Here is a 57215-nt window from a genome sequence, read left to right as displayed (position 1 = left end):
CGGCATGCTGGACCGCGATCAGGACATCTTCGCTGCCGGCGAGCGGCTCTTCAACATGCATATCGAAGCCGGCCGTGACGACCAGGCGGCGTATTGGGCATTCTTCCGTGGCTTCCGGCTTCTGACGTTGGGCGAGGAAGGCCACGCAACTGCCATTATCCAGCAGGCGCAGCGCCTGGCGGATGGCGTTGGCCGCGAGTGCGCGGCGCATGGCTATTTGATGTTGCTGTCGGCGCAAAAGGAACTCATGACCGGCAACGATCCAGCGTCGGAGGCGCTGGCAAGACAGGCGCTGGCGATCGGCGAACGCTGCAGCGACATGGATCTGATCGCCTTCGCCAGATGCTATCTCGGCCGCGCGCTGGTGCGGCAAGGCCGGGTCGAGGAAGGCATCGCCTCGCTCGACGAAGCCATGCTGCCGGCTGCTGACGGCAAGCTGTCACCCATTGTCACCGGCCTCGTCTACTGCAACCTGATCGCCGCATGCCGGCAGGTCTACGCATTCGATCGTTCGCGCGAATGGACCGAAGCGCTGTCGAACTGGTGCGGAGCTCAGCCGCAGCTGGTTCAGTTCAACGGCGTCTGTCTGCTGCACCGTGCCGAGATCATGGAGTTGAACGGCGCCTGGCAGGATTCGATTGTCGAGGCACGGCGTGCCACGCGCTCGCTTGCCCATTCCAGCGGCAACGAGGCGGCGGCTGGAGCGGCCTACCAGGAGGCCGAAATCCATCGCCTGCGCGGCGAGTTCGCCGCCGCCGAGGACCTCTACCGCACCGCCAGCCGGCTCGGGCTCGAGCCGCAACCCGGCATGGCGCTGCTGCGCCTCATGCAGGGTCGGGCCGAGCAGGCAGCGGCAACCATTCGCCGTGTGCTGGCCACGACCAAGGCTCCGCTCGGCCGTGCCCGTCTGCTGCCGGCGCTGGTCGAGATCACGATGGCCGCGGGCGCTGTCGATGAAGCGCGCGAAGCCTGCGAAGAGCTGGAGACGATCGCCATCCGCTTCGCCACCGACATCCTGGCCGCGATGGCCTCGCAAGCGAGGGGCCAGATCGAGTTTGCTGGAGGTGACGCCGCGGCCGCGCTTGGCCACTTTCGCACCGCGCTGACGACGTGGCAGCGGGCCGGCGCTCCCTATCTTGAGGCGCGTCTGCGCGTGCTGGCCGGCCAGGCCTGTCGCATGCTTGGCGATGAGGACGGATCTGAGCTGGAATTCGAGGCCGCCAGGTCGATTTTCACAGCACTCGGCGCCGCGCCCGACCTCGCCCGCGTCGATCAATTGATCCGGCCGACAACTTCACCTTCGCATGGCCTGACGCGGCGCGAGATCGAAGTCCTCGGCCTTGTCGCCACCGGCAAGACAAACAGGCTGATCGCCACAGACCTCGGCCTCAGCGAAAAGACTGTCGACCGGCATCTCAGCAACATCTTCGACAAGCTGGCGGTCAACTCACGCGCCGCCGCGACAGCCTATGCCTTCCAGAACGGTCTACTCTGACATCCGAAAGATCGCGTGCCCGACGATCCGAGATCGCGTTTACGACGATCCGAGAGATCGCGTGGGGCATGGGGGAAAATCCCCATGCCGCTTCTTTTCCGTCGTGGGGTGTCTCCCCGAAGCGCCGCCGCGCCGGATCGCTATTTTCGCTCCATGGCTGACGAAAACCGCATGGAGCGATCATGAACCAGATTTCGACACCTCGTCCGACCTCAAGCCCCGCACTGAAACCGCAGGGCCGCCACGTCGGCATCACCGAGACCAGGGTGCGCGCCGGCGCGTTGCTGGAACAAGGCGCGGCGTTCATGCAGTTGGAGGCCGGTACGCTGCAGGCAGCAGGCAGCCAGGCGCCGTCAGACGACGAAAGGGATCCCGCGCTCAGGGAAGTGCATGTCGACGTCGTCGTCATCGGCGCCGGCCAGAACGGCCTGTCCGTCGGCTACCATCTCGCCCGCAAGGGCGTGAAGTTCGTCATCCTGGAGGCCCACGAACGTGTCGGCGACATCTGGCGTTCGCGCTGGGATTCGCTGCGCCTGTTCACGCCGGCACGCTTTGACGGGCTGGCCGGCATGCCCTTCCCCGCCGCCCGCTATTCCTTCCCGACCAAAGACGACATGGCCGACTATCTGGAAGACTATGCGAAGAAGTTTTCCTTACCGGTACGCACTGGCGTAAAGGTCGACGAGGTGACCCGTTCCGGCGACCGCTACATCGTCACTACCGGCCAGACCCGGTACGTCGCCGGGCATGTCGTGGCCGCGGCCTCGAGCTACCAGAAGCCGAAGATCCCGGATTTCGCGGCGTCGCTCGATCCGTCGATCCGACAATTTCACTCGGGCGTCTACAAGAACCCTGGGCAGCTCAATCCGGGCAGCGTGCTGCTGGTTGGTGCCAGCAATTCCGGTGCGGAAATCGCCATGGATCTGGCGAGCACGCACCAGGTCTGGCTGGCCGGCCGGCATCCGGGCCACATCCCGGTAGCCTACAATGGCTATTTTGCCATGCGTCTGGTGCTGCCGGTCGTCCTCCGTATCGTTTTCCACCGCTTGCTCACGGTCGACACACCGATGGGCCGCAAGGCCAAGTCGCAGCAGCTTTCGCATGGCCTGCCGCTGATCCGGGTCAAGACGCAGGATCTGGACGCTGCAGGCGTCCGCCGGGTCTCCCGCGTTGTTGGCGCCCGTGACGGCAAGCCGATGCTCGACGATGGCCGGCTTCTCGACGTTTCGAACGTCATCTGGTGCACCGGTTTCCGGGCCGGGCTGGATTGGATCAAGCTGCCGATCTTCGACGACACCGGCCGGGTGAAGCAGTATCGCGGCGCCGTGGAGGGCGAACCCGGCCTCTATGTCTGCGGCCTGCATTTCCAGCACTCGACCTCCTCCACAATGATCCATGGCGCGGCTCGCGATGCCGGCTATGTGGCGGACAAGATCGGCGAGCGGATGCGGGCTGCCGCCGGGTAAGGGCTGGCGGACGGGCTTTTGCACGCAATGTCGGGCGCCGGGGCGACAATGATCGCACGGCGACCGAAAATAGCGCTGACAAACCAGAACAAAACGGAGACACTTCTGGCCTTTCGCTGCCGAATCACTACATTCGGGGCAATGTCCGGCTTTTCGGAAGACATGCCCTTTTTTGACGAACCGAATGCGCGGCCCGCGGCCCCGTCCGGCATCGCTGCGCGCGCCATGGCCGCCCGCAGCGGTCAGAACAACGCGCCCGACTATCTGAAGGGGTTGAACCCCGAGCAGCGGCTAGCGGTGGAAACCACCGAAGGGCCGGTTCTGGTTCTGGCCGGCGCCGGCACCGGCAAGACGCGGGTGCTCACCACCCGCATCGCCCACATCCTCGCCACCGGCAAGGCCTTCCCCTCTCAGATCCTCGCCGTCACCTTCACCAACAAGGCCGCGCGCGAGATGAAGCAGCGCATCGGCATCCTGATCGGCGAAGGCAATGTCGAAGGCATGCCGTGGCTCGGCACCTTCCACTCGATCGGCGTCAAGCTCCTGCGTCGCCATGCCGAGCTCGCCGGGCTCAAATCCGATTTCACCATCCTCGACACCGACGATGTCGTGCGCCTGATCAAGCAGATCATCCAGGCCGAAGGGCTGGACGACAAGCGCTGGCCGGCCAAGCAGTTCGCCCAGATGATCGACGGTTGGAAGAACAAGGGCCTCGGCCCCGCCGACATCCCTGAGGGCGACGCCCGCAGCTTCGCCAACGGCAAGGGCCGCGAACTCTACAAGGCCTATCAGGATCGGCTGCAGACGCTGAACGCCTGCGATTTCGGCGATCTGCTGTGCCACCCGATCCGCATCTTCCGCGCCTATCCGGACGTGCTGAAGGAATATCACAAGCGCTTCAAATACATCCTCGTCGACGAGTACCAGGACACCAACACCGCGCAATACATGTGGCTGCGGCTCTTGGCGCAGCGGCCGGAAGGTGTGGGCAAAAGCGCGAACGCCGGCGGCAGGCCGATCTCCCCCCATGTGGGGGAGATTGGGCGCTCTTCGGCCGAAGCCCGCGCCACCGTCAATATTTGCTGCGTCGGCGACGACGACCAGTCGATCTATGGCTGGCGCGGCGCCGAGGTCGACAACATCCTGCGCTTCGACAAGGATTTTCCGGGCGCCACCATTATCCGGCTGGAGCGCAACTATCGCTCGACCGCGCACATACTGGGTGCCGCCTCGCATCTCATCGCCCACAATGAGGGCCGCTTCGGCAAGACGCTGTTCACCGACCGCGACGAGCCCGAGGACGACAAGGTGCATGTCCATGCCGCCTGGGATTCCGAGGAGGAGGCGCGCGCCGTTGGCGAGACCATCGAGGCCTACCAGCGCCCCGATAAGCAAGGGAATCGGCATAATCTCAACGACATGGCCATCCTTGTCCGCGCCTCCTTCCAGATGCGCGAATTCGAGGACCGCTTCGTCACGCTCGGCCTCAACTACCGCGTCATCGGCGGCCCGCGCTTCTACGAACGGCTGGAAATCCGCGACGCCATGGCCTTCTTCCGCGTCGTCGCGCAAGGCGCCGACGACCTCGCCTTCGAGCGCATCGTCAATGTGCCGAAGCGCGGCCTCGGCGAAGCCACCATCCGCCAAATCCACGACACGGCGCGCGCGCTTCGCATTCCGATGCTGGAGGCCGCCGCCAAGCTTGCCGAAAGCGACGAACTGAAGCCGAAGCCGCGCGCGGCTTTGCGTGAAGTCGCCGCCAATTTCGAGCGCTGGCAGAAAGCGCTGGAAACCACGCCGCACACCGAGCTTGCCGAGACCATCCTCGAGGAAAGCGGCTACACCGACATGTGGAAGAACGACCGCTCGGCGGAAGCGCCGGGCCGGCTGGAAAACCTCAAGGAGCTGATCCGCTCCATGGAGGAGTATGAATCGCTGCGCTCCTTCCTCGAACATGTCGCGCTGGTCATGGACGCCGAGCAGAATGCGGAGCTCGACGCCGTCAACATCATGACGCTGCATTCGGCCAAGGGCCTCGAATTCGAGACCGTATTCCTCCCCGGCTGGGAGGAAGGCCTGTTCCCGCACCAGCGTGCGCTGGACGAAGGCGGCCGCTCCGGCCTGGAGGAAGAGCGCCGGCTGGCCTATGTCGGCCTGACCCGCGCCAAGAAGAACCTGCATCTGTGGTTCGTCTCCAACCGCCGCATCCACGGTCTCTGGCAATCGACCATCCCCTCACGTTTCCTCGAAGAACTGCCGGAAGCCCATGTCGACGTTGCCGAAAGCGGCAACTCCTATGGTGGCTATGGCAATTCCTACGGCGGCGGCTCGTTCGCCTCGGGCCGAGGTGGCCGCCAGAACCCCTACGGCACCTCGCGTTTCGACACTGTCGGCGAGGAAAAGACGGGGAGTTTCTCCAACACCTATGCAACGCCGGGCTGGCAGCGCGCTCAAGCCAACCGCACCGAGGCGACGGACCGCAACTGGGGCTCGCGCTCCGGCCACCAGGTCGAGCGCATCGGCTATGGCGAGACCGACTCCGGCTATGGCGCCGGCCGCACCTCGGTCAAGGGCCGCACCATCGACGGCGAGCTGGTCGCCAAATCCGTCGCCGACACGCCATCGGCCTTCAGCGTCGGCGACCGCGTCTTCCACCAGAAATTCGGCAACGGCAACATTTCCGCCATCGAAGGCAACAAGCTGACCATCGACTTCGACAAGGCCGGCCAGAAGCGCGTGCTGGACGGGTTCGTCGCGGCGGTGTGAGCAGCCTGATTACGTGCTTTTACCGATACCGCGCCTGGTTCCATTTGTGGCCGAGCAGCGACAGGATGATGATCAGCCCGTTGAAGAACTGCACGTAGAAGCCGCTCAATCCCGCCGCGACGACACCGGTCTGGATGAAGGACACGGTGACCGCGCCGATCGCACCGCCGACCACCGTGCCGATGCCGCCCCAGGTCGGCGTCCCGCCAACGAACACCGAAGCCAGCACCGGCAAGAGATAGCCGTCGCCGGCCGTCGGCCACCAGGTGAAGTTGATCATCACCGAGAAGGTGCCGGCGATCGCCGCACCAATGCCGACGAAGACGAACACTTTCACCCGCACGCGTTTGACGTCGATGCCCATCTGCTGGGCGCTATCAGGGTTGTCGCCGACCACCCTCACCTGCGCGCCGAAGCGGTGGCGGTTGTAGAGCATCGCCGACAGCACGACGAAGCCGATGGCCCAGAAGATCTGCACCGGGATGCCAAAGACTTGGCTGGAAAAGATCGTATAGGCCCAGCTGTCGGCTAGGCCGGTCAGCGCCATCGACTTGCCCTCGTTGATGATCTGGATCAGGCCGCGCAGCAGGAAATTCATGCCGAGCGTAGCGATCAGCGACGACAGCCCGCCATAGACGACCAGCGACCCGACCAGGAAGCCGAGCAGCGTGCCGGTGACGATTGCGGCGGCAATGCCGAGGAACGGATCGTAGCCGGCCTGCACCACCAGCGCGAACACCCAGGAGGCAAATCCCATCGTTGCCGGAAACGACAGGTCGATCTCGCAGCAGGTGACGACGAAGACCAATGGCACGACCACGAACAGCGCCACCGGCAGCGTGGTGAGCACGGAACTGTAGAGGTACCAGGTGGTGAAGACGGTCGGATTGGCGATCATGAACACCGCCATCATGACGATGAACACTCCGAGCGTGCCGAGCGAGGCGCGGTTGTCGAGGACGAAACCGCGTAGCCAGTGATCGGACGGGTGTTTCCATTCCGTCCGTGCCGGTTCGCTGCGAGACAGGCCGAGAGGATTCTGCAGATCGGGTTCCATGGTCTTGCTCATCGCACTCGCTGCTCCGTTTCGCCGGCGTCATGCAGCCCCGCCAGCCCGCCTGGGTGTGCCACGTCTTCCATGAAGTTGATCAGATCTTCGGCCGACTTGACCTCGCTGCGGTCGGCGGTCAGCGCCACCTTGCCGCGATCGAGCACGACGAAACGGTCGGCGATGTCGAAGACATGATGGATGTTGTGGCCGATGAACAGGATCGAGCGGCCGCTCGCCCGCACCTGGCGCACGAAATGAAACACCTTGGCGGTCTCGGTCAGCGACAGCGCCGTCGTCGGCTCGTCGAGGATGATCAGCTCCGCCTGCTTGTAGATGGCGCGCGCGATCGCCACGCCCTGGCGCTCGCCACCCGAAAGCTGGCCGACGATCGAGTGCGGCGTGAACACTTTCGAGGTGAAGCCGATCTCGCGCATCAGCCGGCTTGCTTCCTCGATCTCCTTGTTGACCTTCAGCCAGCCCAGCCAGCTGGTCAGTTCGCGACCCATAAAGATATTGCGCACGATGGTCTGCTGCACGGCCAGCGCCCGGTCCTGGAACACCGTCTCGATGCCGGCGTCGCGTGAGCGCGCGGCACTCCATCCGGTCACCGGCTTGCCGCGGACGAGGATCTCGCCGCTGGTCGGCTTGACCACGCCCGACAGGATCTTGATCAGCGTCGACTTCCCGGCGCCGTTGTCGCCGATCAGGCCGACCACCTCGCCGCGGTCGACGCTGAGATTGACCCCGCCAAGCGCATACACCTGGCCGTAGGATTTGCTGATGTCGCGCAGTTCGATGATGCGTTCGGCCATGGCGGTCCTCGCTTCGTTTTCCGGATGCCGACAATGCTGCCGGCCGGGTTTTCCGGCCGGCAGAGTTTCAAATGGTCAGCGCAGCGCCTGCTTGGCGAGCTCGGAGACGATCTCGTAATTCTGCGGCGTGACGAAGCCGGCGCCGGTGTCGACATTCATCGGCGCCAGGCCCAGCACCACCTGCTGGCAGAGGCTTAGGATCGGCAGATAGCCTTGCAGGAACGGCTGCTGGTCGGCCGTCAATTGCACCCAGCCGCCCTTGAAGCCTTCGACGATCTGCGGGCTGGTGTCGAAGCCGAAGTTGAAGATGTCGCCGGGCTTGCGCCCCGCCGCTTGCATGTAGGTGGGAACATTGCCGAGCATCTGCCCGCCGGGATAGCCGACCGCCTTGACATCGGGGTGGTTGAGCAGTGCCGCGGTGATCACCGGGATGGCGAGATTGGGGTCGGACGCCCACTCGCCGCTCGGCGGCGACGAAAGCTGGATGACCTCGACGCCGGCTTCCTTCAGCGCCGCCACCGTGCCGCGCTCGCGCGCGCCGCGGTTCTCGTTCTCGAACGGACCGATCATGATCGCCTTGTCGCCGGCCTTGAGCCCGCCCAGCTTGAAGGCCTCGGCGCCGAGCGCACGTCCCTGCTGCTCCTGCTGCGCGCCGACATAGCCACCGCCGAACGCCGCCACCACCTTCGGCACCGGCACGTTCTGGTACATCATCTTGATGCCGTCCTTGTGCGCCTGCTCGGCCAGCGGCATGATCGAGGCGTCGCCCGGATGGCCCATCATGGCGATGCCGTTGGGCTTCACGGCGACGGCTTCGCGCAATTGCTGCACCATCTTCTCGACGTCCCACTGGGAGAAGATGTAGTCGACCTTCGGCCCGAGATCGGCCGCCGCCTGCTTGGCGCCATTATAGACGATGGTGCCGAAGGCGTCGCCCTCGGCGCCGCCGACGAAGAAGCGGATGTGGACGTCCTTGCACCATTGGGCGTCAAGCGCCTGCGCCGGCAGAGTGGAGATTGCGGCGCACAGTGCCGTGGTCGCCGCCACGACGCTCGAGCGCAGAAGTGTCGTTCTCATCGCGATGCTCATGCACGTTCCTCCCTTTTTGTCCTCGCAAGCCGAGGGGTTTTCGACGATGGCTTTGGTTTGGCGCCGCAGTTCCGGCCGGCCGGCTCCTCCCGCCGGCCAATCCTCACATCGGATTTGGCAGGTAGCTGACACCTCCCCTGCATTGCTGGAGGTATTCCAGCGCGCGGACCTGCCCGGTGATCTCCAGATCGCCGCGATAGACTGGGTCGTGCCAGCCTTCGATGTCGATGCCGCCCTTGTAGCCGGCCAGCCGCAACTCGCTGATCACCCTGGTCCAGTCGCTGTCGCCGAAGCCCGGCGTGCGCATCTGCACGAACGGCAGGCGGCCGAACACGCCATGCTCACGGATAACGTCCCAACGCACCGTCGCGTCCTTGCCATGCACGTGAAAGATGCGCGGCGCCCATTTGCGGATCTGCGGCATCGGATCGATAAGATAGACGAGCTGGTGACAGGGCTCCCATTCGAGGCCGAGATTGTCGTCCGGCAATTCGTTGAACATCAGCTCCCAGGCATCGGGATTGTGGGCGATGTTCCAGTCGCCGGCAGCCCAATTGCCGTCCATGGCGCAATTCTCGAAGGCGATGCGCACGCCCTTATCGGCGGCACGCTTGGCCAGCGGCCCCCACACCTCGCGGAAGCGCGGCAGGCTGTCCGGCAGCGGCTTGCCGCGGATGCGCCCGGTGAAGCCGCTGACCGTGGAAGTGCCGAACAAATGCGCATTGTCGATGACCGTTTCCCAGGCCTTCAGCACGCCACGATCGACTTCGCCGCTCTCCAGCGGATTGCCGAACACGCCGATCGAGGACACGGTGACGTCGGCATCGCCGATCGCCTCGCGGATCTGGCCGGCCAGCCGCGGCAGGTCCTTGCCGCCCAGCGTCTGCCAGAAGAAGGGCTGGATGCTCTCGAAGCCGAGCGGCAGGATCTCCCTGATGTAAGCCGCCGGGTCGTCGAGATTGGCCCGCACCATGGTGCCGATCCGGATGTCGAGAAGCGGGTTTGGCATCAATGTGCTTCCTGTGTGATCGCCACCCGGCGCCCGGTTTCGGCGCTTTCGATCGCGCCGAAGACCATGGCCAGGCTCTTGATGTTGTCTGAGCCGCGCGTTTCCGGCTCGGTACCGGTCTCAATGGCGTGCATGAAATCCCGAATGATGCCGAGATGGCCGTCGACGCGGTCGGCGGGGTCGAGCGGCGGCACTTCGACCGGCTCGGTCTTGTCGAACAGTCCGTCGCGGACGGGCAGCACAAGTTCCGCCATCAGCGCGTCATGGCCGTCCCAGGTGAGGCTGCCGTGCTCGGCGACGATGCGCCAGCTGCCCTCCCAGCTGGTGCGGAAACCGGCGGCGCACCAGGAGCCGGCATAGGTGAAGACCTTGCCGCCGCCGAGATCGAAGACGGCATTGGCCGACGATCCCTGCCGGTACCAGGAATTGGCCGGCTCCCATTCCTGGCAAAAGACGCTGGCCGGCTCGCCGCCGACCATGTAGCGGGCGGCGTCGAACGTGTGGATCGCCATGTCGAGCAGCAGCACATGCGCCATCTCCTCGCGAAAGCCGCCGAAATGCGGCGCGACGAAGAAATCGGCATGGATGCTGGTTGGCGCGCCGATGGCGCCGGACTCGAGAAAGCGCCTGATGCGCCTGACATTGGCGACATAGCGGCGGTTCTGCACGACGGCGTGGACACGCCCGGCGCGGCGTGCCGCCTCGACGATGGCGCGTGCATTCTCCGGGCTATCGGCCAGCGGCTTTTCTGTCAGCAGATGGCAATTGTGGGCAAAGGCGGAAAGCGCGACGTCACGCCGGGCGGCGGGCACCACGACGTCGAACACCGCGTCGGGCTTGGTCCGGTCGAGCACCGCGTCGAGGCTGGTTCCGATGACAGCGCTGGTGAGCTCGTACTCGTGCGCCCTCGCCTTCGCCCGCTTGGCATCGAGATCGACAAGGCCGACAATGGCGAGCCCGTCGATCTGCCTCACGGCATCGAGCCAGTGCTTGCTCATCGCACCGCAGCCGACGAGGACGACATTCATCATCCAGAGCTCCTCCTCCGTTCGGTCCCTCCAGACCGAAGTCACGGCATTCACGGCATGACCGTAAACGTTTTTCCGTAAACGTTTACGACAACACACCCGATAGCGTAGAATGTCAATTGGCCGCTCGCGAAAATCATTCTTGTCGCCTTGGCCTGAGCGGCGGCCGGTGCTAGCGAAGGCATGGGGAGAATTATTCTTGGCGTCCAGCATCCACGACCTTGCACGTCACCTGAACATTTCGATCGGCACCGTGTCGCGCGCGCTCAACGGCCGTGCCGACGTCAATGCCGACACGCGCCAGCGCGTGCTGGAGGCGGCGAAGAAGCTGAACTATTCGCCGAACCAGTCCGGCCGCAGCCTGCGCCGCGGCTCGACCTATTCGATCGCCTTCATGCTGCAGCCGCATCCGGGCGACCAGCAATATGGCGAGCCGTTCTTCATTCCCTTCCTGACTGGCCTGCAGGCAAGGCTCGCCGAAAGCGGCCTCGACCTCATCGTGGTGATGGGCGCGCCGGGCGACTATCAGCAGGAGCGCCTGCGCCGCGTCGTCGAGACGCGCCGCGCCGACGCGGTGGTGCTGGCCTGGACACGGCGCGAGGACGAGCGCATCGACTATCTGACCGAGGCCGGCTTCCCTTTCGCCACGCTCGGCCGCAGCCGATCCGGCGGCACGACCTATCCCTCGCTCGATCTCGATTTCGAAAAGGCCGGCGCCGATGCCGTCGACCGCCTGGTGGCGCGCGGCCACCGCCGTATCGCCGCCATCCGCCCGTCGCTTGATCTCAATTTCGGCTATCTATTCCTCGACGGCTACCGCAAGGCGCTTCGGCGACACGGCATCGAGGTCGACCCCGGGCTCATCGCCGACGGCTTCATCAACGAAGCCGGCGGCTACCAGGTGACGCCGCGTGTGTTGCTCGCAAAGGACCGGCCCACCGCCATCATCTTCAACAATGACGCCATGGCGCTCGGCGGCTGCAAGGCGATGGCCGAAATGGGCATTCGGCCCGGCCAGGACATCGCCGTGATCGTCATCGTCGACACCCCGCTCTGCCGCTATTTTTCGCCGGCGCTGACGGGTTTCCGCCCGTCGCTGGAGCCGATGGGCCAAAGACTTGCCGAAATGCTGCTGGCCTCGCTCCCCGCCTTCGCCGGCGAGGAAGGCCCACGCATCATGCGCGAAGTCTGGCCGCTGGAGCTGATCGCGCGGGAGAGCGACTAACTGGACGCCTCTTCCTTCTCCCTTGTGGGGTGAGAAGCGGTCCGCGTAGCGGACGAAAAGCCAATTGCTTGGCTTTTCGAGCTTCGAACGCCCTGAGACTGCGAAGGGCCGGGGGGGTGGCCGATCCACCTGCCGGGTCCCCGCTGCTTCGCAGCGTCCCGGCGTTCGCCGGCCTTTCATCGTGCCACCGGCACGATGAATTCGCTTCGCGAACCGGCTGCTCACCCCACAGGGGGAGAAGGCAAGTGCGCCCCGCCTGTCACGCAAGTATCATGTTCGGGTCCTAGACCGCTTGGTGGAAAGGCGCTGGCGGCATCCTCGATGCGACGCCGGCTCCGGGCTGCTTTGTCATAAGGGGATATCCATGAAACATCTCAACCGAACTGTCTCGCTCGGCGTCGCACTCGCTTTGTTCACCGCCTTGACGCCGGCGCTCGCCGATGGCGTTGCCTACGTCAACAAGGGGCTGGTCGGCGTCGGCCGTATCCCGGCCAACCTGAAGGACAAGCTCGGCGAGACCTTCGGCTCCGGCTCGGGCATGTCGATCGACGTCAAGGGCTGGACCCACGACGCGACCGGCTACAAGGGTTCGCTCTGGCTGCTGCCGGACCGCGGCTACAACGTCGTCGGCACCACCGACTACCGGCCGCGCCTCAACACCATTTCGATCGAGCTTGCTCCGGTAGAGCCGGGCGCGGCGCCTGCCGCCGGACAGGAACAGTCCGGCGTCAAGGCGACGCTCGCCGACACTATGCTTCTGACCGACGACAAGGGCGCCGACGCCACCGGCCTCGACCCGCTCAACGGCGTTCGTCCCGCCGCCGGCGACATGCCGATCCTGCCGCAGGCCGACAATGGCAAGCTGGCGCTGGACAATGAAGCGATCGTGCGCCTGTCCGACGGCTCCATGTTCATCTCCGACGAATATGGCCCGAACATCTACCGCTTCTCGGCCGACGGCCATCTGATGTCGGCGACGCAGCCGCCGGCAGCACTCGTGCCGATGCGTCACGGCACGCCGAACTTCGCCTCGGACAATCCCGGCCCAGGTGCCGCCGAGCCCGATCCGAAGGATCCCGAGACCGGCCGCCAGAACAATCAGGGCCTCGAAGGCATGGCGATGACGCCAGACGGCAAGTTCCTGATCGCCGTGCTGCAGTCGGCGCCGCGCCAGGATGGCGGCGATTCCGGTTCGACGCGCCAGAACACCAGGGCGCTGGTCTATGACGCCTCCGACCTCGCCCACCTCAAGTTGGCGCATGAATACATCGTGCCGCTGCCAGTATTCAAGGACGCCAAGGACAAGACCAAGGTGGCGGCGCAGAGCGAGATCGTCGCGCTGTCGGACAAGACCTTCCTGATGCTGACCCGCGACAGCGGCAACGGCCAGGGCCTGAAGGGCGATGAGTCGCTCTTGCGCAAGATCAATGTCGTCGATCTCTCGGCGGCGACCGACATCGCCGGCGGCCCGTTCGATGCCGCCGACAAGCCAGTGGCGCCCAAGGGCGTGCTCGACCCATCGGTGACGCCGGCCAAGCTGACGCCGTTCATCGACCTGAACGACAAGGCCGAGCTCGGCCGCTTCGGCCTGCACAATGGCAAGCCCAACGACAAGAACAACCTCTCGGAGAAGTGGGAGGCGATGTCGCTGGTCAGCGTTCTCGATCCGAAGCTGCCCAACGACTATTTCCTGTTCGTCGCCAACGACAACGACTTCATGACCCAGGACGGCTTCCAGGTCGGCGCGCCCTACAAGGCCGAGGACGGCGCCGATGTCGACACCATGTTCCTGGTTTATCAGGTCACGCTGCCGAGCCTCGCCACGAACTAGCCGCATCCTTGCAGGCGGACGCATCGAGCGCGTCCGCCTGATCAGATCGTGAAGGCACTAATGCATGTCGCGCAAAGTGCGCAGCGGTTTTGCGACAACGACATGCATAAGAACTACACCTTAAAGCGCGTCGCATGAATCCGTTTGGATGCGACGCGCTTTAAGAGCAATTCCAGGAAAAGTGTGAAGCGGTTTTCCGTCCGGAATTGCGTCAAACAAAGAGATAGAGCGGTTCGGCGTTTCCGTGAAACGATGAACCGCTCTAGTTCAACATCTCAGCGTCCCTTGGCACGCCCGCATCGATCGGCTCGGCCGTCCTGTTCGACACGGCGGTCATCTTCGCGGCGGCCGACAGGTTCGCGCGTACGAAGACCGGCGCGACGCCGTTGACGCGGCTGTAGAGGTCGATGATGTCCTGGTTCATGAAGCGCACACAGCCGGACGAAGCGTTCTTCCCAATGGAATCCCACTCCGGCGTGCCGTGCAGCCGGTACATCGTGTCCTTGCCGTCGCGGAACAGATACAGCGCGCGCGCGCCTAGCGGGCTCTGCGGGCCGGGCGGCATGCCGTCCTTGTATTTCGCCAGTTCCGGCCGGCGCTGGATCATTTCCGGCGGCGGCGTCCAGACCGGCCACTTCTTCCTCGCCTGAACCACGGCGCTGCCGGTCCATCCGAAACCGGCCTTGCCGAGGCTGACGCCATAGCGGACAGCCTCGCCGCCATCGCGCACCAGATAAAGGAAGTGCTCGGAGACATCGACGACGATCGTGCCGGGTTTTTCACCGGTCGGGTCGGATACGATCTGGCGCACGAACTTCGGATCGATCTTGGTCACCGGGATTGCCGGCAATTGATAGCCCTCGTCGACGCGCGCCGCATACATGCTTGCGACATCACCGAAAGCCGGATCGCTAGGCGCCGCCGGCACTGGCGGCGTCACAACGTCCGTCGTGGTGCACGCCACAAGAGCCACGGAGGCCGCGCCGAGAGCGGATGCACCGAGAAACGAGCGCCGGTTCAGGCGCTCAAAAAACAGCGGAATATCGGACATGGACCCCCAGCTTATCCCCACGTACAAGGATCAGTATCCCATTCCGGAAGCTTTGAGAACATGATTAGATCGAGGCACGCCAGAAGACCTTAGGCCACCTTTTCCGGCGCCCCCATCGACCTGTCCCGTTGAATCGGCAATCGTCGCGGACCGGACTAGAGATAAGCCTTCGCCGAGTTGCCAGCCATGGACGAAAAAATACCGACGCGCCGGCGCCCTGCCGATCTCACCAGCGGCCCGATCCCGCGTACGCTTTTGTTGTTCGCCCTGCCGGTGCTGGGCTCCAACGTGCTGCAATCGCTTAACGGTTCGATCAACGCCGTTTGGGTCGGCCGCTTCCTCGGCGAAGCGGCGCTGACCGCAACCTCCAATGCCAATCTGGTGCTGTTCCTGATCCTCGGCACGGTGTTCGGCATCGGCATGGCTGCTACCATCCTGGTCGCGCAATCGGTCGGCGCCCGCGACCTTGCCGAGGCGCGGCGCATCGTCGGCACCAGCGCCACCTTCTTCTTCCTCGTCTCGGTGTTACTCGCTGTCTGCGGCTGGATCTGGGTCGACGCCATCCTCAATACGCTGGGAACACCGGCTGACGCCTTGCCGCTCGCCCGTTCCTATCTGCGCATCATCTTCGTCGCCGTGCCGATGATGAACCTTCTGTCCTTCGTCATGACGGTGCTGCGCGGCGCCGGCGATTCGCGCACGCCTTTCTCTTTCATGGCGCTGGCCGTCGTGCTCGACATCGTCTTGAATCCGCTGCTCATCCGCGGCATCGGCCCCTTCCCCGAGCTCGGCATTGCCGGTTCGGCCACGGCGACGCTGATCGGCCAGACGGTGAGCGTGATCGCCATCCTCGTCGTGCTCTATGCGCGCAGGCATCCGCTGAGACTCGCCGGCGCCAACCTCGCCCTGCTGCGGCCGGATCCCGCACTGCTCAGGATCGTCGTCTTCAAGGGCGTGCCGATGGGCCTGCAGATGATCGTCATCTCGGCCGCGGCGCTGACCGTGATGGGGATCGTCAATTCCTACGGCTCGCGGGTCGGCGCCGCCTACGGCATCGCCGCGCAGCTCTGGACCTATATCCAGATGCCGGCTCTGGCGATCGGCGCCGCCGTTTCCTCGATGGCGGCACAGAATGTCGGCGCCGGGCGCTGGGACCGCATCGGCCGTATCGCCGCCTCCGGCGTCGGCTTCAACCTCGTGCTGACCGGCGCGCTGGTCTACCTGCTGTTCCTCTTCGACCGTTCAATCCTCAGCCTGTTCCTCAGCACCGACAGCGCGGCCATCGACATCGCCGCGCACATCAACAATGTCGCGTCCTGGTCCTTCATCCTGTTCGGCGTCACCATCGTGTTGTTCGCCACCGTGCGCGCCACCGGCGCGGTGATGCCGCCGCTGATCATCCTGGTCATCTCGGTGCTGATCGTGCGCACCGGCTTTGCCTATTTCTTCCGGAGCGTAATCGGCGAGGAAGCGCTGTGGTGGAGCTTTCCGGCCGGCTCGATCACCTCGCTGGCGCTTGCAGCAGTCTACTACCGTTTCGGCGGCTGGCGAACCATGCACATGATCGAGAACAGGCCGGCCGCCGGCGAACCGCCCGACACCGGCCTCGGCGTGCCGCGCCAGCGCGCAAACATGGCGCCAGAGACGCCGAACGGTTGATGCTCAGCGCGCGTATTTTGCGCCAAACCCAAGTGCCACCAGTGAAAAGATGGTGATCATGCCGGCAAAGGCGAGGCTTGCCGTGGTGGCACTTGTCCAGCTCGACAGAAGGCCGATGCCGATGACCGGCAGCGCATTACCGCAGAAGCAGCAGATGAAGAAGGCCGACACCACTTCGGCGCGACGATCAGCCGGCGCGATCTGGTTCACCACTTGCAGGCCGCCGCGATAGCCGAGCGCCGCTGCCACGCCGCAGCAGGCCGTCGCTGCAATCATGATGGGCATGGATGCGAAGAATTGCGCGGCGACGACCAAGGCGACCGTCGGGATCATCAGCACCAGCGCCGCCAGCATGGTGGCGCGGCTCGAAAACCGCGTCGTCGCCAAGATGGTTGCCGCGGCCACGATCGACAATTCGAAGAACAGCGAGCCAGCCTCGGCATGGCTGGTCGCATGCAGCTGCTGTGCCAGGATGCTGGGCGCCAGAGCTGCATAGAAGCCAACCAGCGCCATGGCGCCGAAGCCGGTCACCGCGGGTGCCACGTAGCGCGCGCGGATGGCGCCGGGAACGGAGAGGCGTGGCTGCATGGAGACATCGGCGAGTCGTCCGGGACGCGCAAAGGTCTCGCGCGTGCGCCAGATCAGCACAGTGACCACGGCGAGCACCGCCAGGTAGGCGGCGAATGTCAGCCTCAGCGGCCATGGCGCATATTCGGCAAGCAATCCCGACACCAGCGCGCCAAGGCCAAGGCCCACGAAATTTGTGCCGGTGGCGATCGTGGCGGCGCGTGATTTATCGTCGCCGGCAATCAATTCAGCAAGCCAGGCAGTGCCGGTTCCCGCGCCGATACCTATGCCGAGGCCGCTCAGTATCCGGGCCACATCGAGCCAGGCGACATTCTCGGCGAACAGAAACAACAATGCGCTGACCACCGCAATCGTCATTGAGGCCAGCGCGGCAGGACGGCGGCCGATGATGTCGGACAATCTCCCGAACATCAGCAGAGCGCCGAGATTGCCGACGACATAGACGGCGTAAACCAGTGTCAGCGTGATCTGCGAGAAACCGAAGGCCTGCTTGTAGATGACGTAGAGCGGCGTCAGCGCCGTGCTGCCGGCGAAGAGCACAGCGATCATGGCTGCGACAGCGGTGATTGCAGCGCCACCACCGAGTTCGTTGTCTCTCGTCATGGTTTCAGCGTTGCTGGTCATTTCGACCTCTACTTTTTCTTTTCGGGGAAATCCGCCTAACGCCCATTTAGGGACGGCCGTTCCGCTTGCCGAATGCACTCCTGACAATCTTGCCAGGATGCCGGCGCCCTACATCGCCGGCGTGCTGCTCACCTTCATCAATCAGTGGATCGGTGTCGCCCTTTATGTGACGGTGGCCGTGATCTGGTTCGGGCCGGACAGGCGCTTCGAAAGGCTGATCGAAAAATAGCCGCCGCTACTTCCGCATCGCCTTCAGCTTTTCGGCGACCGATGCGGCAAGGTCGGCATAGCGCTCCTCCAGCCGCTCGGCCGCCTTGATGATCGGGAAATCATGGCCGAATTTCTCCAGCGCCATGCGCAGTTTCTCGACGAACTCGGCCTGTTTTTCCAGCGCCGAAAACAGCGTCTTCACCTGCGCCTCGCTGATCTCGGGGTTGGCAAGCATCTGCGGCACCTCGCGGCTCATCTGGTCACCGGTGGCGGTCTGCTCCTTCAGGATCTCGATCCAGTCGGTCAATCGGCAAATCCTTCCTCTGTTCGCGCAACATGCGCAGCGCATGCCAATATGGTCAACCCGAAGACGTCGAAGCGGACTTGCCTGGAGCGCATCGGACGCTAAGTTCGGCGCAACCCCGAACAAGGAAAAAATCATGACCAGCGATGCCGAAATCCAGACCGCTTTGCCCGCCCTCGCCTCCGGCAATGTTGCCGTCATCACCGGTGGCGCCAGCGGCATCGGTCTTGCCGCGGCAAAGCGGCTGGCAGCCATGGGCATGAAGATCGTGCTGGCCGACATCGGCGGTGCGCGTCTCGACGCGGCCCGTCAGGCGGTCGCGGCGATCGGCGGCGAGGATGCCGTGCTTGCCGTCGCCACCGACGTCGCCAAGGCCGACGACATCGACCGGCTGGCGCAAAAAGCGCTCGATGTCTTCGGCGGCGTGTCACTGCTGATGAACAATGCCGGTGTCGGCGACAATCCAGGAAAACCCTGGGAAAACCGCGATGCCTGGAAGCGGCTGCTCGACATCAATTTCTGGGGCGTCGTCCATGGCGTCGAGGCCTTTGCGCCGGCCATGCTGGCATCGGGCAAGCCCGGCCTGATCGTCAACACCGGCTCCAAGCAGGGCATCACGACGCCGCCCGGCAACCTCGCCTACAACGTCTCCAAATCAGGCGTGAAGACTTTCACCGAGGGCCTCGCGCATGCCCTGCGCAACGAGCCGGGCGCCAAGCTCTCGGCCCATCTGCTCATCCCCGGCTTCACCTTTACCGGCCTGACCGAAGGCGCGGTGGAAAAACCGGCCGGCGCCTGGACCGGCGAGCAGGTCATCGACTTCATGCTGGCATCGCTCAAGCGCGGCGACTTTTACATTCTCTGTCCCGACAACGAAGTGGCCCGGCCGACGGATGAAAAGCGCATGGCCTGGGCGATCGGCGACATCATCGAAAACCGCCCTGCTCTGTCGCGCTGGCACCCGGACCACAAGGACGCCTTCGCGGCATTCATGAACGACTGACAATCACGCGGCCTGGCTTTTGGCGCCGCGCTTCTGGGCCACCGCCTTCTTGGCGGCCATGTCGGCGATCTTCTTGTCATGCCGCTTTGCCGCCTGTTCGCATCTGGCGCGGATCTCCTCGACCTCGGTTTCGGTCAGATGCTCGATACCGATGAAAGTGTTGTGAGCCCGGCCGACCCGGATCAACTCATCGAGCTTGGCCTGGATCGCCGCGCCGTCGCGGTTCTGGGTGTTCTGGATCAGGAACACCATCAGGAAGGTGACGATCGTGGTGCCGGTGTTGATGATCAGTTGCCAGGTGTCGGAAAAGCCGAAGATCGGCCCGCTCACCGCCCAGACGACGATGACCAGGCAGCAGGCGGCAAATGTCAGCGGCAGCCCGGCAAGATGCGCGACCGTATTGGCGATCCGGGTGAAAAGCTTCTCGATCATCCAAAGACCTCGACGATTGGCGATATGCGTTCGGCTGGAGACGGTATTCATTGCGCAATCAGAAACTAACGGGGGCAGTTCCGGTTCCCGCCCAGCGCCATTTCGCCGGCCACAATCGGATACACGCGCAAAGCGTGGCTCCGGGAAAAACCGCCTTATGGGTTTGTTGCCATAGTGCCGGTGCAGGTCAAAAGCCTGTTCCTTCCGCCTTACGGCGGGTTTACCTCCTGCCCCTTCCGCTGCGCCACCCCCGCATGGCGGAAGGGGTTTTATCCCCAAATCAAGGCGCGTCGTTTTCCCAGCGGTCGAGGAAGGCCTCGATCGGCAATGCCTGCATGTCGGGAACGGCCCGGGCCAGTTTCTCCGGTGCCCAGTCCCACCATGCCAGGCTTTCGATCCGCGCTGCGATGTCGGCGGCAAAGCGCGGACGCAACTGCTTGGCCGGAACGCCGGCGACGATCGCATAGGCCGGCACGTCGCGTGTCACCACCGCGTTGGCGCCGACAATCGCGCCATTGCCGATCGTCACCCCCGGCATGATCACCGCGCCGTGGCCGATCCAGACATCGTGGCCGATGCTGACCGACTTTGCCTGGCGCCGCTCGCGGAAGCCGGCGTCGACGCCCAGCCAGCGGAAATACTCGTTCGGCCGGTAGCTGATCTTGTGCTGCGTCAGCCGCTCGATCGGATGCTCCAGCGCATTGATGCGGCTGTTGGCGGCAATCGAGCAGAACTTGCCGATCGTCGTGTAGATCGCTTCCGCATGGCGCTCGAAGTAAGAGAAGTCTCCGACCGTCACTTCGCGCAGCACGACCCGTTCGCCGATCGAGGCGTAACGTCCCAGCTTGCACGCCTTCAGCTCCGCGGTCGGATGAATGCGCGGCTCCGGGTCTTTCAGGACAAGATTTTCGGCACGGTCCATGCGGCGGCTTTACGCCCGAGCGATTGGTCCCGCAAGCGGGACCAATCGTCCATCTGTTGCCAGAACCTATTTCGGCTTGCCTTTGGTCCACACCACGTTCTGGCCGTAGAGCGGCACGGTGGTGACGGACATCTTCGCTGAACCGTCCTGGACCTGGCGCGAATGCGACAGATAGATCAGCGTCTCGTTGGTCTTGTCGTAGATGCGGTTCACCACCTGCTTCTTCCAGATCAGGCTGATGCCTTGCTTGAAGACTTCCTCGCCGCCCTCGCTCATATCGATGTCGCCGATGGTAATCGGGCCGGTTTGGCGGCAGGAGATCGAGGAATCCGACGGATCCTCGAACCAGTTGCCCTTCTGCAGGCGGTCGATGACGCCGCGGTCGAAATAGGAGACATGACAGGTGACGCCCTCCACTTTCGGATCCTTGATCGCCTCGACGATGATGTCGTTGCCGAGCCAGTCGACGCCGACCTTGCCCACTTCGTCCGCGGTGGCCGCACCGGTGCCAAGGACAAGGCATGCGGCCAGGGCGCCGCCGATCAGTTTTCGCAAATGAGCCTCCTGCGGTTCGCGTTTTGCCGACCTCAGGTGGGACGGGCGGCGGAACTTTGCAAGCAGATCGTCTCTGCGCCGTTTGCCGGTTGCGGCAACGCGACATCTTTGCGTGCGCCGCGCCAAACCGTTAAGAGTGTTCACCGAACAAGGGCTTGCTGCGTCGATCCGGCGCCTGCCATGACAATCACGACGGACACCCATTGATGATGCGTTCAATCCTGGTCGGCATTCTCGTCCTGATGGCGGCGGGCATCGGCTGGCTTACCTTCGACTGGTATCGCGGCCACTATGGCGGCGAGCCGTTCGGCACGCCGTTCACATTGGTCGACCAGAAGGGCGCTCCGATCACCGAAGCCGCGTTCAGGGGCCGTCCCAGCGTCGTCTTCTTCGGCTTCACCCATTGCCCGGAAGTGTGCCCGACAACGCTCTTCGAACTGGCCGGCTGGCTGAAGACGATTGGCGACAGCGGCAAGAACCTGAATGCCTATTTCGTCACCGTCGACCCCGAGCGCGACACGCCCGAAGTGATGAACACCTATGTCAGCAATTTCTCCGACCGAATCGTCGGAATCACCGGCGATCCGGACAAGGTCCATGCCATGGCCAAGGGCTTCAGCATCTACTGGAAGAAGGTCGACACCGGCGACGGCGACTACACGATGGACCACACCGCCTCGGTGCTGCTGCTGAATGCCAGGGGTGAGTTCTCCGGCACCATCGCCTATGGCGAAAGCCCGGATACGGCCATCGCCAAGCTGAAGCGGCTGGCGGCGGGCTGAGACACAGCTCATGACGCAGACGCGGCTCTACTTCACTACCGGCAAGATCGAGGCCGAGCGTATCTTCGCGGCGCTCGGCGCCGCCTTCGAAGAAGAGGGCCTGCCAATCGCCGTGCTCGAGGTCGACGAGGATCGTGATATCCACGAAGTGTCGCTCTATGCCGACGGCGACATCGATGTGGTCGAGACAAGGCTGAAAGACATCCTTGCCGGGCTCGCGCTGACAAAACCGATCGAGCGCGAGGCGCTCCCCGATATCGACTGGGTGACGCGCTCGCTGGAAGGGCTGAAGCCGGTGCGCGCCGGGCGTTTCTTCGTCCATGGCGCGCATGACCGCGACAGGCGCCGCAGCGGCGACCTCGCCATCGAGATCGAGGCCGGCCTTGCCTTCGGCACCGGTCATCACGGCACCACATCGGGTTGCCTGGAAATGCTGGAGCAGGTCGTGCGCCGCGAGCAGCCGCGCAACGCGCTCGACCTCGGTACCGGCAGCGCCGTGCTGGCGATCGCGCTGGCAAAACTCGCGCATATTCCGGTGCTGGCGACCGACATCGATCCGGTCGCCGTCAAGGTCGCCGCCGGCAATGCCCGCCTCAACCACGTCAAGGCGCTGGTCGAAACGGTGACGGCGCCGGGCTTCCACCACCCGATCTTCGGCAAGCGCGCGCCGTTCGACCTTATCGTCGCAAACATATTGGCGCGTCCGCTGATGCGGCTGGCACCGGAAATGGCCAGGCATATATCGCTGGGCGGCTCGATCGTGCTCTCGGGCATTCTCGACCGCCAGCGCGACGCGGTGGTCTCGGCCTATGTCGGCCATCAATTCCGGCACGTCCGTACCTTGCATCGCGAGGGCTGGGTGACGATCCACCTCAAGCGCTGAGACACAGAGGCGGCTGGACCAAACCCAGCCGGTTGTCAGGCAAGCAGCGCTGTAGCAGTTTGCCCCTGCGCAACGCCCCTGCCGGAAATCGATTCCGATCCTTGGGGTCATGCGTTACGCTTGCGGCAAGAGGAGAGGCCATCATGTTCCAGACCTTCGATTCCGCCGGCGATCCTAGTGTCGGCAAGCCGCGTGTGGCGCTGCTGCGCCAATGGCTGGAAGCCAACGGTCTGGACGGTTTCATCGTGCCCCGCGCCGACGAGCATCAGGGCGAGTACGTCGCCGATCGCTCGGCGCGGCTGAAATGGCTGACCGGCTTCAGCGGCTCGGCCGGCGCCGCCATCGTGCTTGCCGCCCGCGCCTTCATGTTCGTCGACGGGCGCTACACCTTGCAGGTGCGCAGCGAGGTCGATCTCGACATTTTTTCAATCGAGAGCCTCGTCAACAATCCGCCGGCCAGCTGGATCAAGGACAATCTCGGCAAGGGTGCCAGGCTCGGCTTCGACCCCTGGCTGCATACACTGAGCGAGATCAAGGCGCTGAAAACCTCGGCCGAGCAATCCGGCGCGGTGCTGGTGCCGCTCGAAAAAAATCCGATCGACATCATCTGGAAGGACCAAACCGAGCCGCCACGCGAGCCGGTCGAGATCCACCCGATCGGCTTTGCCGGCGAACTGGCCAAGGACAAGCTGGTACGGCTGGCGGCGGCGATCGGCAAGGATGGCGCCACGCACGCCGTGCTGACCGACCCGTCCTCGATCGCCTGGGCCTTCAACATTCGCGGTGGCGACGTGCCGCACACGCCGCTGGCGCTCGGCTTTGCCGTGCTTGCCGCCGACGGCTCGCATCAGCTGTTCATGGACCAGCGCAAATTCTCGCGCACCGTCGCCGCCTACCTGACCCAGCTTGCCGAATTGCATGAGCCCGGCGAATTCGAAGCGGCCATCACAGCCCTTGCCAAGGGTGGTGCGAAGATTGCCCTCGACCCGGTGCTGGCGGCGGAGAAGCTGAAGATGCTGGTCGAGGACAATGGCGGCACTGTCGTTGCCGCGCCCGATCCCGCCCGCATTCCGCGTGCCACCAAGAACCCGGCCGAGATCAACGGCAGCCGCGCGGCGCATCGTCGCGACGGCGCCGCCATCGCCAAGCTGCTCTGCTGGCTCGATCGCCAGAAGCCGGGCAGCCTCGACGAGATCGCCGTCGTCACCAGGCTGGAGGAGACACGCCGGCAGACCGGCGAAGAGACGCAGATGCCGCTACGCGACGTCTCCTTCGACACCATTTCGGGCGCCGGCCCGAACGGCGCCATCATGCATTACCGCGTGTCCCGTGCCACCAGCCGCAAGTTAGCCGATGGCGAGCTGTTCCTGCTTGATTCTGGCGGGCAATATCAGGACGGCACCACCGACATCACCCGCACCGTGCCGATCGGCACGCCGACCGAGGAGATGCGCGAGCGCTTCACGCTGGTGCTGAAGGGCATGATCGGCATTTCCATGCTGCGCTTCCCCGCCGGCACGCGCGGTTCCGAGATCGACGCAGTGGCGCGCATGGCGCTGTGGAAACATGGCTGCGACTTTGCCCACGGCACCGGCCATGGCGTGGGCTCCTATCTGGCTGTGCATGAGGGCCCGCAGCGCATCGCCCGCACCGGCACCGAAAAGCTACTCGCCGGCATGATGCTCTCCAACGAGCCCGGCTACTACAAGGAAGGTTCCTACGGCATCCGCATCGAGAATCTCGTGCTGGTGACCGCCGCCGAGCCGATAGAGGGCGGCGACATCGCCATGCACGATTTCGAGACGCTGACGCTGGCGCCTATCGACAAGCGATTGATACGCACCGACCTTTTGACGCGTGACGAGCTGCACTGGCTCGACCAGTACCACGCGCGAGTGCTGGCCGAGATCGGACCGATGCTCGACGGTGAGACGCTGGCCTGGTTGGAGAAGGCGACGGCACCGCTGCCGCACGACGCCAAGATCTGATTTCTCGCAAGGCTCAAGGGTGTGTTGAGATTTCAGGTCAGGCCGCGCCGAGAATGGCGGTTTCCGAGAGCCGAAGCGGAGCGTACTTTTGGGTACGTGAGTACCGGAAGCGCAGGAACTGTCGTTCGCAGGCCGGCATCACCTGAATATCAATACCCTACCCGACGAACTGCCGCGCCAGGATCAGCACCGCCGTGCCCGCCAAAAACATCGCCATCAACCCACCGCGCAGCGACGCCAGCGCGGTCACGACCAGCGCGGCCCATTCGGCCGGGCCGGCGCTAAGTGCGGCTGGCGCCACCAGCGTCGTCAGCACCGCCGCCGGCACGGCGTTCAAGCCCGCCTCGACGCGCGGATGGATGTTTTCGAAGCGCGAGATGACCAGATGCCCGCCGACGCGGGTGAGATAGGTGGCGATCGCGCCGGCGATAATGATCCACAAGGTGGTGCTCATGGCCGCTCCCCCACGCCGCTATGGTGGGGCGGCAGGATGACCGCCAAAAGCACGCCGGCGATCGCGCCGATCGAAACGTGCCAGGGCGAACCCACCGTCTTGTAGGCAATTGTCGAGGCGACGGCGCTGGCCATGACCACAGGCAACCAGAGCGGCCGCTTGCGAAAGCCCATGACCAGGCCCAGGAAATAGATCGGCAGCAGGAAATCGATGCCCAGCGCATGCGTGTCGGGAATGAGGTTGCCGAACACCGCGCCGAGCGCGCTTTCGACCACCCAAAACACATAGACCGGCAGACCGAGCCCCAGATACCAGACGAAGCCGACCGTCTTGCCGGACGCCGCCCTTGCCTCGGCCACGGCATACTGTGGATCGGTCATGATGAAATAGCCGAGTGCCTGCTGGATGACAGGCCAATGCGAAATGCGACGGCCGAGGCCGGCGGAATAGAGAACATGGCGGAAGTTCACGGCGAAGATCGACAGCACGATCAGCCACGGCGCGACATGCTGGCCGAACAGTTCGATACCGACCATCTGGCTGGCGCCGCCGAAGACCAGGGCGCTCATCAGAAAGGCTTCGAGCACGGAAAATCCGTTGTCGACGGCAATCGCGCCGAACAGCAGGGCAAACGGCGCCGACGCGACCACGACCGGCATGCTCAGCCGCACGCCGTCCCAAAAATCGCTCTTCGTGCTGCCCTCGGAGATCACTTCCACAGCCATCGGCCACTCCTTCCCGAAGGGCCGTATGTAGGGAGCGCCTGCTTCCTTGTCACACCAATTCGCTTGAGCCAAACGATCAGCGGAAATGATCGCCGGTCGTGGTGATGTTATCCAGCCTTGCCCTGTATCGCCCTGCCCCAGTCGAGCAGCGGCCTGGCCCGAATGGTGAAATCGACGAGGTCGTCGACCAAGGCCGGCGTATGGATCGTCGCGGGATCGAAATTGTGCCGGACGGCGAAATGCCGGTTGCGGATCGCCTGGGCAAGGTCTGCGTCCGTGACATCCTCGAACCCACGCGGCGTGCGCTTCAAGCAGCCTTCGGTGTCGAGTTCGAGACCGGCTTTCTTCAGCGTCGTGGTCAGGGCGCGGAATACAGCCGGCTTCGTCGTGATGGCTTTGCGCATCGCCTGGAGCAATTCCGGGCCTGGCTGCCACCAGGCAACGCCGGCAAAGCAGCGGTCGAGCCCGATGTAGACGAAGAACACGCCCTGCTCCATCTTGGTGCCGTCGGGCGACAGGATTGCGGAAAGGTGCTGGTTGTAGGGCCGCTTGTCCTTGGAAAAACGCACATCGCGATTGATCCGGAACAGCGATTTCTTGCGGTCGCCGCGCAGGCCGAGCCCCGCCGCCAGGAAGCGCTCGGAAAGCGTTTCGACGAGATCGCAGAACGGCTCGTGGAGCTCGCTTTCGTAAAGCGCCCGGTTCTCCTGGAACCATTCCCGGCTCTGGTGGAAGTCCAGCGCCTTCAGGAATGGAATGGCCTTCTGCCCGAACCCTTTGAACGCGCCGGCCATCAGCCGCCCCTGCCGATCCGCTGCAACCAGGTGTCCTCGTCGATCACTTCGATGCCGAGATCCGTGGCAACTTTCAGCTTCGAGCCGGCACCTGGCCCAGCCACCACCAGATCGGTCTTCGCGGACACCGAGCCCGCGACCTTGGCGCCAAGACGTTCCGCCATCGCCTTAGCTTCGGAGCGCGTCACCTTTTCCAGCGTGCCGGTGAACACGATCGTCTTGCCGGCGACCTCGCTGCCGGCCGAGACATCCACAACGTACGGCTTCGGCTTGACCTGCTTGAGCAGCGCGTCAAGCACGTCATCGTTGCGTTCATTGCCGAAGAAATCGCGGAGTGCACCGATCACCGTGTCGCCAATGCCGTTGATCGATGGGAAAACGCTGTGCGGATCGGCAGCCGCCGCCGTCTCCTTGCCGATGCGGATCAATTCCTCGATGGTCGAGAAGGTCCGGGCAAGCACGGCCGCCGTTGTATCGCCGATATGGCGGATGCCCAGCGCGAAGATGAAACGGTCGAGCTCCGGTTCGCGGCGAGAGTCGATGGCTGCAAAAAGCTTGTCGAGACCTTCATAGTTGCGGTCCTCGACGCTGCGCACATTCTTGCGCGTCTTGCCCGACGCGGCCTCGCGCTGCCTTGCCTGCTCCTCGCGCCGCTCGGCCAGCGCCTTGGTGACGGCGGGACGACGTTCCTTGAGCGTGAAGATATCGGCGGCTGTCTTGATCAATCCCGCATTGAAGAAGGTGTCGATATTCTCGGCGCCCAGCCCTTCGATATCCATGGCGCCGCGTGACACGAAGTGGCGCAGTCCCTCCACGGCCTGCGCGGCGCAGATCAGTTCGCCGGTGCAGCGCCGGCGCGAATCCTCCTTGCCGGTCTTCTCGTTGATCTCGCGCGTTGCGGGTGAGCCGCAGATCGGACAGCTAGGTGGGAACTCGTAAGGCGCGGCATCGGACGGACGTTTGTCGATGACGACGCTGACGATCTGCGGGATGACATCCCCGGCCCGCTGAATCACCACCGTGTCGCCGATGCGTATATCGATGCCATCACGGATCGGCTGGCCGTTGCTGTCCAGGCCCTTGATGTAGTCTTCATTGTGAAGCGTGACGTTTTCGACCACCACGCCGCCGACCGTGACGGGCGCCAGCCTTGCAACAGGCGCCAGCGTGCCGGTACGGCCGACCTGAATGTCGATCTTTTGCACGGTCGTCATCGCCTGTTCGGCCGGGAATTTGTGAGCGACGGCCCAGCGTGGCTCACCGGTGACGAAACCCCACCTGCGCTGCAATTCCAGCTGGTCGACCTTGTAGACGACGCCGTCTATATCGTAGCCCAGCGATGAGCGCTGCTCCTCGATCAGATGATAGTGCGCGACCAGTTCCTCGACCGACTTCGCCCGTACCATCAGCGGACTGATCTTGAACCCCCAATCCGCGAATCTTTGCACCGACTCGTACTGGGTCGGAGCCGGATCCTCCGACGTGTAGCCCCAGGCATAGGCGAAAAATTTGAGGTTGCGGCTGGCGGTGACCGATGGATCCTTCTGCCGCAGCGACCCGGCCGCCGTGTTGCGCGGATTGACATAGTCCTGGCCACCGGCCGCGGCCGAGCGTTGCTTCAGCGCCTCGAACTCCGCGTAGGTCATATAGACCTCGCCACGTATTTCGATCGTGTCAGGCCAGCCCGAGCCCTTGAGTGTCTTCGGGATGTCGGCGATCGTCTTGAGATTGGCGGTGATATCCTCGCCGACGGCCCCGTCGCCGCGCGTTGCGCCCTGCACGAACACGCCGCCTTCATAACGCAGCGAAGCCGACAGCCCGTCGATCTTCGGTTCAGCCGTAAAGGCGATGTCGAGATCCTTGTCGCGATCGAAGAACCGCCGGCCACGTTCGATGAAGTCCGTCACATCCTCGTCGGTGTAGGCCTTAGCGAGGCTGAGCATCGGCACCGCGTGACGCACCTTGGCGAAGCCCTCCGCCGGCGGCGCGCCGACCCGGCGCGAGGGCGAATCCTCGCGCACTAGACCGGGGAACCGTTCCTCGATGGCAAGGTTGCGCCGCGCTAGCGCATCATATTCGGCGTCCGAGATCGTCGGCGCGTCCTCGGTGTGATAGCGCCGGTCGTGCTCGGCGATCTCCGCCGCCAGCCGCTTCAGCTCACTGGCTGCCTCGCTTTCGCTGAGCGAATCGACAGGTTTTTCCGACATGCTTTTCTTCCCTGAACGTGGCGCGACACAATAGAACAGGATTCTCCCATGAGGGAGAGACCAGGCACGGGAAAATCATTCCTGAACAGCGGGATGGAGCCATATCCTGACTCTGTCCGAATGACCGGGCTTCGGCGTCGGACCGCGTGTGGCTAAGCCGCGGCCGTATTCTCGCGCAGCAGCCGTTCGGCCGCGGCGCGGGCCTCGTCGGTGATGGTGGCGCCAGCCAGCATGCGCGCGATCTCTTCCTGGCGCGCCGCCCGGTCCATCTCGGCGATGCCGGTGGCGACCTTGTCGGTGCCGCCGGATTTTGAGATCAGGAAATGCGTCGCCGCACGCGCCGCGACTTGCGGCGCATGCGTCACCGAAAGCACCTGCACGCGCTTTGACAGTCGCGCCAGCCGCTGGCCGATAGCGTCGGCGACAGCGCCACCCACGCCGGTGTCGATTTCATCGAAGACCAGCGTCGGCGCCGAGCCGCGATCGGCCAGCGCCACCTTGAGCGCCAAAAGGAAACGCGAAAGCTCGCCGCCCGAAGCGACCTTCATCATCGGCCCAGGCCTGGTGCCCGGATTGGTGCGCACCCAGAACTCGACCTGGTCGATACCCTCTTCCATGCGGCTTTCGGCATCGCTGGTCATCGCGACGATGAACTCGGCCCGCTCAAGCTTCAGCGCCGGCAGTTCGGCCATCACCGCCTTGGTCAGCCCGGTCGCCGCGACGTAGCGAAGCGAGGACAGCTGTGCGGCGGAAATGTCGTAGGCCTCGCGCGCCGCGGCGGCCTGCTTCTCCAGCCCATGCAGGCGCTCCTCGCCGGCATCGAGGTCGGCAAGATCAGCCGACATCGTGTCGCGCAGCTGCGCCAGATCGTCGACCGCCACGCTGTGCTTGCGCGAGGCGGCGCGCAGCGCAAACAGCCGCTCTTCCGCCTTTTCCAGCCGCTGCGGATCATATTCGGTGGCGCGAAGCGCTGCCTCGACAGCCGACTGCGCCGCATCGAGCGACAGCATTGCCTCGTCGAGCGATTTGACCACATCGTCGAGCAGCCCCGGCGCTTCGCTCACCTTGCGCTGCAGGCGTCGGAGCAGGCTGGCCAGTTGCGGCAGCGGCGAGGACGGCCCCGACAGCACGTCCTGCGCGTCATGGATCTCGGAGGCGATCTTCTCCGCCCGCATCATAGTAGCGCGCAGCTCCGCCAGCTGTGTCTCTTCGCCGGGCTGTGGGTCGAGCTTGGCCAGTTCCGCCACCGAGGCGCGCAGATAATCTGCCTCGCGGGCCGCCGCCTCGACCTTGGCGCGGTGTTTGGCAAAGTCCTGCTCGCAGCCCCGCCAATAGCGCCACGCTTCGCCCGCCGCCCGGGCAGCGCCGAGATGGCCGCCGAAACTGTCGAGCAAGTCGCGATGCGCGCCGGGATCGACCAGGGCGCGCTCGTCATGCTGGCCGTGGATCTCGACCAGCGCATGGCCGATATCGCGCATCAGGGTGACGCTGGAGGGCTGGTCGTTGACGAAGACGCGCGTGCGGCCATCGGCCGTCTGCACACGGCGCAGCAGGATGTCGCCGTCATCCTCGATGGCGTTTTCGGCAAGCAGCGCGCGAGCAGGATGGTTGCGCGGCACGTCGAACACCGCGATCACCTGGCCCTGTGCCGCGCCGTGGCGGACCAGGGAAGCGTCGCCGCGGGCGCCAAGCGCCAGCGACAACGCGTCGAGCAGGATGGATTTTCCGGCGCCGGTTTCGCCCGTCAGCACGGAGAGGCCGGGCAAGAAGTCGATGTCCAGCTTCTCGATCAGAACGATATCGCGGATCGACAGCCTGGAAAGCATCAGGCGCCGGTGATCAGCTTCCCGGCCTTGGAGATCCACGACCCGGCATTCTCACGCGGCTGAAGCCCGTTGCTCTGCAGGAGCTTGTAGGAATCCTTGTACCACTGGCTGTCGGGATAGTTGGTGCCGAGCACGGCCGCCGCGGTCTGCGCTTCCGACGTCAGCCCCATCGCATAGTAGCTCTCGGTCAGACGGGCCAGCGCTTCCTCGACATGGCGGGTGTTGGAATAGTTCTCGACCACACTGCGGAACCGCTTGACGGCGGCGATGTATTCGCGGCGCTCAAGATAATAGCGGCCGATCTGCATCTCCTTGCCAGCCAGCTGGTCGTTGGCGAAGCGGATCTTTTCCTTGGCGTCGTCGACATACTCCGACGTCGGCCAGCGCGTCACCAGATCCTGCATGGTCTGCACGGTCTGACGCGCTTCCTTCTGGTCCTGGGTGACGTCCTTGATCTGCCGGTAGTAGCTCAGGCCGATGATGTACTGCGCGTAGGCCGCATCGTCAGTCGACGGGTAGAGCGTCAGATAGCGCTTGGCCGAGCCGATCGCCTCGTCATAGTGGCCTGCGCGGTAGTCGGCAAAGGCGCCCATCACCATCGATTTGCGGGCGAATTCCGAATAGGGGTGCTGGCGGTCGACAGCGTCGAACTTCTTGCTCGCCTCGTCCAGACGGCCGGCGTTCAAATTGGCCAGGCCCTGATTGTACAGAACGTCGGCCGGCTCGGTCTGGTCGACATAGGTCGACAGGTCGACGTCTTTTTCGGACGACATGCAGGCCGACAGGAAGAGCGATGGGACAACCACCGAAAGCGCCAGGAAAACAGCCCTATGCGGCGCTTTCGATTGACCAACTCGCTTGAAGAACATGATTGGATTCCGCCCTTTCGGCGTCATTTCAGTCGTCATTTCGGGTCTGGGGCAGCAGCCATAAACCATAACCGCCTTGCCCGGCAACGCTATCTCCGGCCAATCGCACATTTTTGTGGCGGTTTGGCGGTAGGCGCATGATCGTATGATTTCACCAACCCGTGATGCATCCATGCAACACAAGCCAGCCGCCAGCAAGCCAGAAAATCGTTAAGAATCAGATCATCCAGGGCGCATAGACGGGCGCGCTGACGGCGCTCATCTCGGCACTCCGGCCGCGTTCGCGGCGCGTTGTCTCGACGATCTCGAACGCCGAACGGTCGGACAAAAGCCGCCGCAAAGCCGCCGCATTCATCCTGTGACCGCCGCGATAGGATCGGAAGCAGCCGATGAAGCGGGCGCCGGCCAGCGCCAGGTCGCCCATCGCGTCCAGCGTCTTGTGGCGCGCGAACTCATTGGGATAACGCAGGCCGCCCATGTTGATGACGCGGTTGTCGTCGCCGATCACCAGCGAGTTTTCCAGCGACGAGCCAAGCGCGTAGCCGGCCGCCCACAGGCGCTCAACATCCTTCATGAAACCGAACGTGCGGGCCCGCGCGATGTCGCGGCGGAAAATGTCAGCATTGATGTCGGATGCGAAGAGCTGGCGGCCGATCGCCGGGCTCTCGAAATCGATCTCGATCTCGAAGCGGGTGCCGTCATAGGGCCGAAACTCCGCCCAGGACGCGCCGTTCTCGATGCGAACCGGCTTGACCACCCTTATATAGCGGCGCTTGACCGGCAGCGTCTCGACGCCGGCCTGGTCGAAGGCCTCCACGAACGCAATCGCGCTGCCGTCCAGGATCGGGACTTCAGGACCGTCGATCTCGATGATGAGGTTGTCGAGGCCAAGGCCGAACACCGTGGCCATCAGATGCTCGACGGTGCCTATGTGGTCGCCCGCCGGATCCCCCAGCATGGTGCAGAGATCGGTCGCGCCGACTTCGGAAACAAGGGCGCGGAACTCGCGGCTCTCGCCGCCATTCGTAAGCTGGAAGAGGATACCGGTGTCTGCGTCCGCGGGCAGGAAATGAACGGTAACGGGCTTGCCGCTGTGAACGCCGGTACCCGTCAACGTCGCACGCGATTTAAGTGTCGTCTGATAGTCTTGCAAGACAAACCCCATAAGCCCAAACTGCCATCGTCCGCTTCATCAGCCCTGAGGGCGCGCGGCTCTTGAAGTGATCGGCAGGCAGGGCCAACTCCCCGAATCCCGGCAAACCGAAGGTAATCCGGGCGAAGATAGTGGTCCGGCTGGGAGACTCCAAATCACGGTTTCTTTCCTGCCGTAACCGCGACATGGAGCGAGACACCTCTCGTAACACTCTGTTTTACAACTTCTTTTTGCGTCAACAGGCAAACAATCGCTTGTCTGCCTGTTAACAATTGTTACGGACCGTTAACAGCTCAGTTGGCCTGACGGCGCAGGAAAGCCGGAATCTCCAGCTGGTCGTCTTCCTGCACAGCCCGGCTCTGCGGCGTCAGCCGGCCCTGGTCGTCAAGCTGCCCGCGGCGCGGCGCGTAGAGCTGCGGATCCTGGCTGGCAAGACGGCGCACTTCCGGTGCCGCCTGGCGCAGTTTGGGTTCGCGCGGTTGCGCCGGCTGCAACCGTGCAGGCTCTTCCTCGCGACGCGTCAGCCCGTTGGTCAGGCGCTTGAGCAGGCCCATCGGACCGCCGTTCTCATGGTGGTCGACCGGGCGGCTCTTGGCTTCCACTTCCGCCTTCACCACCGGCGGAAAGTCCTCGACGCGCGGCATGCGCTGCGGCGCGGCGGCAACTGGCTGCGGCATTTCCCGCAGCGGTGCGGGCTGCACGACCTGCTGCTGAACGACCGGCTGCGGCTGGGCAGGCGGCGCCTGGAAGATCTTGCTCTGCGGACGGAAATCTTCCGCATGCGCCATGGGCGCCGGACGCGCCATGGCGGCCGCATTGGCTTCGGCAAGCTGGATGGCCTCAGCCACCGGATCCACCGCGCGCGGTTCGTATGCCGCCTGCTGGACAGGTGCCGGACGGCTTTCCGCGATCGCGACTGCCGGGCGGCTGACCGGCTTTTGCGGCGCGGCGCGGATCGAGATCGGAGCAGCGGCGATTTCGGCCGCCGACTTGTCGATGCCGGTGGCGACCACCGAGACCCGGATCACGCCTTCGAGCTCTTCGTCGAACGTGGCGCCCAGGATGATGTTGGCGTCCTGGTCGACCTCTTCGCGGATGCGGGTCGCGGCCTCGTCGACCTCGAACAGCGTCAGGTCGCGGCCGCCGGTGATCGAGATCAGCAGGCCCTTGGCACCCTTCATCGAGGTCTCGTCGAGCAACGGGTTGGCGATCGCCGCCTCGGCGGCGGCCATGGCACGGCCCTCGCCCGAAGCTTCGCCGGTGCCCATCATCGCCTTGCCCATCTCGCGCATTACCGAACGGACGTCGGCGAAGTCGAGATTGATCAGGCCTTCCTTGACCATCAGGTCGGTGATGCAGGCGACGCCGGAGTAGAGCACCTGGTCGGCCATGGCGAAGGCATCGGCGAAGGTGGTCTTGTCATTGGCCAGCCGGAACAGGTTCTGGTTGGGGATGACGATCAGCGTATCGACGCATTTCTGCAGTTCCTCGATACCCAAATCGGCCGTCTTCATGCGGCGCTGGCCTTCGAAATGGAACGGCTTGGTGACGACGCCGACGGTAAGGATGCCCTTTTCGCGCGCGGCCCGCGCAACCACCGGCGCAGCACCCGTGCCGGTGCCGCCGCCCATGCCGGCGGTGACGAAGCACATATGGGTGTTGGAGAGATGATCGATGATCTCGTCGATGCACTCCTCGGCCGCCGCGCGCCCGACTTCCGGCTGCGATCCGGCACCGAGCCCCTCGGTGACATGCGCGCCGAGCTGGATCAGCCGCTCCGCCTTCGACATCGTCAATGCCTGGGCGTCGGTGTTGGCCACCACGAACTCGACACCGCGCAAGCCGGCGGTGATCATGTTGTTGACGGCATTGCCGCCGCCGCCGCCGACACCGAACACGGTGATGCGTGGCTTCAGCTCGGTGATGTCCGGCTTTTGCAGATTGATCGTCATTGTCTCCGTCCTTTGCCTTTCCCGCCGCTTCGCCGCTGCGGCCGCCTATGGGGCTGTCCCCGTCAATTTAGAAACTGTCTCTCAACCACTGACTCATGCGATGCAGTTTTCCGCCCGTTCCGGTCATCCTGAGACCGGAAATTCCTTTCGCCGGATGGCTCTCGAAGCTCGCCATCTGCGGATAGATCAGCAGCCCGACCGGGGTCGAGAATGCCGGCCCCTTGGCCGCTTCCGGCAGGCCCGCCACGCCGAGCGGGCGACCGATGCGCACATTGCGCCCGAGAATGCGGCGTGCCGCCTCCGGCAGGCCGGAAAGCTGGCTGGCACCGCCGGTGAGCACGACGCGCTTGCCGACGGCATTGCCGTAGCCGGATTTGTTCAGCCGGTCGCGCAGCAGTTCGAGCGTTTCGTCGATGCGGGCGCGGATGATGCGCGTCATCATCGAGCGCGGCACCTGCAGCGGCATCTCGCCCTCTTCGCCGATCGGCTGGATCGAAACCAGATCGCGGTCGTCGGCGCTGCCGGGCAGAGCCGAGCCATGCATCACCTTGAGCCGCTCGGCCGCGTCGAGCGAGGTCGACAGGCCCTTGGCCATATCCAGCGTGACGTGGTTGCCACCGATAGCGATGGCGTCGCCATGGACGAACTTGCCTTCGGAGAACACCGAGATCGTCGTCGTTCCGCCGCCCATGTCGATGCAGGCCGCGCCCATTTCGAGCTCGTCGTCGACCAGGGCGGCAAGCCCGCTGGCATAGGGCGTCGCCACCATGCGCTCGACCGACAAATGCGAGCGGTTGATGCAGAGCTCCAGATTGCGCAGCGGCGCGGCATCGCCGGTCAGCACATGCATGTCGACGCCGAGCGATTCACCGACCATGCCGCGCGGATCGCGCACGCCGCGCTCGGAATCCAGCGAGAAGCCGACGGGAAGCGAATGGATCACCTCGCGCTCGGCCTTGAGCGCCTGCTTGGCGCCGGCGGCCAGCACCCGCTTGATGTCGGCCTCGTCGGCCTGATGGCCGCCAAGGTTGATGGTGGCCGAGAAGGCCTCGCTCTTCAGCCGGCCGGCCGTCATGTTGACGATGAGCGAATCCACCGTCAGCCCCGCCATACGCTCGGCGGCGTCGACGGCGAGACGGATAGCGTGCTCGGCCCGGTCGAGATCGACGACGACGCCCGACTTCACGCCTTGCGATTTCTGGTGACCGATGCCGATCACCTGGATGCGGTGCGAGCGTCCCCGCAACAGCTTGCCGTCGTCGCGCGGCTTCAGCTTTGCCACCACGCAGCAAACCTTGCTCGAACCGACATCCAGCACCGTCAATGTGCCGGAGCGGCGCGAGGAGGCATCACTGTTGCCGCCAAGCCAGCTCATATCTTCGTCTCCGGCTTGCGCTTCAGCTTCTGCGGCTTTTCGTTCAGCGCCGCTTCGCGCTGCGTCGCCGCTTCCGGCGTCAGTTGCACGACGAGGCGGTCGGAGAGACGCATGTCGACCGCGGCGATGTCGCGCGTCAAAAGCCCATTGTCACGGTCCATCCTGACCAGGTCGGCGATCGCCTGATCCTCGCCATCCTCCGGCAGCTTGATCGTAATGCCGTTCTCGAGCTTCAGGTCCCAGCGCCGCTCGCCAATGCGGATATAGCCTTTGACGCGCGCCGCCAGCTCTGGATATTTCTTGATCTTGGCTAGGAAATCCGGAGCCTTGGCCGGCGCGCCGGTGCCGATGATCAGCGGCAGCAAGGCCTGCTTGCCACCCGAGAACGGCGCGATCACCTCGCCGGACCGCTCGATCACCGAAAGCGTATTGCCCTGCTGCCAGAGCGCGAAAGGCTCGCGCTCCTCGATGCGCACTTCCAGCGTATGCGGATAGACCTTGCGCACCGCGGCGACCTCGACCCAAGGCAGCGTCGCGATCCGCTCGCGCGCGGCTTCGGCGTCGAAGCCGATCAGCGAGGTCCAGCCATCGAGCTGAAGCCGGTCCAGTATGTCGATCTCGGAGGTTTCGCGATTGCCGACCACCTTGATCTGGTCGACGGCAAAGCCCGTGCGGGCAGTGATGCCCTGGACGATGCTGTCGGTGTAGCCGCCGAGATAAGCGCCATAGGCGCTGCCCGATCCGATGAGCACGGCCGACAGGATCGCGGCGGAGAAAGGCGGCGCGGTGAACTCACCCTCGCCCAGGCGCGCAAGCACGCGCACCGGCCGTCGGAGCAGCCGCGGCAGCACGAAATGGTCGAACGACAGTGGCACGCCGAACAGCGTCGGCCCAGCCGCGCCCGTCCCCTTGCCCTGGCCCCATTTCAACGCAGACACGAAGCGTCCTCCACCATCCAACTCAACAAATCGCCGAACGAATGTCCCGCATGCGCGGCGATTTCGGGCACCAGAGACGTCGGCGTCATGCCCGGCTGGGTGTTGACCTCGAGCCAGACAACCTCGCCGTTTTCGGAGTGACGGTCGTCGTAACGGAAGTCCGACCGGGAGACGCCCCGGCAACCGATAGCTTGGTGAGCCTTGAGCGCCAGTGTCTGTATTTTTTGGTAAATATTCGGTGAAATTTTAGCAGGGGTTTCGTGTTTTGATCCGCCCGCGACGTATTTTGAATCATAGTCGTAGAAGGAATGGCCGGTCGGAATGATCTCGCAGACGCCGAGCGCCACATCGCCCATCACCGCGCAGGTCAACTCGCGCCCATGCACATAGCGCTCGACCATGACGGTATCGCCGTATTTCCACTCCGACGAGCCGATGACCTGTGGCGGATGCGACTGCCCCTCATGCACGATGACGACGCCGAAGCTCGATCCTTCATTCACCGGCTTGACCACATAGGGCGGCTTCATCGGATGCTTGTTCTGGATGGCGAAGCGGCTGGTCACTTTCGATTCTGCGACCGGAACGCCCGCCGCCTTGGCGACCTTCTTGGCCAGTTCCTTGTTCATGGCAAGCGCCGAGGCAAGCACGCCGGAATGGGTGTAGCGGATGGCCAGATATTCGAGGATGCCTTGGATGGTACCATCCTCGCCGAAAGGGCCGTGCAGCGCATTGAAGACGACATCGGGCTTGAGTTCGGCAAGGACGGCGCCGACATCGCGCGCAACATCGACGCGGGTGACCTGGTAGCCTTCCTTCTCAAGCGCATCGGCACACGCCTTCCCCGAGGACAGAGACACGGGCCGCTCCGACGAGAATCCACCCAGGAGGACGGCCACATGCTTACTTTTCATTTCCCGTCATCCCCTCTCACGGCGGGTCGGCAACCAATATTTCCGCAACATTGAGTCCGAGTCTCCCGGCAGGTTGCCCCCCAGACGGAAAACGCGGGTGACGCGTCGAACGACTCAAATCAGGAAACGCTTCAGGGCAGAGAATCAGAGAGTTGATTCGCTGGCAAGCGCTTATGATTCCGACAGATTCACTTTCCGCGAAAACGGCCGCGAAAACTGTGTTGTGAGTCTTTGGAGCAACGGTCGCGGGGGTATTTCAGGCAACTTGAAGTTCATGCATCACATGAACTTCAGCTCACGCTAAAGTAACTGGCCGAGGAATTCCTGGACGGCATGGCCCGGCCGGAAATCGCCGAGGCGCTTGATTTCCCACTGCAGCCGGATGCCCGAGTTTTCAAGCACCCGCGCCCGCACCGTCTCGCCGAGATATTCGAGGTCGTAGCCGGTCGCCGTTCCCGTGTTGATCATGAAGTTGCAGTGCATCGGCGACATCTGCGCGCCGCCGATCATCAGCCCGCGGCAGCCCGCCTTGTCGATCTCCTTCCAGGCCGAAGTGCCTTCAGGATTCTTGAAGGTTGAGCCGCCGGTCTTTTCGCGGATCGGCTGCACGGTCTCGCGATGGTTCTGCACGGCATCCATCGCCGCCTTGATCGTCGCCTGGTCCTGCAAGGTTCCTTCGAAAGTCGCCGACGTAAAGATCAGCCCCGAGGGCGCCGACGAATGGCGGTAGGCATAACCCATATCGGCATTGCTCAGCGTGTGAAGATTGCCCTTGCGGTCGAGCGCCCTCACCTCGACGACACGCTCGCGCGTCTCGACGCCATTGGCGCCGGCGTTCATCCTGAGCGCGCCGCCGATGGCGCCGGGAATGCCGTGGTAGAAATGAAAGCCGCCAATGCCCGCTTCATAGGCGACGGCGGCGACCCGCTTGTCCGGCGTCGCCGCACCCGCCTTGATGGTGGTTGGCCCAACGACCTCGGCCTCGCCGAATCCTTTCGCGGAAAGACGGATGACGAAGCCGGGAATGCCGCCGTCGCGCACCAGGAGGTTCGAGCCGACGCCGACGACCATCAGCGGAATGTCTTCGGGAACCGCCCGCAGGAACTCGGCGAGATCCTCCTCGTCGGCCGGCTGGAACAGGGCTTCCGCAAGCCCGCCGGCGCGGAACCAGGTGATCTTGTCCATCTCGGCATTGGGCGTGATGCGGCCGCGCAGGCCGGCAAGCCGGTCGCCAAGCTTGTCGATCAGGGCCTGGCCGCGCATCATGAGACCGTCCCGCCGAGTTCCCTGGGCAGCGCATAGGCCCATTGGGTGATGTTGCCGGCACCGAGGAAGACGACGAAGTCGCCCGGCTTGGCCAGCTCGCGGATGATAGGCGCAATCGCGGCAGGACTTTCGATGTAGCGCGCGTCGCGGTGGCCGCCAGCGCGGATGCGCGACACCAGCGCATCCGACGTCACACCGTCAATCGGCTCCTCGCCCGCCGCATAGACGGGTGCCACCATGACCGTATCGGCATCGTTGAAGCAGACCGAGAACTCGTTGAACAGATCGTGAAGTCGGGTGAAGCGATGCGGCTGCGCAATGGCGATGACGCGGCCAGCGGTGGCGCTGCGCGCCGCCTTCAGCACCGCGGTGATCTCGACCGGGTGGTGGCCGTAGTCGTCGAAGATTTCGACACCATTCCACGAGCCGGTGTAGGTGAAGCGCCGTTTGACGCCGGCGAAGGACGACAGGCCCTTCTTGATCGCCTCTGCCGACAGGCCGAGCTCATGCGCGACCGCGATCGCCGCCGTCGCGTTGGAAACATTGTGGCGGCCGGGCATGGGCAGGCGCAGGCCTGATATCGTCGTCTGGCCGCGGCCTTTGCGGTCGCGGATCACCACGTCGAATTCCGAAATGGCGCCGGCCATGCGATGATTGGTGAAGCGCACGTCGGCCTGTGCATTCTCGCCATAGGTGATGACGCGCCGGTCCTCGATGCGGCCGACCAGCGCCTGCACTTCCGGATGGTCGGTGCACATCACGCCGAAGCCGTAAAACGGCACGTTCTCGACGAACTGGCGAAATGCCTCACGCACCTTGTCGAAACTGCCATAGTGGTCGAGATGCTCGGGATCGATGTTGGTGACCACCGCGATCTCGGCCGGCAGTTTCAGGAAGGTGCCGTCGCTCTCGTCGGCCTCGACCACCATCCATTCGCCGTCGCCCATGCGAGCGTTGGTGCCATAGGCGTTGATGATGCCGCCATTGATGACCGTCGGGTCGAGCCCGCCGGCTTCGAGCAGCGTTGCCACCATCGATGTCGTCGTCGTCTTGCCATGCGTGCCGCCGATCGCCACCGCCTGGCGAAAGCGCATCAATTCGGCCAGCATCTCGGCGCGCCGCACGATGGGCAGCAGTTTCTCCCGCGCCGCCTTCAGCTCCGGGTTGGATTTCTTGATCGCGGTCGAGACGACCACCACTTCGGCGTCGCCGAGGTTTTCTTCCCTGTGGCCGACGAAGCACTCGATACCCTTGTCGCGCAGCCGCTGCACATTGGCGCTTTCGGCCTGGTCGGAGCCCTGGACCCTGTAGCCGAGATTGTGCAGCACCTCGGCGATGCCGCTCATGCCGATGCCGCCAATGCCGATGAAATGCACAAGGCCGATCGTCTGCGGCATCTTCATGCTTGCGTCCCCTTCCTGAAATCCGAAACGGTTTTCCTGGACGCAATAGCCTCTGTCAGATCGGCGAGCAACCGCGCCGCGTCCGGTTTTCCGGCCGATCTGGCGGCCGCGGCCATGGCCGTCAGCCTGTCGGGGTCGTCCATCAGCCCGCCAACGAGCGCAGCGATGCGCTCCGGCGAAAGCGTGGACTGCGGATGCACCTCGGCTCCGCCCGCCGCGGCAAGGGCCGCTGCATTGGCCGCCTGGTCATGGTCGAGCGCATGCGGATAGGGCACCAGCAGCGCCGGCCTGCCGATGACGGCGATTTCCGAGACCGTGGAGGCACCCGAGCGTGACATCACCAGATGTGCGGCCGCCATCCGCGCCGCCATGTCGGTGAAGAAAGGCAAGACCTGCGCGTCGACCCCAAGGGCGGCGTAGGCCGACTTCACCCGCGCCACATCCTCCGCGCGCGCCTGCTGGGTTATCACCAGCCGCTTGCGCTGTGGCTCGGTCAGCAGTCCGATGGCCGAGGGCACCGCGTCGGAGAAGAACTGCGCGCCCTGGCTGCCGCCGAACACCAGCAGCCGGAAGGGTTCTTCGCCAGCCGAGGCCACATAGGGCGTCTTTGCCGCCTCCAGCACTTGCGGCCTGACCGGGTTGCCCGTGGTCACCGTCTTGGCACCCGCGGCACTTTCATCCTCCGGCAGGAAGCCGCCGGCGATGGCGTCGACACGGGCTGCCAGCGCCCGGTTGGCGCGACCCATCACCGCATTCTGCTCGTGGATCAGCGTCGGCACCTTGCGCCTGGTCGCCGCATAGAGCGGCGGCAGCGTCGGGTAGCCGCCAAAACCGACGACGGCTTCCGGCTTGAACCTGGCGATGATGCCGGAAGCCTGCCGCACCCCACGCCAGATCTTCCAGAAGGCGCCAATGACCGCCACGGGATTCTTCGATCCCAGGGTCGCCGAGTGGATCGGATGGACGGCGCCTGGAAAATGGCTGGAAAAACGCTCGACACGGTGGTCGGTGGCCAGATGTACCGTCCAGCCGCGCTCGTTGAGCTCATGCGCCAGCGCCTCGGCCGGGAAGAGATGTCCGCCCGTGCCGCCGGCCGCCAGAAGGATCACACCTCTCGACATCTCACTCCGCCGGCATGGCGCGCTGCGAGAAGGCAAAGCCCATCTGCTTGCGCTTTTCCGGCCGCTTGCGCGTCAGCGCCAGCACCATGCCCATCGAGATGGCGATGGCGATCTGCGAGGAGCCGCCATAGGAGATGAACGGCAGCGTCATGCCCTTGGCCGGCATCAGCTGCAGGTTGACGCACATGTTGATGACCGACTGCAGGCCGAACACCGTGACCAGCCCACCGACGGCATAGCGCGTGAAATCGTCCTGTTCCTTCATCGCGGTGTTGAGGCCGCGCAACACGATGAAGGCGAAGATCGACATGATGAAGAAGCACATGATCAGCCCGAACTCCTCGCCGGCGACCGAAAAGACGAAGTCGGCATGGCTGTCGGGAATGACCCGCTTGACGGTGCCCTCACCTGGGCCGACGCCGAACCAGCCGCCATTGATCAGCGCCTCGCGCCCCATGTCGACCTGGAAAGTATCGCCCTCTCCTGTCAAAAATTTGTCGATGCGGGCGGCGACGTGCGGGAACACCGTATAGGCGGCAAACAAGCCACTGGCGCCGGTAACGCCAAGCGCAATGATCCACAGCCATGGCAGGCCTGCCATAAAGAACATGACGCCCCAGGTGCCGGTCACCAGCATGGTCTGACCGAGATCCGGCTGGGCGACCAGAAGCGAGACGACCAGGATCAGAAGCAGCATGGCAAACAGATTGCCGGGAATGTCGGGCTGGCGCTTGTGTTCGGCGAACAGCCAGGCACAGACGATGACGAAGGCCGGCTTCAGGAATTCCGACGGCTGGATCGACAGACCGGCAAGCGATATCCAGCGCCGGGCTCCCTTCACTTCGACGCCGATGTAGAGCACCACCACCATCAGCACGAGCATGATGCACAGCATCGCCAGCGCCACGCGCCGGATCTGCCGCGATTCCAGGAAGGAGACTGCCAGCATCACGCCCAGCGCCGGCACGGTGAAGATGATCTGTCTGGTGGCGAAGTGGAAGCTGTCGAGGCCGATGCGTTCGGCTACCGCCGGGCTCGCCGCGAAGGACAGCACGATGCCCAACCCCATCAGCGACAGGAACGCCGCCAGGAACCAGCGATCGATCGTCCACCACCAGGTCGCAACCGGACTTTTGTCGAGACGGCTTTGCATTATCGTGGCCCTCCGATGGGTTTCACACCATCTATAGCGCTCGCAGCTTGCCTGAAGGCTTCGCCGCGCACTTCGAAATTCTTGAACTGGTCGAAACTGGCGCAAGCCGGCGACAAAAGCACCACCGCCTCGCCGCCATCGTCGCGCGCGGCATCGTTGGCCGCATGCGCGACCGCGGCCGCCAGTGTGCCCGAGATCTCGTAGGGCACGGCCTCGCCGAGCGTCGCTGAAAAGCCCGGCGCCGCTTCGCCGATCAGATAGGCCTTGGCGATGCGCGGAAAGAAACCGCGCAGCGGCTCGATGCCGCCTTCCTTGGGTAATCCGCCGGCAATCCAGTAGATGCGCGAGAAACTCGACAGCGCCGGTGCGGCCGCGTCGGCATTGGTCGCCTTGGAATCGTTGATGAACAGCACATGGTCCTTGCGGCCGACCTGCTCCATGCGGTGTGCCAGCCCGGGAAAGCTCTCCAGCCCGGCCTGGATCTCGCCCAGCTCCAGCCCGACCTTCAGGCAGGCCGCGACCGCGGCAAGCGCATTCTGCGCATTGTGCTGGCCGCGCAGCGAGCCGATGCCGTCGAGAAAGGCGACGCGGCTGTAGCGGCCATTAGCTGCTTCCATCAGATTGCCGCCGTCGGCGAAATAGCCGTCGGTCAGCGGCAGGCGCTTGGAAATGCGGATGACCTGCCTGCCCGCCCGCTCCAGCCGGTCGGCGATCTGGGCGCACCAGGAATCGTCGACGCCAACGATCGCGGTTTCGCTGCCGGCCACCAGCCGCTCCTTGATCGAAGCGTAGTGCTGCATGGTGCCGTGCCGGTCGAGATGGTCCGGCGTCAAATTGAGCAGGATGCCAGCGGTGGGATTGATCGAGGGCGCAAGGTCGATCTGGTAGGACGAGCATTCCACGACATAGTGCCGCCCTGCCTGAGGCGGATCGAGCGTCATGATGGCGCGGCCAATATTGCCGCCCATCTGGGTGTTTCGGCCGGCCGATTTCAAAATATGCGCCGTCAGCGCCGTCGTCGTCGACTTGCCGTTGGTGCCGGTGATGGCGATGAAGGATGCCTCGGGCGCACGCAAGATCCGCTCGCGGCAGAACAGCTCGATATCGCCGATCACCTCGACGCCGGCACCGCGTGCGAGTTCCACGGCCCAGTGCGGCTTGGGATGCGTCAGCGGCACGCCGGGCGATAGCACGAAGGCCGAAAACCCGGCCCAGTCGGCGCCGCGCAAGTCCGCTGTCGCTATACCCACGGCAGCCGCCTTGGCGACGCTGTCCGGATTGTCGTCCCAGGCGAGGATGTCGGCCCCACCCGCGATCAGCGCATGCGCGGTGGCGATCCCCGAACCGCCGAGCCCGAAGAGCGAAACACGCTTGCCTGCGAAGGATGAGGCGGGGATCAAGGGCGTCCTATCTGAGCTTGAGGGTCGACAGGCCGACCAGCGCCAGGATCACGGCGATGATCCAGAAGCGGATCACCACCTGGCTTTCGGTCCAGCCGAGCTTTTCGAAATGATGATGGATCGGCGCCATCAGGAACACGCGCTTGCCGGTCATCTTGAAGTAGCCGACCTGGATGATCACCGACAGGATCTCCACCACGAACAGACCGCCGACGATGACCAGGACGATCTCGTGCTTGGTCGCCACGGCGACGTTGCCGATCAGGCCACCCATCGCCAGCGAGCCGGTATCACCCATGAAGATCGCCGCCGGCGGCGCGTTGAACCACAGGAAGCCGAGGCCGGCGCCAATGACCGCGCCGAGCACGACGGCCAGTTCGCCGGTGCCGGGAACGAAATGGATCTGCAGATATTCGGCGAACACCGCGTTGCCCGACAGGTAGGCGATGACGCCGAAAGAGGCCGCCGCGATCATGATCGGCACGATCGCCAGCCCGTCGAGACCGTCGGTCAGGTTGACCGCATTGCCGGCGCCGACGATGACGAAGCAGGAGAACGGCACGAAGAACCAGCCGAGATTGACGATGAATTCCTTGGCGAAGGGGAAGGTCAGCGACGAGGAGAACGGCGCCTGGCCGTTATGCATGATCACCCAGGCGGCGATGCCGGCGATGACGAACTCGAGCGCCAGCCTTGCCTTGCCGGAAAAGCCCAGATGCGACTGCTTGGTCACCTTCAGATAGTCGTCGTAGAAGCCGATCGAGCCGAAGCCGAGCGTCACAAGCATCACCACCCAGACATAGATGCTGGAGAGGTTCGCCCACAAAAGCGATGAGCCGATGATGCCGCAAAGGATCATCAGCCCGCCCATGGTCGGCGTGCCGGCTTTCTTGAAATGCGTCTGCGGCCCGTCGGCGCGGATCGGCTGGCCTTTGCCCTGCCGAAGGCGCAGCGAATTGATGATGGTCGGCCCGAAGATGAAGACGATCAGCGCCGAGGTGATCAGCGCCCCGCCGGTGCGGAAGGTGATGTAGCGGAAGACGTTGAAGACCGAGATCTTGTCCGCGAAATCGACGAGCAATGTGAACATGAAACTCCGTCCCCCGGGCCGGCCCTAGGTCTGTTCAATGGTTGTGGCTTGCGCCGGAAATTTGCCGAGCAATGCCTCGACCAGCTTTGAAAAACCGATGCCTTTCGACGATTTGATCATCACCACGTCGCCAGGCTTCAACACCGACAGCAGCAGCGGCTTCAACGCCTCGGCGCCGGCGCGATACTCCGTTTCGATGTCGTCGGGCAGGATGTCCGCCAATGCCCGCATTTCCGGGCCGCCGAGAAAGACCGTGCGCGTTTCGGTGCCGACGATCAGGTCGGCAAGGGCTGCGTGCAGCTTCGCCGAATGGTCGCCGAGCTCGAGCATGTCGCCGAGCACGGCGATGCGCCTGCCCTCGCCCGACACAGGCGTTGCGTTGAGCAGCGCCATCGCCGCCTCCATCGAGGCCGGATTGGCGTTGTAGCTCTCGTCGATCAGCGTGATCTGCCCTTTCGGATGGCGCAGCACATGGCGCTTGCCGCGGCCGCGCTCAGCCGAGAGGTTGGCCAGCGCCGAGGCCACCGTGCCGATATCGGCACCAACCAGTTGCGCCGCGCCCAGCACGGCCAGCACATTCTGCACCACGTGGCGGCCGGGCGCGCCGACGCGGGCGGCGACTTCCTGTCCGCCAATCCTGGCGGTGATCATGGAATGGTCGGCATGCAGCTCGCATTTGACCAGTCTGAAGGTCGAGCGGGCATTTTCGCCGAAGCCGAAGACATGCTCGACACCGGCAGCCTTAGCCATCTTGTCCAGCAGTTTCCAGCGCCCGTCGTCGCGGTTGAGCAGGGCGGCACCGTCCGGTTCCAGCCCCTCGAAGATCTCGGCCTTGGCCTTGGCGATTTCGTCGAGGTTTTTGAAGAAGCCGAGATGCGCCGCCGCGATCAGCGTGACGATGGCGACATGCGGCCGGACCATCTTGACCAGCGGCCGGATTTCGTCCGGATGGTTCATACCGATCTCGAACACGGCATAGTCGCAATCGGCGGGCATCCGCGCCAGCGTCAGCGGCACGCCCCAATGGTTGTTGAACGACTGCGCCGACGCATGCACCTTGCCGACCGCCGACAGCACGTGGCGCAGCGCTTCCTTGGTGGTCGTCTTGCCGGCCGAGCCGGTCACCGCGATGATCCTGGCGTTGGCGCGCGCGCGGGCCGCGATGCCAAGCTTTTCCAGCGCGGCAAGCACGTCCTGGACCACGATCATCGGCGCGGTCAGGCGCCCCAGCGACGGCAATTTGCCCTCGGCGACGACCAGCACGCCGGCGCCGGCCTTGACGGCGGCTGTCGCGAAATCATGGCCATCCATTGCCTCGCCCTTGATGGCGAAGAAAGCGTCCCCCGGCTGCAGGCTGCGGCTGTCGATCGAAATGCCGGATATGCCCTCCGGCATCGGGCCGATCGGCCGGCCGCCCATCGCGTCGACCAGCGCTTCGGAGGACCACAGGGAGCTCATGCGGCGCGCTCCCTGAGCGCCGCACGGACTTCCTCGTGGTCGGAGAAATGCAACGTCTCGGCGCCGATGGTCTGGCCTTCCTCGTGGCCCTTGCCGGCCACGATCAGCGTATCGCCGGCGTGAAGCATGGCCACCGCCTCGTGGATCGCCTTGCGCCGGTCGCCGATCTCGATGGCGCCGGGTGCAGCGGCGAGGATCGCGGCGCGGATCGTTTCCGGCACCTCCGAACGCGGATTGTCATCGGTGACGATGACGACATCGGCGAGCCGCATCGCGATCTCGCCCATGATCGGCCGCTTGCCCCTGTCGCGATCGCCGCCGCAGCCGAAGACGACGATGACACGGCCGGTGGTAAACGGCCGCACCGAGGCGAGCACGTTTTCCAGCGCGTCCGGCTTGTGGGCGTAGTCGACATAGACAGGCGCGCCATTCCCGGTGGTGCCGACGAGATCGAGCCGTCCCGGCGCACCCTTCAATTTTTCCAATGCGATCAGGGCTTTGGCGACAGGTATTCCAGTTGAAATGGCCAAGCCGGCCGAAACCAATGCGTTCGCGATCTGGAAATCGCCGGCCAGCGGCAAGTCGATTTCATGCAGCACGCCGTCGGATTCGACTTCGGCGCGCTGGCGATGGCGCTCATGCTCGACCCGCTTCAGCCTGAGGAAATCGCCGTGGCGACCGACCGTCAGCACGGTCAACCCTGCTGCCTTGGCCGCTTTGATCGTCGGCTCCGACCATGGATCGTCGGCGAAGATGACCGCCGGCGCGCCCTTGGGCAGCAGCGTGTCGAACAGGCGCAATTTCGCCTGGTGATACTCCTCGACGGTCGGGTGATAGTCCATGTGGTCGCGGCCGAGATTGGTGAAGCCGCCGGCGGCGAGTTTGACGCCGTCGAGCCGGCGCTGGTCGAGACCATGACTGGAGGCTTCCATCGACGCGTGGGTGACGCCGGCATCCGCCAGTTCGCGCAGAAGCTGGTGCAATGCCACCGGGTCGGGCGTGGTTAGCGAGCCATATTCGTTGCGGCCAGGCGCCACCACGCCGGTGGTGCCGATCGAAGCGGCGGCAAGGCCGGCCTGCTCCCATATCTGTCGCGTGAAGGCGGCGACCGAGGTCTTGCCGCTGGTGCCCGTCACCGCCACCATGGTCTCCGGCTGCCTGCCGAAGAAGCGGGCGGCACACAGCGCCAGCGCCAGGCGCGGGTCGCCGACGGCGAGAACCGGGACCGACAGCCCGGCAATGGCGCTGGACTTGGCCGCCACGATCGCCGCCGCTCCGCGCTGGGCAGCATCCTCGGCATAGGCCGCGCCATCCGCCTTGGTACCGGTGAGCGCGAAAAAGACGACGCCGGGTTTTACCTGGCGGGAATCCGAGGAAATCCCGGTCACCTCCAGGTCGAGGGAAGCTGTTCCCTCGACACGCAGGATACCGGCTAGTTCTTTCAGCTGCATCGAAACCCGTTCATCGCAACAAAATAGCGCGCAGTTGCCGGCGCGCCCCAAGAATCACTGATAGGAAACCAGCGTTGCACCATTTTCATGGCTGAAATCTGGCTTCACGCCAAGCATTGAAGCCGCGCGCCGGATGATATTGCCCGCCATGACGCCAGCATTCGAGGCCGCGGTGGCGCCCATACCGGGCTTTTCCGGCTTTGGTTCGTCGGCGATCGTCAGCACGATGTACTGCGGGTCGTCCATCGGGAAAGCGGCGACGAAGGCATTGAAATTCTTGTCCTTCGAGTAGCGGCCGTTGACGACCTTCTCGGCCGTTCCGGTCTTGCCGCCGACGCGAAAGCCAGGAACTCTGGCGCTCTTGCCCGAGCCTTTCTCGGCGTTGAGCGCATAGAGATAGCGCATGCCTTCGACGGTCTTTTCGCTGACCACTTTCTTGGCCACCGTCATGGCTTGCTCCTGCGTGCGCGGCAGGAATGTCGGCTCGATAAGGTAGCCGCCATTCATCAGCGCGGCACAGCCGACGGCGGTCTGCAGCGGGGTCGTCGACACACCATGGCCAAAGGCGATGGTGATCGAATTGACCTGTTTCCACACCTTGGGTTCGGTCGGGCGTGCGACCTCGGGCAGTTCCGTCTGCATCTTCTCGAGAATGCCCAGCCGATGCAGGAATTCGCGATGCCCCTCGATGCCCACCGCTTCGGCCTCCTTGGCCGAGCCGATATTGGAGGAATAAATGAACACCTCCGGTACCGACAGGACACGCCCCTTGCCGTGGAAGTCATGAATGGTCTGATGGCCGATCCTGATCGGACGCGAGGCGTCGAACCGGCTCTCCAGGGTCACCTTGCCTGAATCCAGCGCCATGGCGGTGGTGAAGCTCTTGAACGTCGAACCCATCTCGTAGAGGCCCGCCGACATGCGGTTCAACCGGTCCTTGTCCTGGGCATTGTAGGGATTGTTGGGGTCGAAGTCCGGCACCGAAGCCATCGCCAGCACTTCGCCGGTCTTGACATTGAGGACGACGGCGCCTGCGGCGATGGCGTGGAAGCGTTCCATGCCGGTGGCCACCTCGTCGCGCACGATGTGCTGGACGCGCAGGTCGATCGAGAGCTGCACCGGCTTCAGGTCCCTGGCCACCGCCAGGCCCGACGCCTGAAGGTCGGTCAGACCTTGCTCGTCGACATATTTCTCCATGCCGGAGATGCCCTGGTTGTCGATATTGGTCAGACCGACGATGTAGGACGAGGTCTCGCCGGCCGGATAGAAGCGGCGTTTTTCGGTACGGAAGCCAAAGCCGGGGATACCGAGTTGCATGATGTCAGCCTGCTGCTTCGGTGTCAGTTGCCGCTGCAGCCAGACGAAGCCGGCGCCGCTTTTCAGCTTGTGATAGGTCTGTTCGTAGTCGATCTCTGGAAGCACCGTCGACAGCTTCTCGATCGCCTCGTCGGCGTCGACGATGCGGCGCGGCTCGGCAAACAGCGAGGCCGTCTTGATGTCGGTCGCCAGCACCTCGCCGTTGCGGTCGACGATATCGGGCCGCGACGCCGTCACCCGGCTCTGCGGCCCACCCGACATGTCGGGATTCTGGAAGCCGAGATAGACCAGCCTGCCGGCGATGGCCGAATAGATGCCGAAAAACACCGCCATCGTCATGACGATGCGGGTCCTGGCCTTGCCGCCGGTCGACTTGCGGGCACCCTCGACCACGATCGAGCCATCTTCGCCGGGCCTGGCGCGACGCTTCAGCAGTCCGCCGATCTTTGGAAGTTTGCCCATTACTGGAAGTCTGGCGATCATTGGACGATGCCTCCGGTCACCACGGGATCCTTGCCGCCCGAGGGCCCTTTGCCGGAATTGTCGGCCATGCCGCCCAGCCGTTGCGAAGACAGATCCTCGATGTTGACCGGTTTTGCCGGAAGATCGTCGAGGCCGACGATCTGGCGCGCGTTGACCGGCTCGAGCCCCAACTGCGACTTGTAGATTTCGGCCAGCTTCTGTAGGCGCGACGGTTGGGTGAGCAGGCTCCAGTCCGCCTTCAGAAGATCGATCGTGTCTTCCTCGTAGTGGATCTGCGCCTGGATCTTCTGCACCGCGGCCAATTGTTCCTCGGCCTCGCGCTTGGTCTTGTAGGTCAGGGCGGCCGCCGAGACCATGACCGCGATAAGGACTATGTCGCTGGTACGAAACACGTGCTCACCTCTCTCCCGGCAGGTCGATGCCGGGAAGCTTTGGAAGGCCGAAAATCGAAAAGTCACTGCTGCGCGTCGGCGCCTCGGTGCGGATTGCCGCGCGCAGCCTGGCCGAACGTGCTCGCGGGTTGGCTGCGATCTCGGCATCGCCCGCCGTCACGCCGCCGCCGGCCTTGCGAAACGTCGCCATCCGCGCCTGCGCCTCGGGCAAGTGGCGCGAGCCGCTCGCCGCATCGGAGCGGTCGGCGATGAAGCGCTTGACGATGCGGTCCTCAAGCGAATGGAACGTCACCACGGCCAGCCGCCCACCGGGCTTGAGCACACGCTCGGCCGCAAACAGCGCCTTGGCCAGTTCGCCAAGCTCGTCATTGACGAAGATGCGCAACGCCTGGAAAACGCGCGTCGCCGGATGGATCTTGTCCTTCGGGGCGCGGCCGATATGCGTCTCGATGGCGTCGGCGAGGTCGAGCGTGCGTTCGAACGGCCGCTTTTCACGGCGGCTCTCGATCATGCGGGCGATGCGGCCGGCGTGACGCTCCTCGCCCAGAAAGCCGAAGATGCGCGCAAGGTCACCGGCCTTGAAGCTGTTGACGACGTCTGCCGCGCTGAGCCCTGCCTGCGCCATGCGCATGTCGAGCGGCCCATCGTTGCGGAACGAGAAGCCGCGTTCGGCCTGGTCGAGCTGCATGGAAGAGACGCCGATGTCGAGCACAACGCCGTCGGCGCTTTCGACATGCTCGTCGAGCGTCGAGAACGGCGCCTGCACCAGCCGCAGCCGGCCGCCCGATTGCTGTTCGAGAACACGACCCGCCGCGATGGCATCGGGATCGCGGTCGATGGCCACGACCGAAGCACCGGTTGCAAGAACAGCCGTGGTGTAGCCGCCGGCGCCGAACGTGCCGTCGACGATTACTTCGCCGGCTTTGGGCGAAAGCGCCTCCAGAACTTCGGCAAGGAGGACCGGAATGTGGCGGACTGGTCCGCCAACGGCGTGAAGATCATCGCCGTCGCCCACCATCATTCCGGTCGCTCCCCAGGCTTCGTCCCCTGCCGAAGCTGCAAAAGCCGGGCGCGCGCCTGCGCTCCATAGGCGGCAAGTCGCCCCGGCTCCCAGATCTGAAAGAAATTGCCGCGGCCGACAAAGGCCACTTCCGCCGAAATGCCGGTATGCTCGCGGATGAAATCGGTCATCGTGATGCGACCGTCCTGGTCCAGTTTCAGGAACGACCCGTCGCCATGGCAGAAGAAGGACATGTCGTCCGCCGTCTGCAGGAAGGGATCCTCCTGCGCGATGCGCTGCTCGTAGCGGTCGAGCAGGTCCAAGCCGCCGACATCCATCGCCGGGATATCCAGGCAGCGCAGGCCATAGAGGTCCGAATAGCCGCGTTTCTGCACGACCGAGCGGAAATGCGCCGGAACGGAGACCCGTCCCTTCGCATCGATCCTGTTCACCGCGCTTGACAGAAACCGGTCCATTACGTGCTACAGCCGCTTCCGCCGCCGCACCCCTCTGCATCGTTTCGCCCGCACCGCCGCAGCGCGGTCCCTTCCGAAGATTCGCGCCGTCCGTCGGGGCAAAAGCGCGCAAACGTACAGCCGCAGCGGCTGCCCGATTGGCGTACGCTTCACCCTGACGCGGAACGAAGGCTTTGGTATCGAAATGGGATATCATGGGGCACTATGGGCGTCAACGGGAACAGGCTTCACAAACGTGCGCGCAACAAGCTGGGAACGCAGCTGTGACGGCACGCCCGTCTTTATCCTCTATTAAGCCTAACGAAGGGTTTAGAGCCCCGTGGCCCAACCGGAGGGCGCTTGCTGCAACCCGTTGGCACGCATAGCGTCACCCGGTCTTCTTCCGTCGGCAACAAGGTGTGAGATCGATGTCCGAAACAGCCAGGTCGCGCGCCGCAGCACTTGCCCATTTGCGCAACAGCGGATTCGCCACGGGCGACCCGATCCCTTTGCCGCTGACCATGGCCGCCATCTTTCACACCCCAGGGGATGCGACCGGTTTTAATGAGTACGGCCGCTACAGCAATCCGACCTGGGATGCCGTCGAGCACGCTCTTGGCCATCTGGAAAACGCCCGGTGCATCACCTTCCCATCCGGAATGGCCGCGATCTCGGCGATTTTTTTCGCGCTTCTGAAGTCCGGCGACCGCGTGCTTTTGCCATCGGACGGCTATCACGCCACACGGGCGCTGGCCGAGCGCTTCCTCAAACCATTCGGTATTGCCTATGACTTGCGGCCCACATCGACCTTTCTCGACGGTGGCTTCGCCGGCTATCACCTGGCTTTCGTCGAGACCCCTTCGAACCCGCAACTGGATATTTGCGATATCGCCGCTGTCGCCAAGGCCGCCCACGAAGCCGGCGCGATCCTCGTTGCCGACAACACGGCGATGACGCCCTTCGGCCAGCGCCCGCTCGACCTCGGCGCCGACATCGTCGTCTCCGCCGACACCAAAGCGACCAATGGCCATTCCGACGTGCTGTTCGGCCACGTCGCCAGCCGCAGCGACGACATCCTCGCGGCCGTGACCGGCTGGCGAGAGATGTCGGGCGCCATCCCTGGACCGTTCGAGGCCTGGCTCGTGCATCGCGGGCTGGAAACGCTGGACGTGCGTTTCGACCGCATGTGTTCTTCGGCGGAGATTATCGCGCAAAGGCTGAAGGATCATCGCGCCGTAAGCGGCCTGCGCTTTCCCGGACTGGAGGGCGATCCGTCGCACAATCTCGCCCGCGCCCAGATGGAACGCTTCGGCTTTCTGGTTTCGTTCGAAATGGCCTCGGAAGAGAAGGCCGAGGCATTCATCAACAACTGCCCGCTGATTGAGGCGGCGACCTCCTTCGGCGGCGTCCACACCTCGGCCGAACGGCGCGCCAAACGCGGAGACGCCGTGCCTCCCGGTTTCGTGCGCCTGTCGGTCGGCTGCGAACCGCTGGAGGAGCTTTGGCAGGCGATCGAAGCATCTCTGGACGGGCTAGACGGCGCGCCAAAAGGCGCAGCCGGCTGATATCAAGAGATTTTACTGCGATATCACCGAGAGAAATTGCCAGCTGGCCTGTAAGCCGGGTTCTGTATGGCCCTCGCTCCTTGCGGCGCGAGAACGTGGCGGCCATTCATCTTGGGCGCATGTTGCCATGCGCCTCACGCAACCTACCCGGACGGTGAGCCGGAAACAGCCCTCGAGGGTTTCCCCTCGCACCGCCCCTATTCGGTCTTGCTCCCGGTGGGGTTTACCGTGCCGCTCCTGTTGCCAGTCGCGCGGTGGGCTCTTACCCCACCCTTTCACCCTTGCCGCGGATCCCGGTGGCCTTGCGGACACCGGATGCCGTGGCGGTTTGCTTTCTGTGGCACTTTCCCTGGGGTCGCCCCCGCCGGCCATTAACCGGCACCGTGTCTCCATGGAGCCCGGACTTTCCTCACCCGCAGCCTTTCGGCTTCGCGGGTGCGGCCGCCCGGCCAGCTGGCAGAGCGTATAAAGGGGTTCACGCCTGAAAACGCAAACGAAAAAAGCAGCTTATGCCTGGACGGTCACACAGGTGTCCCAAGCGCGGCCATCTGCACCTTCACCTTGCTGCAGTAAGCCGCCGACACCGGGTTCATGCGCTTGGCGGCGTGCCCGGCATTGTATTTCAGGATCGTGCCGCAGGTCGTGCCGCCGCCCAGACCCCTGGCCATGGCCAGGTACTTCATGCCGTATTTGATGTTGGTGTCGGGATTGAACAGGCCCTTGACCGAGCCGGTATAGCCCATCATCCGCGCCGTTGCCGGCTTGATCTGCATCAGCCCGATCTCGCCGGCGCCGCCGACGATGTTCGGTCGGTAGTTGCTCTCGATCTTGATCACGGCCTTGGCCAGCGACACCGGCACGCCTTCGGCCGCCGCATAGCGGGCGATGATAGCCGAATACTGGCCGGCCTCAGCGGGCGCAACTGCCGAAACCGCGGCATTCTGCGGGCGGATCGATGCCGTCGTCGTCAGATCGATGCTCTTCCTGTTGCGCTTCACATGCCGTTTGGCCGTCGCCTTTCGGGCCTTCACCGCAGCTGCCTTTTCGACCTTCGCAGTGGCCGTCCTCTTGGCCTTTGCACCCTGAGCTGCTTTAGGCGGGGCAGCCTTGACGGGTACGGCGGAGAATCCCTGGTCTGCCCTCTGGCTCAGTGGTGCGCCATTCGCCGCACCGATGGCAAAAGTCATTACGCCGGCAGCAACAGCTGCCGTTAAAACAGTCAATTTCTGCATGGGGTCCTGTTCTGTTTGAACCGCGCGAAGAACTTCACGCGGCTACACCAATCAATATCGGTACATCCGGAGGGCTAGAGGTCCGACAATTTGCACGGTTCGCCTTTGAAGGCCGAATTGGCGGCAAAGAAGGCGGTGCAAGTCACTTTGCGTGACAGATTGTAATTTATCGACTCAAAAAGGATTACTTTGACAGGATTGCCTTAGCGGAAGCCAGAAGCCTTTGCAGCGTGCGGATTGTCGAGCCGTCGGCCACGCCGTCGACCAGGCGCGGGCGGAAATGCCGCTGAAAGGCTTCGACCACGATCCCAGTCTGCCGGTCGAACACACCCGATACCTCCACCCCATAGCCGTAGACCGCCAGCATCGACTGCAGCGCCTCGACTTCCGGGCCCATATCGCCTGCCTTGAGCACAGCACCCCGCCGGACCGGCGCCGCCGGGACGAGGTGGCCGACACCGGCCGCGAACAGGGCTTTCCAGGGGAATTTTTCGCCCGGATCGATCTTGCGTCCGGGTGCCACGTCGGAATGGGCCAGCACCCTTTGCGCCGGAATAAAATGGCGTTGGACGATCCCCGCGCACAGGCCGATCACGGCATCGATCTGCCGCCTTGGAAAAGCGGGATAGCCGAGCGAATGGCCAGAATTGACGATCTCGATGCCGACCGAACAGGAGTTGATGTCGGTGCGTCCGAACCACGAACCCTTGCCGGCATGCCAGGCGCGGTCGCTTTCCCTCACCATCTGGACGATACGGCCGTCCTCATGGACGAGATAGTGGGCGGAAACCTCGCTCGCCGGATCGCACAGCCATGCCTCGGCACCGGGACCCGTCGCCATGCCGGTATAGTGCAGCACGATCATGTTGGGCTTGAGCGTGTCGCGCCGCGGGCCGAAATTCGGCGATACCCTGACCTCGGCGCTCGGCTCGTCGGGCAGGAAACTGCTCATATGTGCCGCAGGCCTCGCTCGATCATCTCATAGGCGGCATTGATCGCCGCGACCCTGGTCGTGGCGATCTTGATGAATTCCTGCGGCAGACCGCGTGCGATCAGCCGGTCGGGATGATTGTCGGAAACCAGCTTGCGGTAGCGTTTCCTGATCTCCTCGAATGGTTTTCCGCGCTCGATGCCGAGCACGACATAGGGATCGGCTGCACCCAGATCGACGTGCCGCGCCAGGATACTCTGGTAATGTGCCTCTTCGATCCGGAATATCTCGGCGATGCGATGCAGGAACAGGCCTTCGCGTTCGTGGATCATCCCGTCCGCCTTGGCTATGTGGAACAGGCCGTCGAGTATGTCCTCAAGCATCATGCAGTTCGCATGGCCCGAGCCGCATAACTGCGCCATGCGCGCGGCATAGATCTCGAACCCGGCGACGTCCCGCTTGGCCAGATCGTAAAGGCGCGCCACGTTGCGCGTCTCCTTCGGCGGAACCTCGAATATTTCCTGGAAGGCGCGCACCTCGTTCTGGGTGACAATGCCGTCGGCTTTGGCCATCTTGGCCGCCAGCGCGATCATCGCCACCGAAAAGGCGACGCGGCGCCGCAGATCCGGGTCACCGGAGAAAACGGTCCGCACGGCCTCCACGACATCGGCAACGCCTGACGACGCCGAAGACGAAACGCGTATGATGAAGTCGCCGAGGCGGTCCCAAATCGACATAGGGCTTCTTAGTGCGAACCGCCCACCGCTATCAAGCGAAGACAGTGCCGCAGGCTCGATCGATTTGGGATGCCTGACGAAGCGCCCAACCCTTGACAATGCGACCGGGCGCCACCGCGCTCGGTCACATTTGCTGGTATTCTGGCAGGAGAAGGCCGGCTTGATGCCGGCCTTTTCCGCTCATCTCATTCTACTGCGCGGGCGCAGCAGGTGCTGCCGGAGCCGGTTCGGCAGGCTTCGTAGCGTCAGGAGCTGCCGGGGCGGCAGGCTTCATCGGCTCTTCGGCTGCCGGCGGATTTGTGCTCTGTGTTGTGGTGTTGTCTGTGCCGCTGTCGCTGCACGCTGCCACCCCAAGCAGGGCAAGCGCCGAAAGCGACGCAAGAATGATCTTTTTCATCACATCTCTCCTTCAAGAAACGCTCACGTTCCTGTGAGCGGTCGAAGAGAAAATGCATCAGCTGGCCATGAGTTTCGTAACGTTGCGTTTCCGCATGTAACATCTTCGGATAGCTTGGTGATTGCCGTCCGACGAATGGCGAACTAACAGATAAAACAGAGAAAATGCCGGGAGTTGCAATGACCGAGAAATGGGACTTCTGGATCGATCGCGGCGGCACTTTCACCGATGTCATCGGCCGTGACCCTCAAGGCGGGCTGCATCCCAGAAAACTACTGTCGGAAAACCCCGAGGCCTATGCCGACGCCGCCATCCAGGGCATTCGCGACCTACTCGGGCTGAAATCCGGTGCGCCTGTACCGTCGGGGATGGTCGGCGACATCA

The 57215-nt window shown here is 64.1% G+C and carries 51 protein-coding genes and 1 other RNA gene (2 of these 52 cut by a window edge); 13 read left to right on the top strand and 39 right to left on the bottom strand.

Translation table 11 applies throughout. The annotated features are described in order from the left end of the window. From D3227_RS03625 to D3227_RS03615, 3 genes are all read left to right on the top strand, one after another. Positions 1-1495: the 3' portion of a helix-turn-helix transcriptional regulator gene (locus D3227_RS03625; RefSeq protein ID WP_245451633.1), read on the top strand. The gene continues 197 nt to the left of window position 1, outside the view; 1495 of the gene's 1692 nt are visible here — the last part of the coding sequence; its start codon lies off the left edge, out of view; the stop codon is at positions 1493-1495. Positions 1496-1677: 182 nt separating this feature from the next. Then, entirely contained in the window at positions 1678-2961 is a 1284-nt protein-coding gene (locus D3227_RS03620; protein WP_245451632.1) for a flavin-containing monooxygenase, read from the top strand. A gap of 141 nt (positions 2962-3102) precedes the next feature. Further along, positions 3103-5727 (top strand): ATP-dependent helicase, encoded by a 2625-nt coding sequence (locus tag D3227_RS03615; protein ID WP_120012600.1) that lies wholly within the window; start codon positions 3103-3105, stop codon positions 5725-5727. 19 nt (positions 5728-5746) lie between these two features. Here the strand turns inward: D3227_RS03615 and D3227_RS03610 are convergent, their stop codons facing one another. The 5 genes from D3227_RS03610 to D3227_RS03590 form a co-directional block, all read right to left on the bottom strand. Then, on the bottom strand, positions 5747-6796 hold the full coding sequence (locus D3227_RS03610) for an ABC transporter permease (protein ID WP_120012598.1): 1050 nt from the start codon (positions 6794-6796) through the stop codon (positions 5747-5749). Continuing rightward, on the bottom strand, positions 6793-7590 hold the full coding sequence (locus D3227_RS03605; RefSeq protein WP_120012596.1) for an ATP-binding cassette domain-containing protein: 798 nt from the start codon (positions 7588-7590) through the stop codon (positions 6793-6795). Before D3227_RS03605 ends, D3227_RS03610 begins: the two co-directional genes overlap by 4 nt. Before the next feature lie 75 nt (positions 7591-7665). Then, on the bottom strand, positions 7666-8679 hold the full coding sequence (locus tag D3227_RS03600; RefSeq protein ID WP_120012594.1) for a substrate-binding domain-containing protein: 1014 nt from the start codon (positions 8677-8679) through the stop codon (positions 7666-7668). A 103-nt stretch (positions 8680-8782) separates the two neighbouring features. Beyond that, positions 8783-9688, bottom strand: a complete 906-nt coding sequence (locus D3227_RS03595) for a sugar phosphate isomerase/epimerase family protein (protein WP_208646334.1) — start codon at positions 9686-9688, stop codon at positions 8783-8785. Beyond that, positions 9688-10719, bottom strand: a complete 1032-nt coding sequence (locus tag D3227_RS03590; RefSeq protein WP_120012590.1) for a Gfo/Idh/MocA family protein — start codon at positions 10717-10719, stop codon at positions 9688-9690. Before D3227_RS03590 ends, D3227_RS03595 begins: the two co-directional genes overlap by 1 nt. Positions 10720-10915: 196 nt before the next feature. On the opposite strand from D3227_RS03590, the gene D3227_RS03585 reads away from it, so the two are divergent. Next, positions 10916-11941, top strand: a complete 1026-nt coding sequence (locus tag D3227_RS03585) for a LacI family DNA-binding transcriptional regulator (protein WP_120012589.1) — start codon at positions 10916-10918, stop codon at positions 11939-11941. A 364-nt stretch (positions 11942-12305) separates the two neighbouring features. Then, positions 12306-13772: an esterase-like activity of phytase family protein gene (locus tag D3227_RS03580; RefSeq protein ID WP_120012588.1), complete on the top strand. Its 1467-nt coding sequence runs from the start codon at positions 12306-12308 to the stop codon at positions 13770-13772. Between the two features lie 262 nt (positions 13773-14034). On the opposite strand, the gene D3227_RS03575 is transcribed toward D3227_RS03580, so the two are convergent. After that, positions 14035-14823, bottom strand: coding sequence for a L,D-transpeptidase (locus D3227_RS03575; RefSeq protein ID WP_120012586.1), 789 nt, complete (start codon positions 14821-14823; stop codon positions 14035-14037). A gap of 186 nt (positions 14824-15009) precedes the next feature. On the opposite strand from D3227_RS03575, the gene D3227_RS03570 reads away from it, so the two are divergent. Then, positions 15010-16482 carry an MATE family efflux transporter gene (locus tag D3227_RS03570; RefSeq protein ID WP_120012584.1) on the top strand — a complete coding sequence of 491 codons (1473 nt, stop codon included), beginning with the start codon at positions 15010-15012 and terminating at the stop codon, positions 16480-16482. A gap of 3 nt (positions 16483-16485) precedes the next feature. Here D3227_RS03570 and D3227_RS03565 read toward each other — a convergent pair whose 3' ends face one another. Next, positions 16486-17694, bottom strand: coding sequence for an MFS transporter (locus D3227_RS03565; protein ID WP_120012582.1), 1209 nt, complete (start codon positions 17692-17694; stop codon positions 16486-16488). Positions 17695-17791: 97 nt separating this feature from the next. Between D3227_RS03565 and D3227_RS43695 the strand changes: the two genes are divergently transcribed. Then, positions 17792-17923, top strand: coding sequence for a hypothetical protein (locus D3227_RS43695; protein WP_281034890.1), 132 nt, complete (start codon positions 17792-17794; stop codon positions 17921-17923). Positions 17924-17929: 6 nt separating this feature from the next. Here the strand turns inward: D3227_RS43695 and D3227_RS03560 are convergent, their stop codons facing one another. Next, positions 17930-18211 carry a hypothetical protein gene (locus D3227_RS03560; protein WP_120012580.1) on the bottom strand — a complete coding sequence of 94 codons (282 nt, stop codon included), beginning with the start codon at positions 18209-18211 and terminating at the stop codon, positions 17930-17932. A gap of 133 nt (positions 18212-18344) precedes the next feature. Between D3227_RS03560 and D3227_RS03555 the strand changes: the two genes are divergently transcribed. After that, on the top strand, positions 18345-19211 hold the full coding sequence (locus D3227_RS03555; protein ID WP_120012578.1) for an SDR family NAD(P)-dependent oxidoreductase: 867 nt from the start codon (positions 18345-18347) through the stop codon (positions 19209-19211). A gap of 3 nt (positions 19212-19214) precedes the next feature. On the opposite strand, the gene D3227_RS03550 is transcribed toward D3227_RS03555, so the two are convergent. From D3227_RS03550 to D3227_RS03540, 3 genes are all read right to left on the bottom strand, one after another. Then, positions 19215-19643 carry a low affinity iron permease family protein gene (locus D3227_RS03550; RefSeq protein WP_167480579.1) on the bottom strand — a complete coding sequence of 143 codons (429 nt, stop codon included), beginning with the start codon at positions 19641-19643 and terminating at the stop codon, positions 19215-19217. A 280-nt stretch (positions 19644-19923) separates the two neighbouring features. Further along, the gene (locus tag D3227_RS03545) at positions 19924-20565 is read right to left on the bottom strand and encodes a DapH/DapD/GlmU-related protein (RefSeq protein ID WP_120012576.1); all 642 of its coding nucleotides are present in this window, start codon (positions 20563-20565) and stop codon (positions 19924-19926) included. A 66-nt stretch (positions 20566-20631) separates the two neighbouring features. Beyond that, positions 20632-21120: a CreA family protein gene (locus tag D3227_RS03540; RefSeq protein WP_120013035.1), complete on the bottom strand. Its 489-nt coding sequence runs from the start codon at positions 21118-21120 to the stop codon at positions 20632-20634. 206 nt (positions 21121-21326) lie between these two features. Between D3227_RS03540 and D3227_RS03535 the strand changes: the two genes are divergently transcribed. The 3 genes from D3227_RS03535 to D3227_RS03525 all read left to right on the top strand — a co-directional run bounded on the left by D3227_RS03535 (position 21327) and on the right by D3227_RS03525 (position 24773). Further along, a complete protein-coding gene (locus tag D3227_RS03535; RefSeq protein ID WP_120013034.1) occupies positions 21327-21902 on the top strand; it encodes an SCO family protein in 576 nt (191 codons plus the stop codon). A gap of 10 nt (positions 21903-21912) precedes the next feature. After that, positions 21913-22785, top strand: a complete 873-nt coding sequence (locus D3227_RS03530; protein WP_120012574.1) for a 50S ribosomal protein L11 methyltransferase — start codon at positions 21913-21915, stop codon at positions 22783-22785. A 143-nt stretch (positions 22786-22928) separates the two neighbouring features. Continuing rightward, positions 22929-24773, top strand: a complete 1845-nt coding sequence (locus tag D3227_RS03525; RefSeq protein WP_120012572.1) for an aminopeptidase P family protein — start codon at positions 22929-22931, stop codon at positions 24771-24773. A 157-nt stretch (positions 24774-24930) separates the two neighbouring features. On the opposite strand, the gene D3227_RS03520 is transcribed toward D3227_RS03525, so the two are convergent. The 23 genes from D3227_RS03520 to mraZ form a co-directional block, all read right to left on the bottom strand. After that, complete coding sequence (locus D3227_RS03520; protein ID WP_006204878.1) at positions 24931-25227, bottom strand: AzlD family protein; 297 nt, start codon at positions 25225-25227, stop codon at positions 24931-24933. Then, entirely contained in the window at positions 25224-25952 is a 729-nt protein-coding gene (locus tag D3227_RS03515; RefSeq protein WP_120012570.1) for an AzlC family ABC transporter permease, read from the bottom strand. The genes D3227_RS03520 and D3227_RS03515 overlap by 4 nt, the downstream gene beginning before the upstream one ends. Before the next feature lie 107 nt (positions 25953-26059). Further along, positions 26060-26746, bottom strand: coding sequence for a DUF2461 domain-containing protein (locus D3227_RS03510; RefSeq protein WP_120012568.1), 687 nt, complete (start codon positions 26744-26746; stop codon positions 26060-26062). Continuing rightward, positions 26746-28953 carry an NAD-dependent DNA ligase LigA gene (gene ligA, locus D3227_RS03505; RefSeq protein WP_120012566.1) on the bottom strand — a complete coding sequence of 736 codons (2208 nt, stop codon included), beginning with the start codon at positions 28951-28953 and terminating at the stop codon, positions 26746-26748. The genes D3227_RS03510 and ligA overlap by 1 nt, the downstream gene beginning before the upstream one ends. A 152-nt stretch (positions 28954-29105) precedes the next feature. After that, on the bottom strand, positions 29106-30779 hold the full coding sequence (recN, locus tag D3227_RS03500; protein ID WP_120012564.1) for a DNA repair protein RecN: 1674 nt from the start codon (positions 30777-30779) through the stop codon (positions 29106-29108). Then, positions 30779-31648: an outer membrane protein assembly factor BamD gene (locus tag D3227_RS03495; RefSeq protein WP_120013033.1), complete on the bottom strand. Its 870-nt coding sequence runs from the start codon at positions 31646-31648 to the stop codon at positions 30779-30781. The genes recN and D3227_RS03495 overlap by 1 nt, the downstream gene beginning before the upstream one ends. A 217-nt stretch (positions 31649-31865) precedes the next feature. Beyond that, the gene (lpxC, locus tag D3227_RS03490; RefSeq protein WP_120012562.1) at positions 31866-32813 is read right to left on the bottom strand and encodes a UDP-3-O-acyl-N-acetylglucosamine deacetylase; all 948 of its coding nucleotides are present in this window, start codon (positions 32811-32813) and stop codon (positions 31866-31868) included. A 281-nt stretch (positions 32814-33094) separates the two neighbouring features. After that, complete coding sequence (gene ftsZ, locus D3227_RS03485) at positions 33095-34753, bottom strand: cell division protein FtsZ (protein ID WP_120012560.1); 1659 nt, start codon at positions 34751-34753, stop codon at positions 33095-33097. Positions 34754-34820: 67 nt separating this feature from the next. Beyond that, positions 34821-36128: a cell division protein FtsA gene (ftsA, locus tag D3227_RS03480; RefSeq protein WP_120012558.1), complete on the bottom strand. Its 1308-nt coding sequence runs from the start codon at positions 36126-36128 to the stop codon at positions 34821-34823. After that, positions 36125-37066 (bottom strand): cell division protein FtsQ/DivIB, encoded by a 942-nt coding sequence (locus D3227_RS03475; protein WP_120012556.1) that lies wholly within the window; start codon positions 37064-37066, stop codon positions 36125-36127. The genes ftsA and D3227_RS03475 overlap by 4 nt, the downstream gene beginning before the upstream one ends. After that, on the bottom strand, positions 37054-37980 hold the full coding sequence (locus D3227_RS03470) for a D-alanine--D-alanine ligase (protein ID WP_120012554.1): 927 nt from the start codon (positions 37978-37980) through the stop codon (positions 37054-37056). The genes D3227_RS03475 and D3227_RS03470 overlap by 13 nt, the downstream gene beginning before the upstream one ends. Positions 37981-38280: 300 nt before the next feature. After that, positions 38281-39246 (bottom strand): UDP-N-acetylmuramate dehydrogenase, encoded by a 966-nt coding sequence (murB, locus tag D3227_RS03465; RefSeq protein ID WP_120012551.1) that lies wholly within the window; start codon positions 39244-39246, stop codon positions 38281-38283. After that, positions 39243-40649 (bottom strand): UDP-N-acetylmuramate--L-alanine ligase, encoded by a 1407-nt coding sequence (gene murC / locus D3227_RS03460; protein WP_120012549.1) that lies wholly within the window; start codon positions 40647-40649, stop codon positions 39243-39245. Before murC ends, murB begins: the two co-directional genes overlap by 4 nt. Continuing rightward, complete coding sequence (murG, locus tag D3227_RS03455) at positions 40646-41770, bottom strand: undecaprenyldiphospho-muramoylpentapeptide beta-N-acetylglucosaminyltransferase (RefSeq protein ID WP_120012547.1); 1125 nt, start codon at positions 41768-41770, stop codon at positions 40646-40648. The genes murC and murG overlap by 4 nt, the downstream gene beginning before the upstream one ends. Position 41771: 1 nt before the next feature. Next, a complete protein-coding gene (gene ftsW, locus D3227_RS03450) occupies positions 41772-42923 on the bottom strand; it encodes a putative lipid II flippase FtsW (RefSeq protein ID WP_120012545.1) in 1152 nt (383 codons plus the stop codon). Continuing rightward, positions 42923-44323, bottom strand: a complete 1401-nt coding sequence (gene murD, locus D3227_RS03445) for a UDP-N-acetylmuramoyl-L-alanine--D-glutamate ligase (protein WP_120012543.1) — start codon at positions 44321-44323, stop codon at positions 42923-42925. The genes ftsW and murD overlap by 1 nt, the downstream gene beginning before the upstream one ends. Positions 44324-44330: 7 nt before the next feature. Further along, positions 44331-45413, bottom strand: a complete 1083-nt coding sequence (gene mraY, locus D3227_RS03440) for a phospho-N-acetylmuramoyl-pentapeptide-transferase (protein WP_120012541.1) — start codon at positions 45411-45413, stop codon at positions 44331-44333. Between the two features lie 24 nt (positions 45414-45437). Then, positions 45438-46871, bottom strand: a complete 1434-nt coding sequence (locus D3227_RS03435) for a UDP-N-acetylmuramoylalanyl-D-glutamyl-2,6-diaminopimelate--D-alanyl-D-alanine ligase (protein ID WP_120012539.1) — start codon at positions 46869-46871, stop codon at positions 45438-45440. After that, positions 46868-48322: a UDP-N-acetylmuramoyl-L-alanyl-D-glutamate--2,6-diaminopimelate ligase gene (locus D3227_RS03430; RefSeq protein WP_120012537.1), complete on the bottom strand. Its 1455-nt coding sequence runs from the start codon at positions 48320-48322 to the stop codon at positions 46868-46870. Before D3227_RS03430 ends, D3227_RS03435 begins: the two co-directional genes overlap by 4 nt. Before the next feature lie 54 nt (positions 48323-48376). Continuing rightward, positions 48377-50122, bottom strand: coding sequence for a peptidoglycan D,D-transpeptidase FtsI family protein (locus tag D3227_RS03425; protein WP_208646333.1), 1746 nt, complete (start codon positions 50120-50122; stop codon positions 48377-48379). After that, positions 50119-50514 (bottom strand): cell division protein FtsL, encoded by a 396-nt coding sequence (gene ftsL, locus D3227_RS03420; RefSeq protein ID WP_120012533.1) that lies wholly within the window; start codon positions 50512-50514, stop codon positions 50119-50121. Before ftsL ends, D3227_RS03425 begins: the two co-directional genes overlap by 4 nt. A 4-nt stretch (positions 50515-50518) precedes the next feature. Further along, entirely contained in the window at positions 50519-51535 is a 1017-nt protein-coding gene (gene rsmH / locus D3227_RS03415) for a 16S rRNA (cytosine(1402)-N(4))-methyltransferase RsmH (protein WP_120012531.1), read from the bottom strand. Further along, the gene (gene mraZ, locus D3227_RS03410) at positions 51532-51990 is read right to left on the bottom strand and encodes a division/cell wall cluster transcriptional repressor MraZ (protein WP_120012529.1); all 459 of its coding nucleotides are present in this window, start codon (positions 51988-51990) and stop codon (positions 51532-51534) included. The genes rsmH and mraZ overlap by 4 nt, the downstream gene beginning before the upstream one ends. A gap of 407 nt (positions 51991-52397) precedes the next feature. Between mraZ and D3227_RS03405 the strand changes: the two genes are divergently transcribed. After that, the gene (locus D3227_RS03405; protein WP_120012527.1) at positions 52398-53534 is read left to right on the top strand and encodes a cystathionine gamma-lyase; all 1137 of its coding nucleotides are present in this window, start codon (positions 52398-52400) and stop codon (positions 53532-53534) included. 35 nt (positions 53535-53569) lie between these two features. Here D3227_RS03405 and rnpB read toward each other — a convergent pair. The 5 genes from rnpB to D3227_RS03380 form a co-directional block, all read right to left on the bottom strand. Then, positions 53570-53991: RNase P RNA component class A (rnpB, locus tag D3227_RS03400), an RNA gene on the bottom strand. Positions 53992-54055: 64 nt separating this feature from the next. Then, positions 54056-54766 (bottom strand): lytic transglycosylase domain-containing protein, encoded by a 711-nt coding sequence (locus D3227_RS03395; RefSeq protein WP_120012525.1) that lies wholly within the window; start codon positions 54764-54766, stop codon positions 54056-54058. A gap of 184 nt (positions 54767-54950) precedes the next feature. Further along, positions 54951-55718: an N-acetylmuramoyl-L-alanine amidase gene (locus D3227_RS03390; protein ID WP_120012523.1), complete on the bottom strand. Its 768-nt coding sequence runs from the start codon at positions 55716-55718 to the stop codon at positions 54951-54953. Then, entirely contained in the window at positions 55715-56434 is a 720-nt protein-coding gene (locus D3227_RS03385; RefSeq protein ID WP_120012521.1) for a J domain-containing protein, read from the bottom strand. The genes D3227_RS03390 and D3227_RS03385 overlap by 4 nt, the downstream gene beginning before the upstream one ends. Before the next feature lie 190 nt (positions 56435-56624). Then, a complete protein-coding gene (locus D3227_RS03380) occupies positions 56625-56831 on the bottom strand; it encodes a hypothetical protein (RefSeq protein WP_120012519.1) in 207 nt (68 codons plus the stop codon). Positions 56832-57010: 179 nt separating this feature from the next. Between D3227_RS03380 and D3227_RS03375 the strand changes: the two genes are divergently transcribed. Then, on the top strand, positions 57011-57215 hold the beginning of the coding sequence (locus tag D3227_RS03375; RefSeq protein ID WP_120012517.1) for a hydantoinase B/oxoprolinase family protein. Its footprint extends 3407 nt past the window's final position; the window shows 205 of its 3612 coding nt (coding positions 1-205); the start codon lies at positions 57011-57013; its stop codon lies off the right edge, out of view.

This window comes from Mesorhizobium waimense (genome assembly GCF_003601975.1).
Taxonomy (GTDB): Bacteria; Pseudomonadota; Alphaproteobacteria; order Rhizobiales; family Rhizobiaceae; genus Mesorhizobium; species Mesorhizobium waimense.
Note: the sequence above shows the minus strand (reverse complement) of the source record. Positions and strands in the feature narration are given on the sequence as shown.

Bases quoted from the DNA above. Each gene is read 5' to 3' on its own strand.
- D3227_RS03620 (WP_245451632.1), top strand. From the start codon at position 1,678: ATGAACCAGATTTCGACACCTCGTCCGACCTCAAGCCCCGCACTGAAA.
- D3227_RS03615 (WP_120012600.1), top strand. From the start codon at position 3,103: ATGTCCGGCTTTTCGGAAGACATGCCCTTTTTTGACGAACCGAATGCG.
- D3227_RS03610 (WP_120012598.1), bottom strand. From the start codon at position 6,796: ATGAGCAAGACCATGGAACCCGATCTGCAGAATCCTCTCGGCCTGTCT.
- D3227_RS03605 (WP_120012596.1), bottom strand. From the start codon at position 7,590: ATGGCCGAACGCATCATCGAACTGCGCGACATCAGCAAATCCTACGGC.
- D3227_RS03600 (WP_120012594.1), bottom strand. From the start codon at position 8,679: ATGAGCATCGCGATGAGAACGACACTTCTGCGCTCGAGCGTCGTGGCG.
- D3227_RS03595 (WP_208646334.1), bottom strand. From the start codon at position 9,688: ATGCCAAACCCGCTTCTCGACATCCGGATCGGCACCATGGTGCGGGCC.
- D3227_RS03590 (WP_120012590.1), bottom strand. From the start codon at position 10,719: ATGATGAATGTCGTCCTCGTCGGCTGCGGTGCGATGAGCAAGCACTGG.
- D3227_RS03580 (WP_120012588.1), top strand. From the start codon at position 12,306: ATGAAACATCTCAACCGAACTGTCTCGCTCGGCGTCGCACTCGCTTTG.
- D3227_RS03575 (WP_120012586.1), bottom strand. From the start codon at position 14,823: ATGTCCGATATTCCGCTGTTTTTTGAGCGCCTGAACCGGCGCTCGTTT.
- D3227_RS03570 (WP_120012584.1), top strand. From the start codon at position 15,010: ATGGACGAAAAAATACCGACGCGCCGGCGCCCTGCCGATCTCACCAGC.
- D3227_RS03565 (WP_120012582.1), bottom strand. From the start codon at position 17,694: ATGACCAGCAACGCTGAAACCATGACGAGAGACAACGAACTCGGTGGT.
- D3227_RS43695 (WP_281034890.1), top strand. From the start codon at position 17,792: ATGCCGGCGCCCTACATCGCCGGCGTGCTGCTCACCTTCATCAATCAG.
- D3227_RS03555 (WP_120012578.1), top strand. From the start codon at position 18,345: ATGACCAGCGATGCCGAAATCCAGACCGCTTTGCCCGCCCTCGCCTCC.
- D3227_RS03550 (WP_167480579.1), bottom strand. From the start codon at position 19,643: ATGATCGAGAAGCTTTTCACCCGGATCGCCAATACGGTCGCGCATCTT.
- D3227_RS03545 (WP_120012576.1), bottom strand. From the start codon at position 20,565: ATGGACCGTGCCGAAAATCTTGTCCTGAAAGACCCGGAGCCGCGCATT.
- D3227_RS03535 (WP_120013034.1), top strand. From the start codon at position 21,327: ATGATGCGTTCAATCCTGGTCGGCATTCTCGTCCTGATGGCGGCGGGC.
- D3227_RS03530 (WP_120012574.1), top strand. From the start codon at position 21,913: ATGACGCAGACGCGGCTCTACTTCACTACCGGCAAGATCGAGGCCGAG.
- D3227_RS03525 (WP_120012572.1), top strand. From the start codon at position 22,929: ATGTTCCAGACCTTCGATTCCGCCGGCGATCCTAGTGTCGGCAAGCCG.
- D3227_RS03520 (WP_006204878.1), bottom strand. From the start codon at position 25,227: ATGAGCACCACCTTGTGGATCATTATCGCCGGCGCGATCGCCACCTAT.
- D3227_RS03515 (WP_120012570.1), bottom strand. From the start codon at position 25,952: ATGGCTGTGGAAGTGATCTCCGAGGGCAGCACGAAGAGCGATTTTTGG.
- D3227_RS03510 (WP_120012568.1), bottom strand. From the start codon at position 26,746: ATGGCCGGCGCGTTCAAAGGGTTCGGGCAGAAGGCCATTCCATTCCTG.
- ligA (WP_120012566.1), bottom strand. From the start codon at position 28,953: ATGTCGGAAAAACCTGTCGATTCGCTCAGCGAAAGCGAGGCAGCCAGT.
- recN (WP_120012564.1), bottom strand. From the start codon at position 30,779: ATGCTTTCCAGGCTGTCGATCCGCGATATCGTTCTGATCGAGAAGCTG.
- D3227_RS03495 (WP_120013033.1), bottom strand. From the start codon at position 31,648: ATGTTCTTCAAGCGAGTTGGTCAATCGAAAGCGCCGCATAGGGCTGTT.
- lpxC (WP_120012562.1), bottom strand. From the start codon at position 32,813: ATGGGGTTTGTCTTGCAAGACTATCAGACGACACTTAAATCGCGTGCG.
- ftsZ (WP_120012560.1), bottom strand. From the start codon at position 34,753: ATGACGATCAATCTGCAAAAGCCGGACATCACCGAGCTGAAGCCACGC.
- ftsA (WP_120012558.1), bottom strand. From the start codon at position 36,128: ATGAGCTGGCTTGGCGGCAACAGTGATGCCTCCTCGCGCCGCTCCGGC.
- D3227_RS03470 (WP_120012554.1), bottom strand. From the start codon at position 37,980: ATGAAAAGTAAGCATGTGGCCGTCCTCCTGGGTGGATTCTCGTCGGAG.
- murB (WP_120012551.1), bottom strand. From the start codon at position 39,246: ATGATGCGCGGCCAGGCCCTGATCGACAAGCTTGGCGACCGGCTTGCC.
- murC (WP_120012549.1), bottom strand. From the start codon at position 40,649: ATGAAGATGCCGCAGACGATCGGCCTTGTGCATTTCATCGGCATTGGC.
- murG (WP_120012547.1), bottom strand. From the start codon at position 41,770: ATGTCGAGAGGTGTGATCCTTCTGGCGGCCGGCGGCACGGGCGGACAT.
- ftsW (WP_120012545.1), bottom strand. From the start codon at position 42,923: ATGCAAAGCCGTCTCGACAAAAGTCCGGTTGCGACCTGGTGGTGGACG.
- mraY (WP_120012541.1), bottom strand. From the start codon at position 45,413: ATGTTCACATTGCTCGTCGATTTCGCGGACAAGATCTCGGTCTTCAAC.
- D3227_RS03435 (WP_120012539.1), bottom strand. From the start codon at position 46,871: ATGAGCTCCCTGTGGTCCTCCGAAGCGCTGGTCGACGCGATGGGCGGC.
- D3227_RS03430 (WP_120012537.1), bottom strand. From the start codon at position 48,322: ATGCAGCTGAAAGAACTAGCCGGTATCCTGCGTGTCGAGGGAACAGCT.
- D3227_RS03425 (WP_208646333.1), bottom strand. From the start codon at position 50,122: ATGATCGCCAGACTTCCAGTAATGGGCAAACTTCCAAAGATCGGCGGA.
- rsmH (WP_120012531.1), bottom strand. From the start codon at position 51,535: ATGATGGTGGGCGACGGCGATGATCTTCACGCCGTTGGCGGACCAGTC.
- mraZ (WP_120012529.1), bottom strand. From the start codon at position 51,990: ATGGACCGGTTTCTGTCAAGCGCGGTGAACAGGATCGATGCGAAGGGA.
- D3227_RS03405 (WP_120012527.1), top strand. From the start codon at position 52,398: ATGTCCGAAACAGCCAGGTCGCGCGCCGCAGCACTTGCCCATTTGCGC.
- D3227_RS03395 (WP_120012525.1), bottom strand. From the start codon at position 54,766: ATGCAGAAATTGACTGTTTTAACGGCAGCTGTTGCTGCCGGCGTAATG.
- D3227_RS03390 (WP_120012523.1), bottom strand. From the start codon at position 55,718: ATGAGCAGTTTCCTGCCCGACGAGCCGAGCGCCGAGGTCAGGGTATCG.
- D3227_RS03385 (WP_120012521.1), bottom strand. From the start codon at position 56,434: ATGTCGATTTGGGACCGCCTCGGCGACTTCATCATACGCGTTTCGTCT.
- D3227_RS03380 (WP_120012519.1), bottom strand. From the start codon at position 56,831: ATGAAAAAGATCATTCTTGCGTCGCTTTCGGCGCTTGCCCTGCTTGGG.